Annotated in this window: 61 protein-coding genes and 1 riboswitch (2 of these 62 running past the window's edge); of the genes, 16 read left to right on the top strand and 45 right to left on the bottom strand. The window is 42.1% G+C overall.

Annotated elements, in window-relative coordinates:
* The 3 genes in view from ACFQV5_RS03735 to nagA are tightly spaced (at most 3 nt apart) and all read left to right on the top strand, a layout consistent with a single transcriptional unit that may run on beyond the window.
* Positions 1-392: the final stretch of a MurR/RpiR family transcriptional regulator gene (locus ACFQV5_RS03735; protein ID WP_379243795.1), read on the top strand. 484 nt of this gene lie to the left of the window's left edge; 392 of the gene's 876 nt are visible here — the last part of the coding sequence; its start codon lies off the left edge, out of view; its stop codon occupies positions 390-392.
* A 3-nt stretch (positions 393-395) separates the two neighbouring features.
* The gene (gene nagB / locus ACFQV5_RS03730; protein WP_379243793.1) at positions 396-1,124 is read left to right on the top strand and encodes a glucosamine-6-phosphate deaminase; all 729 of its coding nucleotides are present in this window, start codon (positions 396-398) and stop codon (positions 1,122-1,124) included.
* Positions 1,121-2,308, top strand: a complete 1,188-nt coding sequence (nagA, locus tag ACFQV5_RS03725; RefSeq protein ID WP_379243791.1) for an N-acetylglucosamine-6-phosphate deacetylase — start codon at positions 1,121-1,123, stop codon at positions 2,306-2,308. Before nagB ends, nagA begins: the two co-directional genes overlap by 4 nt.
* A 73-nt stretch (positions 2,309-2,381) precedes the next feature.
* Here nagA and ACFQV5_RS03720 read toward each other — a convergent pair whose 3' ends face one another.
* The 20 genes from ACFQV5_RS03720 to ACFQV5_RS03625 all read right to left on the bottom strand — a co-directional run bounded on the left by ACFQV5_RS03720 (position 2,382) and on the right by ACFQV5_RS03625 (position 22,791).
* Positions 2,382-3,356, bottom strand: a complete 975-nt coding sequence (locus tag ACFQV5_RS03720) for a sporulation protein (protein WP_379243789.1) — start codon at positions 3,354-3,356, stop codon at positions 2,382-2,384.
* A 262-nt stretch (positions 3,357-3,618) separates the two neighbouring features.
* Positions 3,619-4,794 carry an ATP-grasp domain-containing protein gene (locus ACFQV5_RS03715; RefSeq protein ID WP_379243787.1) on the bottom strand — a complete coding sequence of 392 codons (1,176 nt, stop codon included), beginning with the start codon at positions 4,792-4,794 and terminating at the stop codon, positions 3,619-3,621.
* Positions 4,791-5,924, bottom strand: coding sequence for a DegT/DnrJ/EryC1/StrS family aminotransferase (locus ACFQV5_RS03710; protein ID WP_379243785.1), 1,134 nt, complete (start codon positions 5,922-5,924; stop codon positions 4,791-4,793). Before ACFQV5_RS03710 ends, ACFQV5_RS03715 begins: the two co-directional genes overlap by 4 nt.
* A 30-nt stretch (positions 5,925-5,954) precedes the next feature.
* A complete protein-coding gene (locus ACFQV5_RS03705; RefSeq protein ID WP_379243783.1) occupies positions 5,955-6,980 on the bottom strand; it encodes a glycosyltransferase in 1,026 nt (341 codons plus the stop codon).
* A 22-nt stretch (positions 6,981-7,002) separates the two neighbouring features.
* Complete coding sequence (locus ACFQV5_RS03700) at positions 7,003-8,238, bottom strand: glycosyltransferase family protein (protein WP_379243781.1); 1,236 nt, start codon at positions 8,236-8,238, stop codon at positions 7,003-7,005.
* Complete coding sequence (locus ACFQV5_RS03695) at positions 8,216-8,455, bottom strand: hypothetical protein (protein ID WP_379243779.1); 240 nt, start codon at positions 8,453-8,455, stop codon at positions 8,216-8,218. The genes ACFQV5_RS03700 and ACFQV5_RS03695 overlap by 23 nt, the downstream gene beginning before the upstream one ends.
* 21 nt (positions 8,456-8,476) lie before the next feature.
* Complete coding sequence (locus ACFQV5_RS03690; RefSeq protein WP_379243777.1) at positions 8,477-9,796, bottom strand: glycosyltransferase family 2 protein; 1,320 nt, start codon at positions 9,794-9,796, stop codon at positions 8,477-8,479.
* Positions 9,793-10,731, bottom strand: coding sequence for a GT-D fold domain-containing protein (locus tag ACFQV5_RS03685; RefSeq protein WP_379243775.1), 939 nt, complete (start codon positions 10,729-10,731; stop codon positions 9,793-9,795). The genes ACFQV5_RS03690 and ACFQV5_RS03685 overlap by 4 nt, the downstream gene beginning before the upstream one ends.
* A 216-nt stretch (positions 10,732-10,947) precedes the next feature.
* Positions 10,948-12,084, bottom strand: coding sequence for a CgeB family protein (locus tag ACFQV5_RS03680; protein WP_379243773.1), 1,137 nt, complete (start codon positions 12,082-12,084; stop codon positions 10,948-10,950).
* A gap of 41 nt (positions 12,085-12,125) precedes the next feature.
* Positions 12,126-12,836 (bottom strand): sugar phosphate nucleotidyltransferase, encoded by a 711-nt coding sequence (locus ACFQV5_RS03675; protein WP_379243771.1) that lies wholly within the window; start codon positions 12,834-12,836, stop codon positions 12,126-12,128.
* Positions 12,837-12,865: 29 nt separating this feature from the next.
* A complete protein-coding gene (locus ACFQV5_RS03670) occupies positions 12,866-13,594 on the bottom strand; it encodes a glycosyltransferase family 2 protein (protein ID WP_379243769.1) in 729 nt (242 codons plus the stop codon).
* Positions 13,595-13,605: 11 nt separating this feature from the next.
* Positions 13,606-14,733, bottom strand: coding sequence for a glycosyltransferase family 2 protein (locus ACFQV5_RS03665; protein WP_379243767.1), 1,128 nt, complete (start codon positions 14,731-14,733; stop codon positions 13,606-13,608).
* A gap of 5 nt (positions 14,734-14,738) precedes the next feature.
* On the bottom strand, positions 14,739-15,485 hold the full coding sequence (locus tag ACFQV5_RS03660) for a glycosyltransferase family 2 protein (RefSeq protein ID WP_379243765.1): 747 nt from the start codon (positions 15,483-15,485) through the stop codon (positions 14,739-14,741).
* A gap of 219 nt (positions 15,486-15,704) precedes the next feature.
* Positions 15,705-16,898, bottom strand: coding sequence for an ATP-grasp domain-containing protein (locus ACFQV5_RS03655; RefSeq protein ID WP_379243763.1), 1,194 nt, complete (start codon positions 16,896-16,898; stop codon positions 15,705-15,707).
* Positions 16,899-16,923: 25 nt separating this feature from the next.
* Positions 16,924-17,835: a GNAT family N-acetyltransferase gene (locus ACFQV5_RS03650; protein WP_379243761.1), complete on the bottom strand. Its 912-nt coding sequence runs from the start codon at positions 17,833-17,835 to the stop codon at positions 16,924-16,926.
* Positions 17,822-18,511 (bottom strand): glycosyltransferase family 2 protein, encoded by a 690-nt coding sequence (locus ACFQV5_RS03645; RefSeq protein ID WP_379243759.1) that lies wholly within the window; start codon positions 18,509-18,511, stop codon positions 17,822-17,824. The genes ACFQV5_RS03650 and ACFQV5_RS03645 overlap by 14 nt, the downstream gene beginning before the upstream one ends.
* Positions 18,512-18,535: 24 nt before the next feature.
* On the bottom strand, positions 18,536-19,645 hold the full coding sequence (locus ACFQV5_RS03640) for a glycosyltransferase (protein ID WP_379243757.1): 1,110 nt from the start codon (positions 19,643-19,645) through the stop codon (positions 18,536-18,538).
* A gap of 20 nt (positions 19,646-19,665) precedes the next feature.
* Entirely contained in the window at positions 19,666-20,841 is a 1,176-nt protein-coding gene (locus ACFQV5_RS03635) for an ATP-grasp domain-containing protein (protein ID WP_379243755.1), read from the bottom strand.
* 26 nt (positions 20,842-20,867) lie between these two features.
* Positions 20,868-22,052 carry a DegT/DnrJ/EryC1/StrS family aminotransferase gene (locus ACFQV5_RS03630; RefSeq protein WP_379243753.1) on the bottom strand — a complete coding sequence of 395 codons (1,185 nt, stop codon included), beginning with the start codon at positions 22,050-22,052 and terminating at the stop codon, positions 20,868-20,870.
* A gap of 4 nt (positions 22,053-22,056) precedes the next feature.
* A complete protein-coding gene (locus tag ACFQV5_RS03625) occupies positions 22,057-22,791 on the bottom strand; it encodes a glycosyltransferase (RefSeq protein ID WP_379243751.1) in 735 nt (244 codons plus the stop codon).
* Between the two features lie 182 nt (positions 22,792-22,973).
* On the opposite strand from ACFQV5_RS03625, the gene ACFQV5_RS03620 reads away from it, so the two are divergent.
* A complete protein-coding gene (locus tag ACFQV5_RS03620) occupies positions 22,974-24,266 on the top strand; it encodes a UDP-glucose dehydrogenase family protein (protein WP_379243749.1) in 1,293 nt (430 codons plus the stop codon).
* Between the two features lie 102 nt (positions 24,267-24,368).
* Here the strand turns inward: ACFQV5_RS03620 and ACFQV5_RS03615 are convergent, their stop codons facing one another.
* From ACFQV5_RS03615 to ACFQV5_RS03540, 16 genes are all read right to left on the bottom strand, one after another.
* Entirely contained in the window at positions 24,369-25,049 is a 681-nt protein-coding gene (locus ACFQV5_RS03615) for a PIG-L deacetylase family protein (RefSeq protein ID WP_379243747.1), read from the bottom strand.
* 194 nt (positions 25,050-25,243) lie between these two features.
* Complete coding sequence (locus ACFQV5_RS03610) at positions 25,244-25,828, bottom strand: GNAT family N-acetyltransferase (RefSeq protein WP_379243745.1); 585 nt, start codon at positions 25,826-25,828, stop codon at positions 25,244-25,246.
* Complete coding sequence (locus ACFQV5_RS03605; protein ID WP_379243743.1) at positions 25,825-26,058, bottom strand: acyl carrier protein; 234 nt, start codon at positions 26,056-26,058, stop codon at positions 25,825-25,827. The genes ACFQV5_RS03610 and ACFQV5_RS03605 overlap by 4 nt, the downstream gene beginning before the upstream one ends.
* Positions 26,055-27,767, bottom strand: coding sequence for an HAD-IIIC family phosphatase (locus ACFQV5_RS03600; RefSeq protein WP_379243741.1), 1,713 nt, complete (start codon positions 27,765-27,767; stop codon positions 26,055-26,057). Before ACFQV5_RS03600 ends, ACFQV5_RS03605 begins: the two co-directional genes overlap by 4 nt.
* 92 nt (positions 27,768-27,859) lie before the next feature.
* Positions 27,860-29,041: a phosphotransferase gene (locus tag ACFQV5_RS03595; RefSeq protein ID WP_379243739.1), complete on the bottom strand. Its 1,182-nt coding sequence runs from the start codon at positions 29,039-29,041 to the stop codon at positions 27,860-27,862.
* Between the two features lie 169 nt (positions 29,042-29,210).
* Positions 29,211-29,936, bottom strand: a complete 726-nt coding sequence (locus tag ACFQV5_RS03590) for a WbqC family protein (RefSeq protein ID WP_379243737.1) — start codon at positions 29,934-29,936, stop codon at positions 29,211-29,213.
* A 56-nt stretch (positions 29,937-29,992) separates the two neighbouring features.
* Complete coding sequence (locus tag ACFQV5_RS03585; RefSeq protein WP_379243735.1) at positions 29,993-30,544, bottom strand: GNAT family N-acetyltransferase; 552 nt, start codon at positions 30,542-30,544, stop codon at positions 29,993-29,995.
* Between the two features lies 1 nt (position 30,545).
* Positions 30,546-31,760, bottom strand: a complete 1,215-nt coding sequence (locus tag ACFQV5_RS03580; protein WP_379243733.1) for a glycosyltransferase family 4 protein — start codon at positions 31,758-31,760, stop codon at positions 30,546-30,548.
* 175 nt (positions 31,761-31,935) lie between these two features.
* Complete coding sequence (locus ACFQV5_RS03575) at positions 31,936-33,024, bottom strand: phosphotransferase (protein ID WP_379243731.1); 1,089 nt, start codon at positions 33,022-33,024, stop codon at positions 31,936-31,938.
* A gap of 32 nt (positions 33,025-33,056) precedes the next feature.
* A complete protein-coding gene (locus ACFQV5_RS03570) occupies positions 33,057-33,326 on the bottom strand; it encodes a hypothetical protein (protein ID WP_379243729.1) in 270 nt (89 codons plus the stop codon).
* Entirely contained in the window at positions 33,323-33,634 is a 312-nt protein-coding gene (locus ACFQV5_RS03565; protein ID WP_379243727.1) for a hypothetical protein, read from the bottom strand. The genes ACFQV5_RS03570 and ACFQV5_RS03565 overlap by 4 nt, the downstream gene beginning before the upstream one ends.
* Entirely contained in the window at positions 33,634-33,966 is a 333-nt protein-coding gene (locus ACFQV5_RS03560) for an alpha-helical endospore appendage domain-containing protein (protein ID WP_379243725.1), read from the bottom strand. Before ACFQV5_RS03560 ends, ACFQV5_RS03565 begins: the two co-directional genes overlap by 1 nt.
* Positions 33,967-34,002: 36 nt before the next feature.
* Complete coding sequence (locus ACFQV5_RS03555) at positions 34,003-34,335, bottom strand: nucleoside-diphosphate sugar epimerase (RefSeq protein WP_379243723.1); 333 nt, start codon at positions 34,333-34,335, stop codon at positions 34,003-34,005.
* 55 nt (positions 34,336-34,390) lie between these two features.
* Positions 34,391-35,062, bottom strand: a complete 672-nt coding sequence (locus tag ACFQV5_RS03550) for a glycosyltransferase family A protein (RefSeq protein WP_379243721.1) — start codon at positions 35,060-35,062, stop codon at positions 34,391-34,393.
* 117 nt (positions 35,063-35,179) lie between these two features.
* Positions 35,180-35,758, bottom strand: coding sequence for a WIAG-tail domain (locus ACFQV5_RS03545; protein ID WP_379243719.1), 579 nt, complete (start codon positions 35,756-35,758; stop codon positions 35,180-35,182).
* A gap of 69 nt (positions 35,759-35,827) precedes the next feature.
* On the bottom strand, positions 35,828-36,973 hold the full coding sequence (locus ACFQV5_RS03540; protein WP_379243717.1) for a glycosyltransferase family 4 protein: 1,146 nt from the start codon (positions 36,971-36,973) through the stop codon (positions 35,828-35,830).
* Between the two features lie 182 nt (positions 36,974-37,155).
* Between ACFQV5_RS03540 and ACFQV5_RS03535 the strand changes: the two genes are divergently transcribed.
* On the top strand, positions 37,156-38,259 hold the full coding sequence (locus ACFQV5_RS03535) for a YheC/YheD family endospore coat-associated protein (protein ID WP_379243715.1): 1,104 nt from the start codon (positions 37,156-37,158) through the stop codon (positions 38,257-38,259).
* A 59-nt stretch (positions 38,260-38,318) separates the two neighbouring features.
* Here ACFQV5_RS03535 and ACFQV5_RS03530 read toward each other — a convergent pair whose 3' ends face one another.
* The 3 genes from ACFQV5_RS03530 to ACFQV5_RS03520 form a co-directional block, all read right to left on the bottom strand.
* A complete protein-coding gene (locus ACFQV5_RS03530; RefSeq protein WP_379243712.1) occupies positions 38,319-38,714 on the bottom strand; it encodes a helix-turn-helix transcriptional regulator in 396 nt (131 codons plus the stop codon).
* Positions 38,715-38,898: 184 nt separating this feature from the next.
* Positions 38,899-39,588 (bottom strand): hypothetical protein, encoded by a 690-nt coding sequence (locus tag ACFQV5_RS03525; protein ID WP_379243710.1) that lies wholly within the window; start codon positions 39,586-39,588, stop codon positions 38,899-38,901.
* A 489-nt stretch (positions 39,589-40,077) separates the two neighbouring features.
* Positions 40,078-40,233 (bottom strand): hypothetical protein, encoded by a 156-nt coding sequence (locus ACFQV5_RS03520; protein WP_379243708.1) that lies wholly within the window; start codon positions 40,231-40,233, stop codon positions 40,078-40,080.
* A gap of 214 nt (positions 40,234-40,447) precedes the next feature.
* Between ACFQV5_RS03520 and ACFQV5_RS03515 the strand changes: the two genes are divergently transcribed.
* The 6 genes from ACFQV5_RS03515 to queF all read left to right on the top strand — a co-directional run bounded on the left by ACFQV5_RS03515 (position 40,448) and on the right by queF (position 44,372).
* Positions 40,448-40,888: a hypothetical protein gene (locus tag ACFQV5_RS03515; RefSeq protein WP_379243706.1), complete on the top strand. Its 441-nt coding sequence runs from the start codon at positions 40,448-40,450 to the stop codon at positions 40,886-40,888.
* Between the two features lie 39 nt (positions 40,889-40,927).
* Positions 40,928-41,632 carry an AIM24 family protein gene (locus tag ACFQV5_RS03510; RefSeq protein WP_379243704.1) on the top strand — a complete coding sequence of 235 codons (705 nt, stop codon included), beginning with the start codon at positions 40,928-40,930 and terminating at the stop codon, positions 41,630-41,632.
* A gap of 86 nt (positions 41,633-41,718) precedes the next feature.
* Positions 41,719-41,762: riboswitch (PreQ1 riboswitch) on the top strand.
* A 112-nt stretch (positions 41,763-41,874) separates the two neighbouring features.
* Entirely contained in the window at positions 41,875-42,552 is a 678-nt protein-coding gene (gene queC / locus ACFQV5_RS03505; protein WP_379243702.1) for a 7-cyano-7-deazaguanine synthase QueC, read from the top strand.
* A complete protein-coding gene (queD, locus tag ACFQV5_RS03500; RefSeq protein WP_379243700.1) occupies positions 42,552-43,043 on the top strand; it encodes a 6-carboxytetrahydropterin synthase QueD in 492 nt (163 codons plus the stop codon). Before queC ends, queD begins: the two co-directional genes overlap by 1 nt.
* A gap of 79 nt (positions 43,044-43,122) precedes the next feature.
* Complete coding sequence (gene queE, locus ACFQV5_RS03495) at positions 43,123-43,833, top strand: 7-carboxy-7-deazaguanine synthase QueE (protein ID WP_379243958.1); 711 nt, start codon at positions 43,123-43,125, stop codon at positions 43,831-43,833.
* Between the two features lie 41 nt (positions 43,834-43,874).
* Positions 43,875-44,372 (top strand): preQ(1) synthase, encoded by a 498-nt coding sequence (queF, locus tag ACFQV5_RS03490; protein WP_379243698.1) that lies wholly within the window; start codon positions 43,875-43,877, stop codon positions 44,370-44,372.
* A 44-nt stretch (positions 44,373-44,416) separates the two neighbouring features.
* On the opposite strand, the gene ACFQV5_RS03485 is transcribed toward queF, so the two are convergent.
* The 3 genes from ACFQV5_RS03485 to ACFQV5_RS03475 form a co-directional block, all read right to left on the bottom strand.
* Positions 44,417-45,328, bottom strand: coding sequence for an EcsC family protein (locus tag ACFQV5_RS03485; RefSeq protein WP_379243696.1), 912 nt, complete (start codon positions 45,326-45,328; stop codon positions 44,417-44,419).
* Between the two features lie 122 nt (positions 45,329-45,450).
* On the bottom strand, positions 45,451-45,918 hold the full coding sequence (locus ACFQV5_RS03480; RefSeq protein ID WP_379243956.1) for a Dps family protein: 468 nt from the start codon (positions 45,916-45,918) through the stop codon (positions 45,451-45,453).
* A 194-nt stretch (positions 45,919-46,112) separates the two neighbouring features.
* On the bottom strand, positions 46,113-47,576 hold the full coding sequence (locus tag ACFQV5_RS03475; protein WP_379243694.1) for a potassium/proton antiporter: 1,464 nt from the start codon (positions 47,574-47,576) through the stop codon (positions 46,113-46,115).
* 187 nt (positions 47,577-47,763) lie between these two features.
* Here ACFQV5_RS03475 and ACFQV5_RS03470 point away from each other — a divergent pair, with 187 nt between their 5' ends.
* Positions 47,764-48,912: a GNAT family N-acetyltransferase gene (locus tag ACFQV5_RS03470; RefSeq protein WP_379243692.1), complete on the top strand. Its 1,149-nt coding sequence runs from the start codon at positions 47,764-47,766 to the stop codon at positions 48,910-48,912.
* Positions 48,913-49,001: 89 nt separating this feature from the next.
* On the opposite strand, the gene ACFQV5_RS03465 is transcribed toward ACFQV5_RS03470, so the two are convergent.
* The gene (locus ACFQV5_RS03465) at positions 49,002-49,697 is read right to left on the bottom strand and encodes a general stress protein (protein ID WP_379243690.1); all 696 of its coding nucleotides are present in this window, start codon (positions 49,695-49,697) and stop codon (positions 49,002-49,004) included.
* Positions 49,698-49,969: 272 nt separating this feature from the next.
* Here ACFQV5_RS03465 and ACFQV5_RS03460 point away from each other — a divergent pair, with 272 nt between their 5' ends.
* Both ACFQV5_RS03460 and ACFQV5_RS03455 read left to right on the top strand, forming a co-directional pair.
* On the top strand, positions 49,970-50,923 hold the full coding sequence (locus ACFQV5_RS03460) for a hypothetical protein (RefSeq protein ID WP_379243688.1): 954 nt from the start codon (positions 49,970-49,972) through the stop codon (positions 50,921-50,923).
* 69 nt (positions 50,924-50,992) lie between these two features.
* A complete protein-coding gene (locus tag ACFQV5_RS03455; RefSeq protein ID WP_379243686.1) occupies positions 50,993-51,232 on the top strand; it encodes an NHLP leader peptide family RiPP precursor in 240 nt (79 codons plus the stop codon).
* 91 nt (positions 51,233-51,323) lie between these two features.
* On the opposite strand, the gene ACFQV5_RS03450 is transcribed toward ACFQV5_RS03455, so the two are convergent.
* Together ACFQV5_RS03450 and ACFQV5_RS03445 are read right to left on the bottom strand one after the other, a co-directional pair.
* Entirely contained in the window at positions 51,324-53,222 is a 1,899-nt protein-coding gene (locus tag ACFQV5_RS03450) for an ATP-binding protein (RefSeq protein WP_379243684.1), read from the bottom strand.
* A 206-nt stretch (positions 53,223-53,428) separates the two neighbouring features.
* Positions 53,429-55,318, bottom strand: a complete 1,890-nt coding sequence (locus tag ACFQV5_RS03445; RefSeq protein ID WP_379243682.1) for an ATP-binding protein — start codon at positions 55,316-55,318, stop codon at positions 53,429-53,431.
* Between the two features lie 380 nt (positions 55,319-55,698).
* On the opposite strand from ACFQV5_RS03445, the gene ACFQV5_RS03440 reads away from it, so the two are divergent.
* Both ACFQV5_RS03440 and cuyB read left to right on the top strand, forming a co-directional pair.
* Complete coding sequence (locus ACFQV5_RS03440) at positions 55,699-57,180, top strand: UDP-N-acetylmuramoyl-L-alanyl-D-glutamate--2,6-diaminopimelate ligase (RefSeq protein ID WP_379243680.1); 1,482 nt, start codon at positions 55,699-55,701, stop codon at positions 57,178-57,180.
* Positions 57,173-57,671: the 5' portion of a cysteate racemase gene (gene cuyB / locus ACFQV5_RS03435; RefSeq protein ID WP_379243677.1), read on the top strand. The gene runs 215 nt beyond the window's last position; 499 of the gene's 714 nt are visible here — the first part of the coding sequence; it begins with the start codon at positions 57,173-57,175; its stop codon lies off the right edge, out of view. Before ACFQV5_RS03440 ends, cuyB begins: the two co-directional genes overlap by 8 nt.

Genomic DNA, 57,671 nt, shown 5'->3' with positions numbered 1-57,671 from the left:
AGAACTGTACCGCATTCGGTGATTCACATATGCAGATCACCTCAGCTTCCACCCTGACATCAAATGATGCCGCTATCGCGATATCTTACTCTGGTGAAACGCCAGAAACGATTGATGCTTTATCCTGTGCCAAGAACGCAGGCGCATTTACAATCAGCATTACTTCTTATCGAAGCAGCGCTCTGGCATCCTTATCTAATATTGCGCTGTACTCTTCTTCCCTCGAAGAAGGTATGCGGCGTGGGGATATGGCCTCACGTATCGCCCAGCTTCATATCATTGATATCTTATTCATGGGTATGGCCAGCCGGGACTTTTCCACGTATGTTCCACGTCTGGAGCAATCCTATCTGAATGTGCAAAATTACCGTAAAAGCCGAGGAGGTCAATAATCAATGAACATTTATACTTTTGAAAATGAAGAGGGCTTCGTACTAACTGCAGCCAATCAAATCTCAAGCCTGCTCAATGTAAATCCTTACGCAAAATTAGGTCTAGCTACTGGAAGTACCCCTGTCGGACTATATGCCAAACTGATTGAAATGCACCAACAAGGACTCGTTAGCTTTGCTGGTGTAACCACCTATAATCTGGATGAGTATGTAGGACTTCCAGAAAATCATGCAGAAAGCTATCGTACATTCATGAATGAGAAGTTGTTCAACCATGTTGATATCAACAAGGATAAAACTCATGTACCAAACGGCAATGCTGCAGATTTGGAAGAAGAATGCCGTTCATATGACCTGATGATGGAACAGAACGGTCCAATCGATCTTCAATTGCTAGGTATCGGCCATAACGGACATATCGGTTTCAACGAGCCTGGAGAGAGCCTTATCAGTGGCACGCATGTTGCTCCATTGCAAGATAAGACACGTGAGGCTAATGCCCGCTTCTTCCCATCCATCGACGACGTTCCTACACATGCTGTTACAATGGGTGTAGGCTCGATTATGAAGGCTCGCCAGATCATGCTACTCATTCGCGGCGAAGACAAGGCTGAAATTGCACACCGTGCATTGACAGGACCTATTACTACAGAATGTCCAGCATCCTTACTACAATGTCATCCAAACGTTATTGTGTTGCTGGATCAAGGCGCAGGGAAGTATTTCAAATGAGCAGATCTACAGAGAAGCAATTGACACTGTTGTACGGAAAAGTTCTGACACCAGAAGGCATACAAGAGAATGGTGTTTTGGCTATGGAAGGCGAGCATATCGTCTTTGCAGGTGAGGCTTCAGCTCTTCCTTCCGATCTGAATCAGACGAATGCAGACATCATCCGCGAACCTAATGGTTATATTATTCCAGGTTTTATAGATATTCATGTTCACGGCGGCAATGGTGAAGACTTTATGGATTCAAACAAAGATGTGCTGGATACAATCACATCCTACCATTGCTCGCAGGGTACAACAGCAATGCTGGCTACAACGATGACGGCACCGAAGGCAGCAATCGATACTGTCCTCAAAGAAGTGAACGATTATCGCCAGCAAGAAATGCCCTATACTCGCTTGGAAGGTGTTCATCTAGAAGGTCCATTTATTAGTCCAAAATGGCCTGGCGCACAAAATCCGGAGCATATCGTTCATGCCAATGTTGAATGGCTGGAAGAGTGGGAAGCTGCTTATCCAGGACTTGTTAAACAATGCACACTAGCACCTGAACGCGAAGGGGCTCTGGAGGCCATCACATGGCTTAGGAACCACGATATCGTAGCAGCACTCGGACATACGGATGCTACATACGATGAAGTCTTAAAGGCGATCGAAGCAGGTCTATGTCACGGTGTTCATACCTTTAACGCCATGACCGGTTTGCATCACCGAAAACCTGGTACGGTTGGTGCCATGCTCAGTGATGACCGCCTCAGTGCTGAAATTATCGCTGATGGTATTCATGTTCATCCTGCCGGTGTACGTATTTTGGCTCGAATGAAGCAGGATTATAACTTGATCCTTATCACAGATGCAATGTCTGCAACTGGGATGAAGGATGGAGAGTATACACTTGGTGATCTTCCAGTTGTTGTTGAAAATGGTATCGCAACACTGAAAAGCAATCGTGACAGCCTTGCAGGCAGTACCCTGACCATGATTAGAGGCTTCCAATTCTTAATTAATGAAATTGGTTTGGATATTGAAAGAGCGTCTCAAATCGCAAGCCGTAACCCTGCGAAACGAATCGGTATCGATCATCGCACCGGTTCTTTGAAAGCTGGTTATCAAGCTGACGTTCTTCTACTAAACACTGATCTTGATATTAACGGTGTATGGGTACAAGGTAGTCGTAAGCACTAAAGCAATCGCAATATGTATTAGTAAAGCTCTTGCCAATTAGGCAAGAGCTTTATTGTATTAAAATATGGGAATATTAACGATTACGGTTCATGTCAAAAAGTCCATCTTTTTGACCGTTATTGTTCAACCATCCATCATTATTGAGATTGTTAGTTCTTACACCATCACGTCCCATATTCAAAGGGAAGAGACGGTTAATCCATCCACCGAGGTCATTAGCCATGGTACCCACTGTGTTGGTGATTACGTTGCCATCGCCATCTGTATAGCTACGCCCGTTTCCATCGATGTTTGAACCGGTATGACGTGAAGCTTGTTCATAAAAACCAGTCTCACTGGAACAATACACTTCTTTGACGGTTGGAACAGTTTTATGGATCTTGTTGCTAATCTCATCACGAATATGCTTTGGAACGCTGTTTTCATAAGCTGTAGTTCCAGTTCCAGTTAAATTTCCAGTTGTATTGCTCATGATACCGTATCTTCCGTCTGTACGGTTCATAGTACGATTACCGTCCATCCCCATAAAGCTGGTTCCGCTGGTTGTATTGCCCGTGTAGCCACCACGAACACCGTATCCCCCTGTTCCTGCACTCATTCCAAGACCCGTGTTGTTGTCAAGTGTTCCTCGCGGATTACTCATACCGCGTAACATGCCAGTACCATTGTTGCCGTTAACTCCGCCATTCCCACGAATAGTTCCGGTCATTCCTCCATCCATTCTGTCTGTACCCATACTTCTCATATTGCCTGTAGTATTTGGATTCGTGACATGATTTTTACTTTGACTATCAAGAGATAAAGACACATATGCGTTATTTTTGGTTACAAATACATGCGCGCCACGTACGCCTTTTACTTTCGAGATTTTTTCTGATAATGTTTTGCTGTACTTTAAGTTAGTTAAATCGTGCTGCTGCGTGCCGTTATTGTAGTTATTATTATTCAGCATGTTTACACCATTACGGCCGGTATTCTTCGTGCTGATGTTGTGTGTTCGGGTTGTATTAGCGTCTGAGTTATAGCCACAACCCGCTAGCCCAGCCACACTTACGATCATTGCTGCCGACAGAGTTAAGCTGAGGGCTTTGGATTTGATCATGATTCATCCTCCATCTCTATAATAGGTGTGTACTGACACCGTATAGGATGACCCCAGGCATTAGGGTGTATGCTGAGAGGTTTTGGTATCGTTCAGTCTTATGTAGAATATCATTTTATGATAAAAGGAAAGGGCAAAAGACGCCCTTCCCCACAAATCTTATGGTGAACGCCCGCCCCTTGCTTATCAGATTCCATTCACCTAAACATCACTTTAATTGTACCTGTATATTCCCTTTTACTTCATTTAATCGGTTCATTACATCTTCCAAACAGCCGCCTTTGACGATAATTTGCCCGATCCGATCCGTACCCACACGGAATTTGTTTATTTTGTCACCTATATTGTAATCAAAAGATATCTGAATAATATCTTTATGACTGGCGTTCCCATTCACAAGTCCTGTAATTTCACCCTCACTACCTGAAATCAAGAGCTCGCAAGCACAAGGCTGAAAAGCCTCTAGAGGAAAAATAGGGCTCATACGGAGAGCAGCCCTAATCATCTGTTCGTAATAATCGAATCCATAAAAAGTCGACACAAGCTCCGGCAGACATGTTGCCCCAGCTCTGCCCCCTATTTCAAGTACAAACACCTTTCCTTCTTTCAAAATAAAATCCGCATTAATCGCACAATTATTTAGTTTCAGGGCAAGTATACTTTGTTGTAACTGATCGCAAAGATCTTGTTCCACAGAATTAGATAGCTCATAAGGTACATAATGTCCGATAGGCACGCCCGTATCCCCATAAAACATCAGATCGCCGTGCGGCATAATAAACTGGATCTCATTATCATACACAAAAGCCTGTGCTCCAAATTCAGTACCTTCAATAAATTCTTCTATGATAAAAAAGTCAAGCTTCGTATCCTTTCGAACTTTATCGTAAGCATAATCTACTTGCTCAGAATGTGTTACTTTCACGATCCCTTTGCTTGCCCCGCTATCCACAGCCTTAAACATAAGAGGCGTTGATAAAACGTCAAATGCAGCATAGGCTTCCTCTATATTTTTTACCCTTACAAATTTTGCGGTCCTTACGCCATGCTCCATAAAGGCTTGCTTCATTTTCCATTTATTTGACGATAACTGCGCAGACTCAAAACTCAATCCGCTGACTCCGATTTCCTCGACCACTTTACCAATCGACTTCACTGCTACATCTGTACCTGTCGTACATATTCCATCGATTCCTTCATTCCGTGCTATTTCGGCTACTTTGTCTGTATTTGTTGTATCTTCATAATAAATCTTATCTGCTAAGGAAAACCCAGGATAGTTCCCATGCCTGCTTAGAACGATCACGTACAACCCCATTCGTTTCGCAGTTAATATTAAGGGAAGCTGGGAGATCCCCGCACCCAATATCATCAATTTCTTCATGGGTTAAACGCCCTAATTCGGTTAATGATTCGACTTTGATCTTCTTCTGTAACATTTGGATGAATAGGAAGGGTGAGAATTCGTTTCCAGATTTCTGAGGATAGTGGAACGACAGATTTTAAATGAAGGTAGATGGGGTGAAGATGACACGGGTAATAGTGAACACCAGTAGCAATGTTGTGTTCCTGCAGATGGCTAATCATACGATCTCTTAAAGTTTCTTCCTGAAATTTAATTTGGAACAAATGCCATGCACTTCGTGTGCCTGGTTGTTCCTCAGGGAGTTCGATCCACTCTAAATCTTTAAGCTCCGTGCGGTAACGTTCTGCAATTTCCCTGCGTCTTCCGTTCAACTGGTCTAGCTTGCCCATCTGAACTAGCCCAATAGCTGCCTGCATATCGTTCATATGATATTTGTACCCTACCTTGTCAACAAAATACTGCCAGGCGTATACCTTCTCATTGGATGAGCGTATCCAAGTATCACGAGAAATTCCGACCCACCTAAGCTCCCGAAGTTTCCGGTTCATCCACTCCGAATTGCAAGTGATTGCCCCTCCCTCACCTGTAGTCAAATTCTTGACAGCATGGAAGCTGAAACAAGTAATATCGCTGACCGATCCAACTCGTTTTCCTTTATATTCTGCACCACAAGCATGCGCAGCATCTTCCACCACCTTGATTCCCTTAGAGTGCGCTAACTCATGAATGGAGTCCATGTCGCAAGGATGTCCACCCATATGAACAACAATAATAGCCTTCGTCTTATCCGTGATTTTTCGCTCGATGTCAGCTGGAGATATATTTAAGGTATGTTTATCGATTTCAGCAAAAACCGGAGTTGCACCAACATAACTAACAGCATGAACCGTGGAAATGAAGGTGATCGAAGGTACGATGACTTCGTCACCAGGCCCTACTCCCAAAATTTCCATAGCCAGATGGAGTGCAGCTGTACCAGAGTTAAGAGCAACCGCGAATCGGCTACCGACAAACTTGGCAAACTCTTGTTCAAATTGTTCGGTTTTAGGCCCGAGTCCAAGCCATCCGGAACGTAGAACTTCCGTTACTGCGTCAATTTCCTCTTGGCCAATGCTTGGTTGAAGCACTGGTATCAATTTATGATCCAAGTCAACCTCTCCTTTCGTTATCCATAGCTATTAAGGCATTAAGATTTGCGTGCGCCAACGCTCGGCACAAGCTTCAACCGAGAAGTGTTCCCAAGCTGTTTGTTCTGCACGATCTTTTATACTCTGCCGCAGTTCCGGTTGTTCGATCATCTGAACAATAGCCTTATACCATTCTTCGCTTGTTCCCGAGACAATCAGACCATTATGGTTGTTCTGAACCCATTCTTCGTACGCTGGAGAGGAGGTATAAATCCCCGGAATTCCACAAGCCGAGTATTCGCGGAATTTATTATTGCTTTTACAATCGTGCAGCAGTGTTCTTTCCAGTGGAGCCAGCCCAATATCCCAGTTTGAGCGGTAAAGACGTTTTAGGAAATTCTTATAATTTTCATCATAGGGTTCTGTGTGTACCTGCGCTCTATCTTTAAGCTCTTCCGGTGCATACCCGCAAAATTCAACTCTAACTTGATCTCCGTACTTTCCAAGGACTTCACCAAGCGCCTCTATAACGGGTTCAAAGGCAACGGGTTTTCTCCCGCCTTCATAACCCAGTACAACTTTCCCTTCATTTTTTCTATTCTTCCTCAAACCCGATATGATTGAGAAATCAACACTTCCGGGAAAATATACAAGTTTATTCGGTTTAAAATGCGTATCCAGATGATTGGCAAAAAAACGCGAGGCGACCTTTACGGTTTGGGCATTTTTAAGAAACTTAACATACGTCTTTCTTCGCGTTGAATCATGATAATATCTTCCTATATCGGAAGCAGGGGACATGGCTATGAAATGATCGTCGATAACATATACCGTTTTCTTCCCCATCTCACGGGCCATCTCAAGATACTTGTAGGCTTCTGGCTGAACTGTACGAAAAAAGATGACGATATCCGCTTCTGCTAGTCTTGACTTATCCACCTCTTCGTCAGATTTGATATCAAACCGACATACTCCATTCTTCTCAAGATACCGGAGGGGCTGTTGAATGCCTATTTTATAAGAAGCGATTTTTTCCGATCCGATGATGAATACGTTTATATCTCCTCTTCTTCCCATTCCCTTTCTCACCCCCTCTATATCACGTATTCAATACAAATCTCTTCCAGCTATCAACGCAGGTATGCAGTGAAAATTGCTGTCTTGCCAGCATTCCTGCATTCTCCTTGATGCGATGGCGCATCGGTGGATCCTCAATCATAGCCTTGATCCCTTCGTACCAGCCCTTCTCAGAGTGCTCAACGAGATAACCCGATTCGCCCTGGGCTACCCAAGGAATGTAAACAGGAGACTTCGAGTAAATCCCCGGAATAAAACACGCACCATACTCGCGAAATTTATTATTTGTTTTGCCCTTGTTAAAAGAATTGTCCGCAAGTGGTGCTATCCCTATATCCCAATTACATTTATAAAGTTTCTTCAAGAAATCTTTGTATTCCAAGCCTCCACCAACATATTTAACGCTCGGATGATCAGCCAGAGACGGAGGTAGATAACCGAAAAATTCCAGTCTTACAAATCCTCCATAATAATCAAGAATCTTGTTCAACGCAGGTATAACCGGAGCAAAGTCCTCTTCCTTTTCTCCTCCTGCATAACCAATTACGATTTGTTCTTTCTCCCTGAGATTCCGATCCTGCCCATCAAGCCAATCAAAATCTACGCTGCCGGGAAAATAAATCACGTTTTTATTGAATCGTTGCTGAATATAGATGCCAAGGTCCGGAGAGTCTACTTTTATGGTCTTTGTATTTCTTAAAAATTTTATAAACGTCTCTCTGCGAACCGGGTCGCAATAATACTGTCCTACACTCGTTGTTGGCTGAATCTCCAAGAAGTTGTCATCGATCACATATACGGTACGTTTCCTTAGATGATGGGCCAGCTCCAATAAAGAATAGGCTGAAGGCTCGACATTACGGACAAATACAATTGTATTTGCTGCAGCAATCATCTCTTTATTCACTTCATGCTCTAGCTTTATGTCGTATTTTAAATTCTCACGTTTCTTCAAAGCGCTGAATGGTTGGAGAACCCCTATTTCTAGTGAGGGTATCATTCCGGCTCCAATTACAAGAGCGTCTATTCGTGGAAGGTCCGTTTCAATCACAGTCAAAGCATTCCGAGAATTGTGCTCCGCTGCATTACGACCGTGTAGAAAACCTTCCTCTTTTCCTCTTTGAAAACCATCAATACGTCCTCGCTGATAAGCGTTAAGTCGAACGGGGAGCCGTTTCCTTTGGCGCGTTCTAGTTTTCTTTCTTGTTCTCAAAGCCATCTGATCATTCTCCTTTTCAAGCACCTTGATGGCCAGCATTCATACCTTCCGAATAGCCAACGTTAAACCCTTCATTGTATGCTTCATCAAACCCTTTGTCGTACTGTTGATTGTAGTTCACAGGTTGATAACCCACCTTGTTTCTTCTTAATCCTCTTCCCGGTACTGCTTTTCTTCTTCCCGTCACTTTCTTTCCTTTTGACACTTTTCTATTAGATTTGAAGGACATCGTTCGATTTTTTTTACCTCTTCTCATAAGTTTCACCCTCTTTTCATTTTAAATATTATTCGCTTTAATCACCGGGGGTGTAATAATCGGGGCGCCTTCTTTGTACTTCTTCTTTTCATACTCATTAACGTGCCAAGGTTGATATGATTCAAGTTGCCACACAGCTAATGTCTGTCGATTGATAAAACGGTGCATCTTATTTTCTTTACACTGATAGACACTGCCATCTTTCATTTTTACAAGTTTACCTTCCATATCTCCATCAAGTAAGGATGAATGATACACGGATTGGATTCGTCGATTTACTTCTTCTGCAGAAATTTCTTCGCACAGATGCCAGTTGCTTAAATCCACCTGAGATACCCTAACCGCCTGCAGCCAAGGATCTCCACTTATCGGATAACGACTTCCATTCTGGATCCAATACGTTTCCTCACCAGTTCCTTGTACCATCACACAAGTTGGATAGGAATCAATCGTTTGAAGATTCGCATTACGCTGCCAATCAAGGGACAGCATGCCGTGCGGATCACTCCATTTTTCAGAGTAAAAGCTAAGATTGTTAGCATACACTTGTTCAAACCTGGAATTTAATGATTTCATACTCACACTGCCGTAATGATGGATAAATGTATCTTTGGCTATAACAAGCTGCATCCCCAGTAACCGAGCACGCAGTCCATAATCGTCATCCTCACAGTTCCCGATTTCAAAACCTTCATCAAAGTAACCTAAACGAAAAAAATCCTTCCGACGGAACAACATGCAGAAACCTGTCAATCGGCTAGTTACATACCATCGCTGAGCGTTAGAATGATTGTAGACTTGGGAGAATTCCTGCATCTCCGCCATATTTGTATAACTTACGTCGATTAATTGCTCCCCGCTGATGTAATTCGTCACAGGTCCAACAATTCCAAATTTCGAATTGCTGTTCAAACAATGAAGCAAGTTGTCGAGCCAATGGGTCGTGACAATAGCGTCATTGTTAAGGATCAACAGCGTTGTTCCCCTGGCCATCCTAAGCCCCTGGTTTACCGCACCTGAGAAACCTAAATTCTCCGGATTGATCCGGTACCTTATACCTTTACAGGATTGAAGATACTCTGCAGTTCCATCTTCAGATGCATTATCAACGATAATCAATTCAAATGAGCTATTTGTATATTGAAAAATACTGTCGATACATTCTTTTAAATAATTCAACTGATTGTACGTAGGGATAATGATGCTCGTACCTTCAAAGTAAGCTGTCTTGTGAACTGCACTCTCTGATTGCGCCCGCCTGTACCCATCAGCGTACCCCGTATCAAATCCTTTAGTATAACCGTCACGGTATCCCTTGTTATCACGCGCCTTGTTATTCATAAAGCTGTCTCTCCTTGAACAAGGGAATCCGCCAAATGGCCAAAGTCAAACGCAACTTTACCCAGCTCAGAAGCAATGCGCTGAACAATAACGACAGCTGGAATTCCTGCTCCAACGAGTGCGATATCAAACTCAGGAGCAGACGAGATTTCATCCATTACTCTTGGGATGTCACGCATTCCCTTCACAGGAGTAACAACACCCGTCACGTGAACACCACTGTCCTGAAGGACCTTTGAAAGTTCTTGCGCTGAGTTACCTACAATCAATACACGATAACCCTCAAGCATCCCCCGAAAGTAACCTTCAAATTGAAGTGCGTAGTTAATTGTCGATAAAGTCAGCTTCAGTTTTCGATAATTGATCCGATGGGCTTTTAAGACTGAAAAAGCAAGAGGTTGAAAATTGGACAGACGCAATTTTGGAATTCCTACAATATCTGCTTTTCGAATTGCCGCTGCCAGCATATCCCGCGCTTCAAGATCAGGTAATTCCACACCCGAATAGCTTAAAAAATGTCCTTCCTTCCGCACATCCTCCTCAATCATGACGATGGATTGTGCGAGTGTAAGCAATTCCCCGTCACCCAAACGAATAACGGACAAGGGGCGGTGCTCACTCAGAGCATTCTTAATCTGTCCAGCAATTTCCGAAGTACCAAGAAGCCTGAAATATTGAGAACTCATCTGCTTCATGCCAGCTTCGATAATCTTACGAACCGGTATCTCAGGAAGAATCTCGAAGTCTGGCAGGATAGAATCCACAATTCCTTCTCCGCCGTCATAAAGTCCTTTTTTGTACTCATCATCGGAGTGTTTCGTTTCTTCTTTATGCGGTATAGATTCCATCGTCATCATCTGCATTGCCTTCGTCCATGCCTCATCATAGCCAGTATCAAAACCTTGGTTAAACGCGACAGACGCCTGCCCGATCATTTTCTGTTCATTATTATTAAAATGGGCTGGAGTAGCTGCATTGCTTGAAGATGTCCTTCGCCTTTTTTTGAGTCCTCGCTTGAGAATACGCGTCTTAGCTCGGCTATACTTTATTTTCCCTAAGCGCTGCCGTATGGTAATCACCCCATCTTACGCTCAATATATTCTCTTTCATACATTCGGAAACGGGTATACCTATCCATTTTCACCTCTCCATTACGGAAAAATGATGTTTAGCATAGTTCTTAATCTTTTATGGTAGGTATGGTCTTTTCTCGTTCTTATCAAGCTATTGAAGGCCACTTTTTGTCTTTCTTTTTCATGCCGCAGGTAATACTCAATTTTGTCTATAAGTTCTTCATGAGAACTATAGGTTCCGATTTCAGTTTCCGTAGAATACACCTGACCTAAATCCGAACGAACATCTGACAATTGAAGTGTTGTACAGCCAGAGATTTCGAACGTTCGCGGATTAACGGAAAATGCCGGTATTTTACGACCATTCGCATTGATCGTATCGTCCTCTGATGAACGGTGAAGATTTATTACTATTTTCGCACCATTATAATAACTGGCTGTTTCCTCAGGGGTCATCCAATCGCCGAGTCTGATTTTATCAGCAAGGAGGGAGTAGCTTTGCAGCCGATCCCACCACCAGCCGGAGATAAGCACCTTTTTATTTTTTAAAATCGGGGCAAGTCGATCGATCATCTCTACCCGATTCCAATATGCGGTCCCAATAAAACAAATGTCGGATTGATAAGAAGAGGGTACGTGTTTCGGATGGAATACTTTCGGATTAACTGCGAATGGTAGATGGTGAACCTGTTGACATCCTAATTTCCGATAGAAGGGGAGGCAGCTTGATTCGAGTGTAAAAATATATTCATATCTTGGGGCGATAGATACCGTCCAATCTGTGTAGTACGGATCGTCGGTGAACCATACAGCGGTTTTAAATCCATTTTGCCTTAGCTTTTTGACGGTATCTTCTTCCACAACAACTCCATTAAGCACAAGGATAAGATCCGGTTTGACTTTTCGGGCCAAGGCAACCACATCTTCAGAAGGATTCGCAACCGTAAGCCTTCGGACTATATCCTTAAATGCGTCAATGATGGCCTGATCCAGCGCCGGATACGGAACGCCGATGCCTGCGGTTACATAAAGAATATGAAGATCCCGAACAGATCTATTATCCTGCGGGAGTGCGTTTAGAGCGGCTTCGGAGAATCCAATCCGGTATCCCTCTCTGCGTCCGTGCTCGAAACCATCTTCTCTCCCCTGTTGTTTCGCAGATTGCTCTGATAACCACACTCCCTGCTGTAACAAATTCATTTCTGTTGTTTGCATACAGTCAGGCCTCCGGATTCATTCTTTCAAAGTATATAGCTTCACTTCATGAGCCAATCGCTAGCCTGATACAAGGATTGAAAAGTCCCTGCATCCGTCCACCATCCGTCTAAGATGTCATACGCAAGTTGTCCCTCGCTTGCATAAACGTTATTGACATCGGTGATCTCCAATTCACCACGGCCAGAAGGCTTAATGGTCCGAATCTTATTAAAAACAGTGGTATCGTACATATAAATGCCAGTTACACAATAATTGGATTTTGGCTCTGCAGGCTTTTCTTCAATCCTTAGAATTTTATTTTCTTCCAGAATGGGAACGCCATATCTCTTGGGGTCATGAACTTTTTTTAGAAGCACTCTAGCTCCCTGACCCTGATTTTGAAAGGATTGAACATAAGGAGTGAGAGAATCCTCGAATAAATTATCACCTAATAGCACAACAAATTTTTCATCCCGCTTCATGTTAGGTTCAGCGAGTGACAACGCTTGAGCAATCCCTCCGGCTTCTTCTTGGATTTTATAAGTGAGGCGAACTCCCCATTCCTTACCGCCGCCAAACAGCTCGGTATATAAACCTGCAGATTGCTTGCTAATGACCAATATTATTTCTTCTATGCCCGCATTACGTAACTTCTCTACCCCATGACAGATCATTGGAGCTCTTCCAACAGGCAGCAAATGTTTATTTATCATTTTTGTCAGCGGATAAAGACGGGTGCCGGTACCTCCTGCCAATATAACGCCCTTCATGAAACCCTCCCCTTCTGCACAGAATCGCCCTAAACATAAATCGCTGGATCGATTCCCCATTTATCTATAAATTTTTGTCGATTATTCTCAATGAGACTTTCCACTTTACTCCTATCCTGTCTGCTGAAGCTGGCACTTCCATGATGAAATATAAATACATCACCCGCTAATCGAAACGTATATCCCGCCTGCCTTGCCCGGTAACAATAATCATCGTCTTCATAATGACCTGGGGAAAAGCGTTCGTCGAGCAGTCCAATCTGTTCCATTAACTCACGCTTAAACAAAAAGCATAACCCGACAATACGATCCACAGGCAGCCACTTCCCGGAATCCGGTTCATTCAGCTGCTCAGCCATTTCTTCCAAATTGGTATAAGGCATTTCGATCTGCTGCTTGCCGCTTGCATAGTTCGTTAGGGGTCCGACAATGCCAATATCCGCGCTGCTGTTTAGACATTCAAGCATATTGCTAAGCCAATTCCGTGAAACGATAACGTCGTTATTTAAAAGAAGGAGCGTATCACCAGTAGCAATCTTTAATCCTTTATTACAAGCTGCAGGAAAGCCTGCATTGTTGGCCAGAGAAATGAAAGTAATTCCCTCCTGCCGACATACATCGACAGTCCCGTCGGTTGAACCGTTATCAACAACGATGATTTCATACGGCTCTTCTGTATATCGTTTAATCGAATAAACACAATCCTTAAGCAATTGCCTTCCGTTAAAAGTCGGAATAATAATGCTCGTTTTTCCCATACCTTTCACCTTCACACCTTGGTTATTTGACGATGTCTGATCTGGTCCGGGAACGATAATCGCGGGCCTTTCAAATCCATTACCGTTTTTAAAGCTTCGATGTGGTCTCCAATGATCATGTCGGAAACCTTATTCATTGACCCAACATTTCGTGCACGAAGTCGATTTCTTGTAATCACATCCACGCTGGCGGGTGCACTTATAGCCATCCCTTTTTCTATAGCAATGACTTGCGCTTTCGGCGGAACAGCCAAGTTACCGTAACCAATGATATGTGCAGCTTCTTTCCTCATGGCATGCGGGACCGCAGTGAGTGAATTGGCTTCAAGATCGGCCCTCGACATCGAGCGGTTAATAAATTCCTTAACTGTAGTCACATAGTCTCGTTTAGAGAATAATCCAATATACGGAGAGATGTTATTTAGTGCAATGTCCTTTCCAGATTCAATGGCATCAATGAAAGGAACGAGATGCTCAGCCAGTATCGGAAAATCGCCGTCAAGAAATAATAAAATATCAGACTCAGCTAACTTTGCCCCAATCGCTCTGCCAACATCGTGCCCTAGAGCTTGCTGGTAATGAACAATCATGGCCCCTGAGTAATTTCGGATTAGTTCAAAGCTTTCATCTGTCGATCCATTCACTATAAAAATAACTTCATGAAGCGGCATTCGATTTAACTGCTCAATCACTTGAAGAATAGTATCCTTTTCATTCATTACCGTAACGATCGCAGCTACCGTTTTAACCGTTGGAAGTAATACTGCATTACCGAAGTACCCTTTAGAGTGCTTATGATATCCTTCCGCAAATTTGGAGGCGGTTGCGTAATAAACTGGCCATGGCAACGGCTTAACGGAACCATACCAGAGATTCCATCTCTGATTTACGATTTGAATAGAACTGATCCTGTTCGAGCTGTCCTCTTTAATTAGTCTTGAACTTTCTGCTGCGATTGCCGCATCATAACCCGCAGCAAAAGCGTTCTCCTTCCAAAAATTCGGGACTTTCCCTGTATACAATCGTTTTTTTGAGGTATGACGAGAACTTAATATACGATTGTTTCGTTTAGTCTTGAACTTTCTCCTAATAGAAATCGAGGAACCCTTCGCTATTCTTCTGCGTCTTCTGTTCGCCATAAAGGTCACCACACGGTTTCTCTTCTACGTGTAAGATCTGATCGATTACCCCGCACCCCTGAATGTGAGATGAACCAATCTATCGCCTCCAAATGATCGCCTACAATAAGTGCTTCCAGGGGATCATTGCCTTTGGTTCTCCCTCTTCTCGGGTTACTTTTCCCTACATCCACCTCATGAACCCCGCGCATGTTCAAGCCTTTATATATAGCTATAGCCTGCGCTTTCGGAGGGACAGCTAAGTTGCCCGTACCAATCACATCTCTCGCATGGCGGCTCATTGCATGTGGAATTGTGGTTAACGAGGCACCCTTCAATCCAGGATTCGATACCAATATATTTAATGCATGCTTGGCAAGTACAACACTGTGAACATGCGTCTTGCCGGTCGGTCCCAAATACTTATTTAAGGCTACATCCACACCATCTTCCACAGCCCTTGTTAAAGGAATGAAATCTCTTGTTCCAATAACAATATCCGCATCGGTAAACAACAAGATGTCCCCCTTAGCCTCTCCAGCACCTACGCTTCGGCCTACATCATGCCCAAGAGGATGAGGTAAGCGGATGACTTTCGCACCGACTCTCTCTGCCAATTCTGCCGTTCCGTCCGTGGAACCGTTGGCTACAACGATCACCTCTGTCTCGGGGTGCACAAGGTATGCTTGCTGAATTACAGCTGCAATGGTCTTTCTTTCGTTCATGGCAGGAATGATGACGGACACTTTAGGGGTTTCTGCATTTCTGATCATGAACGAATATGACCTTGTCTTAGATCTCTTTGCGGGGCGCGCAGGAGTTCGTTTCGACATGTTTCTCACCTGCCAAGTTTGTTATTAAGAAAACTTCTCCCCTCATTTTATGTATAGGTAATTTTACTGTAACGGCATTCGTACCTGAAGGCGAAATAAAACAAAAGAAACCTCTAAAACCACTATTCAAATGGTTTTGGAGGTTTTGTGGTTTTCCATTCAGTAGTAATCAATCAATTGCTTTAAACCGTCAATAAATTCAGTACAGTTTTGTTCGGCTGCCTTGGCATTAACACCTGTGCACAGGACATATCCGCAATTCTTCTGTTCGGGTGAAACAGACATTTGGTTTTTGATATTCACACTATAACTCAAGGGTTTATATTTATCTAATAGATGAGTGTAATTCCGAATGTATTTAATCTTATTCGGCTGATCAAAATATAGCAAAAGTCCAGCCACCGGAGCTTGTATGGGTACCGGTAAATGTAACTCTTGACCTGCGGCAAGCCGTATCGACGCTTCCACCAGATCGATGCCGCTGTGTGCCTTGACGATTTCCGGCAGCCTGGTGCCTCCGATGCGAGCTCCTACTTCTAGAATATATGTTGTTCCTTTATCATCCAGTATGAGATCAATATTACTAGGTCCATTTACTATACCCAAACTTTGCAGCGCTTTACCACACTCTGTCTTGATTCGATTCATCAGGTGCTCTGGAAGAAGGAGCGGAAATGAATGGCCGATAGAAACTCTATCCGCAGCTAATGTTTTTCTCGATAATAAACAGAGAACCATCTCGCCATGAATAGAAAAGCACTGAGCACCTATCTCAATTCCCTCCACAAATTGTTCAACAATCACTCTTCCCCTCTGCGTAAATTTTCTCGCAGCATGTATAGCAGGCTTTAATTGTTCGATATCAGATATTTTCGTCACTCCATTACTTCCCGCGCTATCCGTCGGCTTAACAATATAGCAATTTCGCTTCAACCCTTCAGTCAATTCTTGTCTTAAGGGATACAAATCTGCCCCAGGCTCCACGATATAAAAAGGCTGGGGACAAGACACTCCCGCGCGCTTGAAGCATTGACGCATCAAGTATTTATTCGTGACAGACTCACCGATTCCTACCCCCTGATTCGGGAGATGCATCCTTTCGTTTATCTTACATACTGCCGACACTGCCTCTTCACTTCGGGTCATGCATCCAATCACTTTGTAATGACTTGCAGCCTTTTCAATTGTTCGCAAATCGGAAGGATTCGCCTCCACAACAATATCAGCTCTCTTTGACCCAGGAGACTTGACGTTTGTGTGGACAACCATTACTCTCATTCCAATTTCTTTCGCCTTTTCGATAACACTGACGTTAATACGGTTCCCTCCCACAACCATAAAAACCGGCTTCATCCATTGTTCCCCCGTTACTGTTTAGTTACAGTTTAATTACAGGACTTGGCAATGTGATTGCACCAAACCCCTTCTTAAACAACACAACGCCCGAATGTCCTCCGCTAGGATTAAAGTCGTACCATCTGTATTCTCGTTCACAGGCATGTGCGATCGCAGTGTACTGAATCAATACAGCAGGACTTAATGGGAGGTACTGCTCTAGAACGGCGGCATGCCACCCGGCTACGTGATGTTTGGAATGAAGATTCAAGGCCCCTCCTACAATGGTGTCTTGATACTCAGCGACCCAAAGTTTAATATGAGAAGACTTTCTGCGATACATTTCCTCAAACAATTCCCAAGAGTAACTGTACTTGGCTTTCTTTCCCCATCTTCGCAAAGTATCTTCATACGTTCCAAAATATGCGCGCCAGTCCTTTTGATTATTTGCGGATCTGACAGAAACCCCTTCTCTTAACGCTTTTCGCACTTTTCTTCGGTGCTCCGGTGCCCAGTGGCTGAAGATATCATCGAATCCATTAGATAAATGCAAGGTATGCGTCTCATCGTATCTACTCACAGGCATATTCTTGTGGACAGCAAGTTCATCATAAGGATTGATACGCCACCTCAGCTTTCCAAGTGACAAGATATACTCTATTAACAGTGCGCTATGTTTCCTTGTTAACGGATCTACTGAGAGCCATCCCCCGTAGGTTCCTGCAGGTGAAGAGACATAACGCTTGTTAGATAGGCTGATCGGAAGCAGCGCCTTAGTTCCGTCGTTAAATTTAATCAATATTGGCTGAGGGGACATCGTTCCCTTATTATATCTACTCCAGATTTCAGCCCATTCACGTGAGTGAAAATAGGTGGAATATGGACAATTCCACCATATCCAGTCCCACATATCCGCTTTTGCCGGAGCAATGCTGTCGATCTTAATTTGGGACATTCAGATCATCTACCCATCGTTTAAAACGTTTTGTATAGGTGATTAAGTAGCACTTTTTCAAATACTCTTCATTGCTAATCGTCCATGTATGTTCCATCGGATCAGCCTTTCTTACGTAGACAAAATTGGAGGTGTCCGTTGAATGAAATTTAAACCCGTGTTTCAGGCATTGTTTTTTAAATGAAGTATCCGAGCCCGTTTTCATACTTGTTGGCCATTTAACTCTATCCCATACTTCCTTTTTAAAAACTAACGTGGGGCCGCCTAGACCGCTTATTTCCTTTTTCGTACGTAAAAGAATGGCTTGAATCGCCTCCATATATACGTAGATATCCTTTTTCCCTACGATATCAGCATCAGTTTCTTGAAATGCTCTCATCGCTTGGATCAAATAATTCGCTCCATAATAATCGTCATCATCAAATTTAGCGATGTAACTATACTTGGCCTTTTCAATTGCAAAATTGAGACATTTACCAAGTGTCATTTGTTCCGGAAGTTTATAAATAGTGACATTATCATATCTTTCAGCTCTTCTAATCCATCTCGATACACTCATATCATTTTTATTTACAATGATTATTAATTCTTTATCACTCCACTTTTGGCGATCATAATTATTAAAAACATTACGAAGGCTTTCTTGTCTCATCGTGCAAGTAATAACTGAAACCATGGAATTAACCTCCTTTCATAGGAGTCATAACAACTTTCTATAAATATCAGCCAACACTTTCCCTTGTGTGGACGCAGAGAAGTACTGTTCAATATGCCGTCTGTTTTCGGTTACCATAGCATCCCAGGAGGACATACTGAGGATTTGAAGAATTTCCTTGGATAAAGCTCTGACATCTCTTTCCTCTACCAGTAAGGATCTGTTAGTTGCGCCTAATACTCCTGGAATATCACAGTGGGTTGTACTCACGATAGGCATTCCAGTCGCTGCCATTTCCAGAATCGTTACTGGAGCCCCACCTTCTGTATCCCCATCCTTTGCCGTAACACTAGGTGAAATAAACAAGTGGTGTTTATATGCTTCTTCCATAAGAACGTCATGTTTTTGATAGCCTAGTAAACGGACATTTTCCGATAAGTTATGCTCCTCAATGATCCTCATGATCCTCTCTTTTTCTTCGACCATTCGTTGTTTCGAGGGATTTGCATACCCTATAATCGAAACTTGTATATCAGAGATATACCTCCTCCTCTTTAACCTTGCTATTGCCAAAAGTGCGTATGGAATTCCCTTCTTCTCTTTAAATCCAGCGGAAATAAGCACTTTCAACGTTTGAGAAGGATCCCATTTTCTAGGTTGAAATACATAGCGATTTATATCAACACCTAGGTGGTATACATGAACTTTTTCATTTGGACAGCCCATATTTATGATGCACTGGGCCATATGTTCACCTTCACAAAGAACAGCATCTACGGTATCAAACATTCTCTGGTATCGAATCTTCCACTTGGGGTTTATCGTAGGCAGCCGGTTAACATCCAGGCCGTAAAAGGACACCACATGTTTTACACCGGTCTCTTTTACGGTGGTAATATTCCTCCATCCTTCGTTACCAAAGTGGGAATGAATAATTTGGGCTTTATTCTTTATTACGCTCTCGGCTAAAGAGCCTACTTCTATACCAGGAAGTTGATATTGTTCTAAGTTCTCTGTCTTCCTACAGACAATGTGGTTATTTACCTCGCTAGGCAGGAACCGAATTAAGTTATATAACCAAGGCATTGTTCTAGGCAGCCAGCTGGAATAATAATGAACAACTGTGATTGGGCTTCCTGTTTGATGATTTTGCACAACCATTTCAGCACCTTTCCTCAGATGAATTCGACTAACCGCTTCAATTTGCGAATAAACCTGGCACACTGTCTTTCCGCGCTTTTGGCATCATCGCCCGAGTAGATTACATATCCGTATTTAACCTTTGTATTGATGCCCAGGTCCACCCTATATTCCAGAGGCTTATAGCGCTTCACTAAATGATCATAGTTCTCTATAGTTTTCACTCGCGCAGTTTTATCGAAATGAATCACCATCGAAGCCACCGGAATATTTTTCGGAGCCTTAAGTTCTACTGTTTTTCCACTGGCAAGAAGAATAGAAGCTTCAATGATATCTATTCCACTATGTGCCTCTACTAACTGCGGTAACTCAGTACCTCCCATTCGAGCCCCAATTTCTAGAATATGAGGCCGGCCGTCTTCGTCGATAATAATATCCACATTGCTCGGCCCATTCTGAATACCTAAGCTTTGTAAAGCTTTTGCACACTCTTCCTTAACTTCGGATACCGTTTGTTCGTCTAAACAGACAGGGAATGAATGAGCAATCGGCACCATTTGATCCGATAAACCATCATTATGAATTAGACATAAAGCCATCTCTCCATTGATACAAAAGCACTGAGCACCAATCTCCAGTCCCACGATATATTGCTCAACGATGATTTTTCCATTGTTCGAATTCTTCCTTGCATGCTCAACCGCTGCATGAAATTGATCAAATTCCGTAATTTTTGTTACGCCTCGACTATTCTCACCATCTGTAGGCTTTACAATATAAGGCCATAAATGGATAACTGCCTTTATTATTTTTTCTACAATTCTGTAGTCCTCCTCATTTTCTATCTTGTAGAAAACAGGCGACCGCACGTTATTCTTTGCAAAGCTTTGTCTCATGAGGTATTTGTCCCTAACAACCTGACTAATTCCTCTTCCTTGGTTAGGAAGACTTAACGCCTCATTAATGTAGCAACATGTTGGTACAGCAGTCTCAGCTACAGTTATTGAACCTACAATTCCGTATGCCCTTGCTATTTTTTCGATCATTTTGATATCAGTAACATCCGCTTTTTCATAATAATCAGCGATCAAGGCTGCTCTCGATTCAGAAGCATTTGTAACGACTAAGGCATCCATGCCAAGCTTCTTCACCTTCTCAATAACTAACTCATGCCTATGCCCCGAACCAATCACCATAAACACTGGCTTCATCAAATGATGCTCCTCTCCAAAAGTTACTAATTCTTCGTCAAAATCTGATGAACGGATTGAATAACACGATCAACATCCTGATCACTCAAATTAGGTGTTAGAGGTAAGCTGACCGTCTGACGTCCAACTCGTAAGGCACTCGGATAGTCTTCCGGCTTCCAGCCGTAGGTCTTTTGGTAGTAGGGATGTTCTGGAATGCTTAAATAATGGACACCCACACCGATTTTCTTTTTAGTCATGGCCGTGAGAAAGTCGTCCCGGCTAAGTCCTGCTGTTTCTTTATCGATCAATACGGTATACAAATGATAGGCATGACGGGTATTAGGTTCTATGGAGGAAGGCAGCTCTAATGGAAGATGGGCCAAATCATGATTATATCGATTCCAGATCGCTTCCCGGCGAAGCCAATTTTCTTCTACCTTCTCAAGCTGATGAATACCAATGGCTGCTTGAAGATCCATCATGTTGTATTTGAATCCTACGTCAACAACCTGATAATGTTTGTACCCTTCATCCGAAAAACGTTTCCATGCATCTTTAGACATCCCGTGAAGTCCAAGTGTTTTTACTCTGTCAATATCCTCTTGCTTCTTGGCAATAACCATTCCGCCTTCGCCGGTTACGACATTTTTGGTGGCATAAAAGCTGAAGCATCCAAAATCACCAAAGGTTCCTGCCTTTTTCCCCATGTATTCCGTTTCAATCGCATGTGCACAATCCTCTATCACTTTTAAATTGTATTTAGCGGCAAGATCCATCAAAGCATCCATATTGCATGACCTGCCAGCAAAGTGAACGGGTATAATCGCTCGTGTACGCTTCGTTATTTTTTCCTCTATCCGTACAGGATCTATATTCATTGAAACTGGATCAATGTCAGCAAGAACAGGGGTCGCTCCGCTATGAATAATGGCGTTTACTGTGGCACAAAAAGTCAAAGGTGTTGTAATCACCTCATCACCCGGTCTAATTCCTGAGGCTATTAATGCTAAATGCAGTGCAGCAGTACATGAATTGACAGCCGCACAATAAATCGATCCTTTATACTGCTTGAATCGTCTTTCAAAAAGTTCCACCTTGGGTCCGGTGGATATCCATCCGCTTTGCAAACAGTCAATAACATCCGTTATTTCTGCTTGGGTAAAATGCGGAGCACCGAAGACAAGAAATCTTTCACTATTCCCATCCAGTTGAATCACATCCTTATCCAAACTATTAAATGCTTAGACTAGCAAAACTTTTGGTTATGAGCGGGGGATAGTCATTGGTGTACTTTATTAACTTGCACTGAGACATATATTCTTCTGTGCTCTTTTTTTGTGTATGTGAGCTTATATCCTTTCTCCTGATGCATACATAATTGAATTTAGATGAGGAGTATATCCGATAGTCCTTGCGCTTGCATCTTCTCAGGAAATCGGCATCACTGGCATGTACTAACTGTTCATTAAACTTTACTTTTTTCCACACAGACTTGTAGAACAGCAATGATCCTCCTTTAATATGCCTTCGATACTTCTTCTCTCCCCCGTCCCGAAACAACATAAGTGCTTTTTTCTCTTCGAAAAACAAGAACGAGGTGTGTTTGCCAACAATAGAAGCCTTTTTTGTTCTTAATGTGTGAACTGCCTCTTTTATATAATCAGGCGCATAATAATCATCGTCATCAAATTTTGCGATGATGCTATACCTTGCTTTCTCAATTCCATAGTTCATGCATTTTCCTAACTGACATTTTTCAGATAGTTGATATACAGACACATTGTTATATTTCTTTGCTTCTTCCTTCCATCTGTCAATATCCATATCATCTTGGTTTAAGATGATTATCATTTCCTTGTCTGTAAAGCTCTGACGATTATAATTGCTGAATACATTTTCCATGAAAGAAGGTCTCATCGTACAACAAATGATTGATACCACCGCACTCCCCCCTTTTGGCCAGATCATGTATCATTCCATATTGATGTCAGCTGAAAAAAAACACTACTTTTAGATTATTAATTATGCTACTGGAGAGAAACGGCGTTTTCATCAGGAACAATACCCATGTCAATCCCTAACTTTTTCTCATAAAGTGATTGTAATAACTTCACTCAGAAGTTATTTTTTAAGGGAGTGTGACTGATTTCATGAATATTCTGGTAGCAGGTACAGGATATGTGGGTACCACAACCGCTTTAGTGCTGGCAGAAATGGGATGGAATGTAACGGGGCTTGATGTGGATCAAAACAAAATAAGACTACTTCAACAAGGCTCAATTCCTTTTTATGAGGAAGGACTCGAAGTTCTTCTGAAGAAACATTTGCAATCTGGAAGGATTCATTTTACTTCCAATACAGATGAAGCGATCAAGGACAATGATGTGATCTTTTTATGTGTAGGGACTCCTTCCCGCTCTGACGGGAGTGCAGATTTACAATATGTAAAGCAATTAGCTGAAGAGATTGGCCATAACATGGATAGCTATAAGCTGATTGTGAATAAAAGTACGGTTCCCGTCGGTACGCAGATCAAAGTCACAGATTGGATTCGCACCGCACAACTCTATCCCCACCCATTCGATGTCGCTTCTAATCCCGAGTTTTTACGTGAAGGAAAGGCATTGACGGATGCACTATACCCTGATCGGGTTATTATTGGGGCTGACAGCCCACAGGCCGCCAGCATTCTGAAGGAATTGTATCAAACGATGAACTGTCCGTTCGTCATTACAACACCTAATACTGCGGAATTGATCAAATATGCTGCAAATGCATTTTTAGCAACGAAAATTTCATATATCAATGAACTGGCCATACTTTGCGACGAATTAGGGGTCAATGTAGGTGAAGTTGCCCATGGCATCGGTCTAGACCCAAGAATCGGTCTAAGCTTTCTTCAAGCTGGTATCGGATACGGAGGCTCCTGTTTCCCTAAGGATGTATCTGCGCTACTCCGAATATCAAATGTACACGGTATCCCGCTATCCATATTGGAACAAACCGAATCCGTAAATCAGACTCAATATTTATATTTAATAACAAAAGCTCGTGAGAGGCTGAGAGAATTTGATGGAAAAAAAATAGCCCTATTGGGCCTCTCCTTTAAACCAGGCACAGATGACATCCGAGAAGCTGCCTCCATTCGAATTGCCCGCCGCCTTCTTGCCGAACTTGCGCACATCAGAGTCCATGATCCCGTTGCAAAGCTCCCTCCGGAGCTTTTACATGATTCCGTTACATTCTGCAGTACACCGGAAGAGGCTGTTGAAGATGTTGATGCTGTATTCATCTGTACCGAATGGGCGATGTATCAGAGCATAGATTGGGAGAGAATGAAAGAGTCTATGAATCAGGCAAACCTTTTTGACGGCAGGAATCTACTTGATGCCAAAAGAATGAAAGCCCTAGGATATTATTATCAAGGAATCGGAAACTCTTAGCGAGAAATATAAATCTTGATAATTAGACAACGCTCACGCCTAGAATGTGAATCATCATCCAGGCATGAGCGTTGTATTTTTTCTGCATTTAGTGCTCATTCACTATAACGTCACTCTGAGCAGGTGATACTTCTCCGCATACATAAATCCATTTTCCATACCTCGTTTAGCGGCCCATTCTTTAACGGATTCTGGTGAAATTAAGTGCTTTGGCTCTCGCAGCTGCGATTTATGTTTTCGTAAGGCTTCTATCTTTTTATCTATTGTTTCGCTAATGTCCAAATATAACTCTCCAACATCCGTAAGCTTAGGGTGCTGCCAGACAATAAGAGGATATTCATACATTGCTATGATTTTATAATTCCTATGAGGAACCGGACGCAAACCTGCCATGCAAGCTTCATACAACACTTGATGATCGTGATTAAAACTTGGATAAGGAATAAAAACCATTGTGGGTTTGAAATCCATTAAATACCTGTCAATCTTGGTTACGATTTCCCTTTTGGGGATCGTGTCTAATATACTTTCCTTATCGTCATACATAATATCATTATCTGTGCATCCAAGGTATTTCAGCGCATCAAAAAACTCCTTCTTGCGTGTATTAACAGACACCGGCTGATCTCTGTGCCAAAAAAATGAGTTTCCGACAGAGGCCAAAACGACCTTTACTTGGTTGTTATATCTGCAAGCTTTTTCAATTAATCCACCGCATCCCAAAACCTCATCATCAGCATGTGGGACAAATATAAGGATTCTCTCTTGTCCTGATTCAAGCATGTTCTTATCCCTCCTCTCCCTTAGATATTCGCGGAATGCCTGTCCTTCACTCACCTTTATATATCTATATGAAACTCTTAGATCGTGTTCTTGGACTTTGAAAAATAATAGGTGCTTTATAAAGAAAAAAGACAACGAGAGTTCCGTTGCCAAAAGTTATTAGATAAACGAATTATATTATTGATATAGACGAGTTATTCACCGGGCACTTCCCTAAGTAAACGCTCGGCCATAATTGCAGGTTTCTCCAATCTGTCTTGAATCAAGGGCCAATTCTCTTTCGTTGCTGTATGAATAACCATATCATAGGAAACCCCCTTGATCGTTAGACCGCCATGTTCAACACCTGTGCGAGGAAGGCCGCAATTGTCATGAAATGATACGACGCTTGCATTATCAATCACCGTATTTGAATACACACTAGTCAGTCCTAAAATATCAAACGCAACATGAAAAATAAGCCACACGCTGGCTGGCGCGGCCGGAATTGAAGGCGATATAATCCACCGACCCCAATTACCGGTTTGATCTGCGATATCATAAATCGCAATTGTGCCAACAGCTTCTCCTGACAACAACTCAATACAGAAGTAATAATCGCCATCTCGATGAAAATACTCTTCCAGCCATGATTGATGAACAGAAAAGCGAGAGTCAATTTCCCCGATATACCTCGACAATTCAGGTGATCTTCTTAATTTGAAAATAAAATCAGCATCGTCCATCGTAATAGGCCTCAAACGAATCCCGAAGCGTTCAACCAAGATGTCATGCTTCACGATTTCACCTCTATAATCTCAACTAAATCATCCAGACTTGTTATTCCCGCTACTTCATTAATGGAAAAACGAACGTTAAATTGCTCTTCAAGACGGAGAATAAGCTCCATATGCTTCAATGAATCCCAGCTTGGCAGTTCCTCACGCTTCGGATTTTCATTCGGTGGCCATGCGGTGTTTAGCACATCAGACAGAATTGTTCCTACTTGTTTCCGTAGTTCATCATTCATTGATTCACCTCCACCTTTGCAGGATGATCATTGCATGCAGCTTTCACATGTACCAACAATTCTTTAAGTGATTGGGGTTTGGTCAAGTCCTGTGCGAATCGCGTTATCCATTCCAAGGCGGGAGCATTTCTCGGCCCTTGAGCCGTGTCTATGTCTAACTGCTTAACTCCCCGATTCATTAATCTTTCTAACATCCAGGCAAAGGTCACCGTTTCAATCTCTCGGCCAAGCGCTCTGCAGCTAAAGAGCGTTTCAAGCAGCTGTGCCTGCTCCCCTTCGATCCGACATACAAAAGCGCCTATGATCCCACTGTCGGACAACATATCCGAGAGAGAAATGGTAATACATAAATATGCATTGTTATCCATAAACTCTTTGACTTCATTGCCTTTCATCCGTCTTAAAGCCAAATTAAACTGGTTCGTTTTATGGCTTAATTCATACAAGCGTTTAACATGAGAAAGTTCATTCTCGTACACGGTAATACGCATTCCCAGACTATCTAAATACGCGTTATAATCAGACGCTTCATTTTTAATTTTATCCCGCTTTTGATTTGCCTGAATATCCACTGTTCTGGATAAACCGACACCATCGGAATGAAGTTGATAAAGTCCCGGATAATGGCATAATCCTTTCATGGTCTCTTGACCGCTTCTCTTTGCGCGGAGCAAGTGTACCTCTGGCCATGCGGCCGCCATCTTGATTAATTCAGCTGGGTTGTCATCCACAAACAAAAAGCTTGAAGGATCAATGTTCAAGATCTGTGCCAAATGCTTCAGATTTTCTGCTTTGGTCCGCCAGTTTGCACACACTGCTGCAAAATCATCCCACTTTAGAGGAAAGTCATCCCGCTTTTCAAACAATGCTTTGACGTCTTCTTCCTCATTACGTGTACATAAGGTTAGAAGTATACCCGATTGTTTAAGACGAAGCAGCAGCTTTTGCAGTAATGTATGGCCTTCGGTAAGTGATATCCCTTCCACTCCTTCTTCGCCAAGGACCCCGTTATACAACGTGTCGTCAAGATCGAGGGCGAGGGCTTTAAGGCGGGGGGCAAACGTTGCAGGAAGTAGATGAACACTTAGGTGGCGGGAGATGAGAATGGTTGCTTCATTAGAAAAAGGATAATTGCTTATTTCTTCATTTCGATAATCATAAAAAGAATTCGATCCTTCATGAACTAACACAGCTAGATCAATCAGCATAATACCGGCGGTTTGCTCGATCCATTCTGACAGAAGGGAGTTTAACTTGCGAAACCATCCGTTATCGCTGGCAGTAAAACTGAATAAGATATCGCCCGCCCCAAGAGACTCTGGCCAGTTATTTACCCATATCGGTTTATCCGTTGAAGCGCGTAATTGTGCAAGCCTCTCTTGCAGCCAATGTACTGCTTCATAGGCTGTCATCGATTTTAGATAGATTCGCCAATCTATCCATATGATAAACACATCGGCCTTTAGCTCTCCGCCGAGTACGGTCAGAGCAGCATCGTAATCAGAATAATCAAAATGGACATCTGATCCCCATAACCTGCAAAAAGGAGGCATTAAATTGGCAATAAACTCAAATGGCATCGTTCGATCCACTCTGACCTGGAAGGATTTTTGAGAGGATAGCTTCGGGCTTCCGGTTATTCGAGCTCGGGTTGGAATGGAACACAGCAACGAATCTGCCAAATCAAGATAGGTTACAACATGGTTCATGCTCATACCTCCTTTTTGTGAGATTGGAAACCTCGATCCGTCCTAGTGTTGCACTCGCATAGATACATATCTCATTTGGGTAGATACCGACTTTAATACAGGCCCAGTTCTTTACCCCATATTTTAATCTTCTCTAAATAACCTTCCAGCAAAAAGGCAGATTTAATGCCGTCCATTCCCCAATGAAGCTGATTATATAGGCTTCGCTCCAGTACTCTCTGTAAATAAGCCATTTTATATAAACGAATCGGATCCACTTCAAAGGTGATGCCATATTTAAGCATTTCAGCAGCATAAAGACGTGCACAACGCTCGATTACCAAGTCCTCGTCAGCTCTCCAATCTTTCCGATAAGCAAAAAACACACCAATCAAGTTGAACATATCGAACCAGCAAGGTGAGAACCGTGCACCTTCCCAATCGATAAACTTAATATTCCAATTCTCTTCAGCCACATTGTGGCAGCCGATATTCGGGGTCTGCAGATCATTGTGGATTATACTTTTCCCTGCTTCAATAAGCTCTGGAAAATAAACCGGGCCTTTATTTAGAATGATCTGCAAATCGTTATAACTGTCATTAAGTTTCAGCTTTAGCTCAGGATGATCTATTGCTTTTTCCAAGTATTCCATAGTCTTTTCATGCTGTTTCAATCGTTCAGCAGATACAGATTCCGACTCATATCGCGGAAGCCAATCCTCAAATACATCCCACTTGTTGTAAAAGTTCTCATTGTAAGTTAGAGCATGAAGTTTAGCTAAGGAAGGAATGATTTTGTCAAAGTGATCTGGCGTGAAGATAAGCTGACCCTTTACTTGGGGAACAAACTCCATAAACACCCACACTTCATCATCGTTTATTCCCTCTAATATCAAATAAATCGTAGGTATCAAATCTGGCAAAATCGGACTTGCCTTACGATACATATTCAGCTCCGTGAGTTTTTGATCAGTCACTGGCGCTTTAAATATTTTTAAAATGATAGGATGCTCCTGGTTATCAGCTCCAACTTCAAGCTTCCAGATCGCACTTTTTACCGTTTCCTTTAAGCACTCCATCTTTCGATCATTTAATACGACCGTAGTTCCGAAATGGATTGATATCTTCTCAGCACACTGGAACTCACGCCATTTTACGCTTATATCATGAAGAGGCGGACTATCCACTAAAGCTTGTGCATCCTCGAATCCTTTTACATACCCATCTTTTTTTCCCTTTTCAAATCCATCTGATCGGCCTTTCTCATATCCACCAGATTTATTCGTTTTCGTCATATTCATAGTCCTCCACTTTAGATTCCTTCTACATCCTATGTTGAGAAACTCGATCATGACATAAGATTTTATTGCGAGATCAGAATGCTCATCACTCTCACTAGCTGCTCAACATCTCTAATCTCATAAATAAATACACAAGCACAAGGCTCGTGTATTTATTCGCAGCTTATTTATACACTTCCCATCCGTTTAACCCACCCGAAAGAAGCAGTTGTCTACCTTCATCCAGACTCACATTAGCGATAAGATCAAGAATGGACAGGTTTGAAACAAATTTCCCTTTGCTTTGTGGATACTCAGGACACTTCCAGTTTTGAACGATAATACTCACGTTACGATTACGGAAGTGCTCCATGTCTACATATTGTTCGAAACCCTTGCCCCCACCAACATAATGAGTTCCTTCCAATTGATATACAATTTCTGCTATGCGTTCAGATGCTTTCATGTTCATAACCAGATCTGTCGAGCTAACCACTTCTCCTTGCCACCCTAACTTTCGAAGCATCCGAGTCGTAAACTGTTCACAAAATAGCGTGAAACTAGAATCCATTTGCCGATGATAATCGATATACTCTACAGCAGAAGACCAAAGTGTATCAAAATAGGGGCTTTTTCCATATGCGTGACTGAGTGCTGATTTAAATTTGGCTATCCAGTCTTCATGATATGCTATGGAAGCTGCATTGATTTTTACTCGATTCCCGCCAAGTACAGGTATGATAAAGTTGTGCTCATGGCCATTTATTTTCAAAGGGATACGAGTTTGCCCTACCTTCCTGTTTAGCTGGACATCGTCAAGCACAACCCAAACATCACTGTTCATAATACGATTGAAATAATGAAGAGGGGGGAAAACATTAGGTTGATAAATGCATATTTTCTTTAGCATCGCTTCCTCTCCTCCGTCATGGTACATCAGGTAAATGAACTGGCAAACAAGAAAATTTATTTTTCAAAATAAATCAATGCATAGCTTATACCATATCTGTCCTTGAAATGGTCATCGAATATCTGCACATCTGTTCTTCCAATTTGCTTGAAATGATGAGTCATATAGGATTTGTCAGCGATCTGAGCACCAAGCTTCTGTGTAAAGGGCAGGGATAATTTATGATCTAAACGGATAATGCCAGTCAGTGTTTTAAACTGCGGCATATTGTTCCACTCCTTAAAAAGCTGAAGCATAAGTCTTCTGCCTATATTGTCTCCTGGGTGTTTGGGGTGCACAGCTATCCGATTCACATGACTAACACCCGGGATCGGTTCTGAGCAAATCATAAAAGCAACAAGTTTGCCCAAGTCCTCCTTCACTACACCAAAGCTTATATCAAATTTTCCCGGCACATCTAAAAGAAACTGGCTCTCCCCCCACTCTTCTGTTGAATATAAGTGTCCTCTCTTTAAATAAACAAGATGCTCGAGCTCAAGCAAATCCGATAAATAGCGCTGCATATTGTTCTTATCTAACTTAATAATTGACAATCCTTTTTCCAACATTTTAACTCCCGCTCCTAACAGGTGCTTCTTTTGTCAAAGCATGATTATAAATATCTAGCACCTCACCCGTCATTTTCTTAAGCGAAAATTGTGTTCCCCCCCACTGTTTGGCTTCTCTGCTCAATTGTTTTTTCATCTTTGGTTTTTCCAGAAGTTTTTTCATTTCTCTGTGGAGACTGCCACTGTCGTTCGGAGGAACCAGCAGACCATTTTGAGAGTGTTCTATCATTTCCGTAATTCCACCAACCTCGGAACCAATAATGGCTTTTCCTGCAACGAATGCTTCTACTAGCGAGTATGGGTAATTATCCTGCAGGCTTGGAATTACAAAGATATCGGCCTGTTTTAGAAGAGCCGGAATATCACTGCGCATCCCTAAAAATTCGACGGAATTACCTAACCCGAGCTTCTTAGCTTGTTTCTTTAATTTGCTTTCATTCTTTCCTCTTCCTACAATCCAACAAACCCAATCACTGCGCTTCTTTTTCAACCGTGCTAATGATTCAAGCAATACCTGTTGTCCCTTCACTTTCTCTAGACGTCCGGTGCAGATAATGACGGTTTTTCCAGAAGGACTTTGAATTCTCGTCTTCTGATCCATCTGACGTTGAAAAGCTTCAACATCAATTCCATTCGTAATCACTTTCATGTTATTCGTCGAGATTTTGCATTTTTTGTACACATTCAAAAGCCACTGTGAAGGTAAGATTGTTGCATTACATTGTTGAATAACTTGTGATTCGAAAGTCGATAAGATGTTCCATCCGATAGAGTTCGGTTTAATGAAACCGTTATAATAGTATTCGGCTGTAACACAGCCATGCAACGTAAGAAACAGAGGGGTAGCACGAGGCTTATAGAGCTTTAAAATACTGGCTGAGATAATTTCCTGAGCGTGAATAACCTGATATTGCGATAAATCTACCATTTGAACAGCATCAAAAAACTTTATAGCCTCTTCCTTTATATCGCTTAAATACTTCAACGCCTGAATTCCAATCCAACTGGATGAGAGTAATTGTGATTTCCGTCCAGACTTTCTTCGTTTTAGCAGAGATTGTTTATTCCCTTTCGTAAGGTAGTATTCATCATGATGTCTTGCTAAAATATCTACAGTGTGACCTTGCTGTTCTAGCCCTGTCTTCAGCTCATGCATATACTTTCCGAGTCCACCTCTTGGAGGATATGCATATATAGTAGCCAGCAGTATTTTCACAGATTATCCCTTCTCTCTATTAAAGTCTGGTATATCCTATGCCAGTCTTCTATTCTTTGAAGGGTATACTTGACTCATTTATTTGAGAACAGGTCATTATTGGACGCTATTTCTTCACAATAAAAAAACCCTCGCAAATTTGCGGGGGTTAAAGACTATGACATACGAAGAAACGCTAATCCGTTTCATATTTTTCCCAAATATTTTTAATTTTATCTAAATAAACCTGCAGCAGCTTCGCTTCTTTTTTGCCAGTTACTGCCCAGTTCAGTTGAAGGTATAAGCCTTTTTCAAGTATTTTTTTAAAGTATGCCTTCTCATATAGTTCCATAGGATCTGTATGAAAAATAACTCCGTTCTTCCTCATCTCATTTGCATACAAGTGAACACAGCGTTCAGTTATTGCTTCTTCTTCGCTACTCCACTCTTGACGATACGCCAAAAAAACGCCAATCAAATTGACGAGATCAAACCAGCAGGGTGCAAATTTTGCACCTTCCCAATCGATAAACTTAATACTCCATTCATTCTTGTTCACATTGGGGCAGACAATGTTTTGTGTGTGCAAATCCCCATGGATTATACAGCATCCCGATAGCCTAACCTGTGGGAAATACTCTTCGTCTCTCTCCATAATTTTAAGTAACAAAGAATAATATGGTTCGATTATCGTATTTAAATCATGATTCTTCATCGCTTCATCGAGATAATAAAGCGTGGACTCTCTTAGACTCTTTCTCTCCTCACGTGCTTCCTTAGAATCGTATCGTGGCAGCCAATCTGAGAATAACTTTTCCTGTTCAATAAACCGTTCATTCATTGTAGACGCATGCAGCCTTGCCAGAGTTGGGATGATCTTGTCAAAGTGATCAGGATGAAATTGCACCCTCCCTTTAAGAGGTTTGATATACTCCATGAACACCCATAAGTCATGACCATTTATATTTCTTTTGCTCAAATAAACTTCTGGCATAAAAGGCTTCAACCATTTAATTGCTTTAATATACATGTTTTTCTCAACGGTACTTTCGGGACGCTCGTCTTTAAGTTCTTTTGAAATTTTCAGTATGACAGGGAGTCTCTTCGAATCCGCTGCAATAACCAGCTTCCAAATACTGCTCTTATATGAGTCTTTCAAACATTCCATTCTTCGATGTTTTAATCTTATTTCCTTATCCGAGAAGAACTGAAACGATTTAGAAAGGTCCATTTTACGCCATGTTCCTCGAATGAATCGCTTGTCTATTTTTTTGGTCCTTCCCATAAGTTCTCACCCCATTCCTTAATGATTGTTGCTCACTGTGAAGATAAAGCAGAAAAACGCCCATCTTCATATCCTTGGGCAAAACCAACTTTAAATTCCTCATTGTACGCTTGTTCATGACCTTGATGAAAGGTCGGGGAGCTCTCCGGTGGGATAAACCGTTTTCGCGAAGCTCCCTGTCTATTTTTGTAGCGTCCATGACTATTGTGATGTTTGCGTCGACCTGATTTTTTAGCATAACGCCGCTTACCCGTAGGCATACTACGCCCTAAGCCTGATGATGAACCGCTCTTGCCTCTCATAACGAATACCCCTTTACTTCCAAGCTCCTATCTTCTGGATTATACTGACACATAGGGTTTAACCATGGAGAGTGAGGTATTCCCTGCTTAGTGCGATTTAGCTGTATACCTGTCAGCATCTCGACCATCACAGACTGGTAATCATTAAGCACTCGGATATTCTCCGCAAGTTTACGTGTAGTTACATCGGAATGCTCAGTTATCTCCGCGATATTTCCTAATATTCCAGCCAAGGCTTCCTGACTCTTGGCTATCGATGAGATGACTGCGATTTTAGCTGCGCGTTCTCGGTATATCTGGGCTTTCATCAATCCTGAACTCCGAAATCGAACCCGTCAAATCCCATTCCCATTCCCATTCTGTCAGCATTCTGATCATCAGAGCTTCCCAATACAATGCGCAGATTACGACACAAGCCAGAACCCATCTTTGTTAAACCCTCTATTTGCTCTACAATTTGCTCATGAATAGATAACGAATCTTTCAACTCGCCATCTGGACCCCTATATTGATTCAATACCCATTGAGATACTTTCTCTGCCTCAACGGCCTTACCTTGCAGAATAAGATACGTGTTACGTTGAATTACAACGGATGCATCCAGAATTCGCATGAAAGATTCCTCTTTGCTCACGTACATTCCTCCTATTCCAACTGACGCTTGATTCTTTATTCTTTATTCTTCTCCTTGCTCATTAGCCTTCAGTTCTTTCATAGCGATTTCCAAACTATCAGCCACGGTTTGCTGCAAATCTGCCATCGAGTTTAAATAAGCTACGATACTCCCGTTTACTTGTTCCACCTGTCCTCCTGATGAATTTTTGTCTTCAGAAGGTTGTTGAAGTTGATGGTTAGGTAATGAATCTATAATTTGTGTCATACGAACTGCTGCATGACGCTGAGCTTCTAAGATTCGCGCTATCTGTTGCTGAGAGTGCGAAATATGCTCTAACATATCGTTGATTTTATTTTCCAAATTGTGACGCTCCCTCATTTTTTTAATCAGCATATGCGGGGATAGACTTCTCGGTGCATCCGCCATAGCAACCTATTAACGCTTCAATTTAGCTAATACTATCGAAATCTTCCATTATTATTCTGTTTTCCTGTGGAATCCTCGCTAACCATTCACTTAAACACTCCTTCAAAGTAGGGACATCTTCACTCCAAAGACCAATGTCCGCTAACAGCTCCGTTCTGAACAGGAGACAGCAAGCATGAAGTCGAGAGTTAATATCCTTCATCCATGTGGTATTAGCATATATAGCGTTAATTGAAGCTTCACTGTCTAATTCCACCATTAAATCTTCAATCCAATTGTCTTTGTTCGGTGAACCCCCTGCCAATAGGATTATTTTCTTACCATTTGCAACAAGAGCAGCCTTATTCAATACACTGATAATTCCTTCATCATTCCTAGCCAAAATATGTCTTACAATTCCGGTTCGCTGAATTATATATTGCCTTGTTGTCTCTGAAGATCCGGCATCAGCAACAAGAAGTTCATAAGGATGCGGGGTTAAGGCTTCAATTTTCTGAATTGTATCGATAATGCTTTCATTTGGAGAGTGAGCAAGTACAATGATACTAGTCCCATCAAATGAACGCTGACTATCTTCCTTTCCAAATCTAAATCCTAAATCATAGCCAGCCTGGTACCCGGATTTATGACTCACATCATTCTCCACTTCACGAGTTGAAATAGAGAAACGCGACTTCAATCTCCTTCTTCTCATTGTAAATTCTCTCTCATGTGATTGGCCTCCTACACTTCTTATGTATGAGCTTAATTATCCTCGATCTCATATACTACGAAAGGATGGGGGAATGCATTTTCCTCCATCCTTTTTTATTTACTCAGACGTACCGCCAATAGCAATCCAAGACAGCCAGCCCTTCAATATGAAAGAGCCCTGAGTACGTGTAATTCCGATTATGGCTTCTTGCTGCCGCCGGGATTGAACATAAGCTTGAAACACCGGGTGATTGCACGTTGCAATCAGCACATATTGTTCATCTTCATAGGGAGACTGAAGTGGTACGGTAACATAAATTACATCCTGATCTTCAGAGAAGACAAAAGGCACATTTCCGAACTGTTGAAATAAATTCAATCCAGAAACCCCTTGAACCGGATTAAATGAAAGATGACAAGGCTGAATCGACTCAAGAGCTACCTTGGAAGATGTAACCGATTCATCTGACAAGTGGATACTGTGAACAGTATAATCCTCAATAGCCTCACTTCTAACACTTCGATGTTGAAGATGCGAAGCGCTAATGATGTTATCCGCCAAGTGTTCAGTCGCGTCACACTCTGAACCTGCCAAGCTGTCTGATGTTCCCCTTACGGCCAATAGTTTAAGATGATCAACATACCGCCGGAAAGGTCCTCTCCCTCTCCTTCGGGTGATCCTTCTTGCTTTGTTCACAGGCGGCTCTCTCCTCTGCTTTCATTCGTTATGTCATCCTATTCCGTAGCATCGGCTACTGCCACACCCTTATATATTTTGCATCAACAAAGCCCATCGCTCCGCCGTATGATCCCACCTGAAATGCTTACGTACCGATTCACGTGCTGCCATCCCCATTTGTAGTCGAAGATCCTCATTCTCTAACAGCTCATTAATCCGCTCTATCAATCCAGCTGAAAGGTTTCCCGGTGGTATCAAGAATCCGTTCGCTCCATTATTCACTATTTCCGGAATACCTCCTGCACTAGAAGCGATAACGGGAATCCCCGTAGCCATAGCTTCCACATTAACCAATCCAAAAGCTTCTCTAGTTGAAGAAGGTACAACCACAATGTCAGCAAGTGCATACCAATCAGCAATATTAGGGTATGGGACGAATGGAAGAAAAGTTACAAATGACTGATAAGGTTTAGCCGCTTTTTTCAATTCTCTGACATATGGTGTTTCTCTATCCGACCCATAAGAAGCACTGCCAATGATCAAAAATAAGACCTCTGGGTGTTTAGCAACGATTTGAGGTACAGCCTCCATCAAGTGATGAATCCCCTTATCCCGAATCAAACGACCAGCAAACAGCACAATTCGGCGTCCGTTCCATCCAAAGTGGGTAAGTTTTGCCTCTTTAAGTGCTTTAGCCATCGGGTTAAAAGAAGGTGAAAAGTGTTCCAAACTTACTCCGAGATGATTAATGAATATCTTATCTTTTAAAGAAGGATGATAGGATACAATGTCCTCATATAGAAAACGACTGTTCACTATAATTTGATCCATCATGCTTGCAATTTTTCCGAAACGTTGTCTGTTCATATAGGGTGAATTTATAAATGTATTTGAATGTAAATTAAGTACAACCTTTACACCTTGGAGTTGCATTTTGAGTCGCTGCGCCAAGAGTGGTCTATTGTGAATTTCTGCGACATCCGGTCTCCAGCGGGAAAGTCTTCGCAACAAGGAAGGATAATACGATGCCCCGGGTGGCAATCGAAAACAGGGAACCCCTTTAATGCTTCCTTTAGGTGGGAGGCCTTTTCCCACGACTCCATATATTCGAATATCCATCTTCTCCTGCACCAAGGGAACGGTCTGCTCCACGACTCGCTCAACGGAGCTGCTCCTTCCTGATGGAATAACAAAAGACCCCGGTGTGATTACCGCAACCTTCCGTAAATTCATAACTCCACATCCTTCTCGCATCATTCTTCAGCATATACCGATAGAGGGGCTATTGGTGACTATTATATGGAATATAGAATAGGCCACTCCTATACGACATCCGTCCATCCAAGCCCTCTCCATTTCGCATAAGCTGTGTGGAACAGATATATTCATGAATTGTTGTGACAAGGAGGATGACCATGCAACCGGAATATGTCGGCATCTTGCTCAATGACAGAACGTATCGCGGTATTCCTAATGGAAAAACCGGTACAGAGTCTTTGCATAATTATGAAGAAGCAGCCGAAATGTACGGACTGGTTCCTTGTTTCTTTCGATTGCAGGATCTATCCCTAGATACGTGTACGGTTGCTGGTTATATCTTAACCCCCTCGGGCTATACTCGAACAACTCTGCCAATTCCTCGTGTTATACACAACCGCGCCATATATCATAATAAAAAGGCTCTTGATATGATTAAGCAGCTCATAACAGCTGGTATTTTTATCTACAATGGCAGTACACGTTATGGCAAAGATAGCGTTCATCTCATGCTCGTAGAGGATCCGTTCATGCAGTCTGCACTTCCTCATACACTCCGTGCGAAAGCCGCAACAATCCGCTCAATGCTTCGGCAGCATGGAGACCTTGTTCTGAAACCATGCCGTGGGAGTGTTGGACTCGGTATGATGCGGTTGCGCCAAGGAACATATTGTGATTATTTTACGTATTCACGATCATCTCCTTCGGCTAGAGGCTGGAGAACACAGCATATATCCAAAGGGAAACTTCCAGCACTTTTGTTAAGAAGAATCCGTTCCGTACCATTCCTCACTCAGCAGCGTATTCCGCTAGCTGAATATATGGGTAGACCTTATGACATTCGCGTCACCGTGCAACGCGGACTGTGTGGCCACTGGGAGGTAAGCGGAATGTTCGCCAAGACGTCTCCTGCACGCACTTTTGTCTCGAATATCGCTCAAGGTGGATCCGCTTATCCTGTTGAGGATATATTCTGCCGTTCTTTCCCGGATACCCCACCCGAGATACTCGTCGAACGAACTGCACAGTTCGTTATTCAAACCGCTTGTTCACTATCCAAGCATATGCCTTATTCTGCGGACTTTGGAATGGATGTCGCCATTACTGCTGAAGGTAAATTGTTCTTTATTGAAGCGAATGGATGTGACCAGCGCTATGGATTCCGAGAAGCAGGAATGGTGGAGACGTGGAAAGAAACCTACCGAAAACCAATGGCTTTTGCACGTTATTTATTCAATACGGGTAGTTGGCCCACACATTAATTCTCAACATGAAAACAGCGATTCCCGTTAAGGAATCGCTGTTCTCTGCTTGTTATATGTTACATTTCTGACTCAAGTTCCCGGTCACCACTTTGAATCTCTGCCTTCTCAGCACTTTGCTTGTATACCGCCGCTAGCACTTTTTCATATGCACTCTCGAAATGATCGGGTAAGGCCATCTTCAAATCATCCATTAAAGGCAAGAACTTGTACAAAGCCTGAACCTCTTCCTCTGTTAACCCTAATGGATACATTGCAAAGTGGCCAATAAATGTATATCCCCGGCCACGACCTTGATGGGTAATCGGTATGTGCATTGCACTTAGAGCATCCATATCCCGGTATATGGTTCTTTCACTAGTTCCACAACGCTCTGCAAGTTCTCTAGCTAGTATTCCAGGCCTCGCTTGCACAAGCGTAATAATTCTCATTAGTCGTATCAGTCGGTCTGTCATATGCATTTCTCCCTATCCATCTAGTAAATTAGACTTATATAACAAGACTTAATAATAGTGAATTCGACCTTTACGCCTATATTCCTTCTTTATAAACCATTTATTTAGAACTATATTGCACATTTCACATCATCATTAAGTGAGTCAAAAGTCCTTTGTCAAAATGGACAACATGCAAAAGACATTATCCAACCGCAACTGCTCCATAAGTGTTAATAAATGTGTCACTCAAGTTATATAAAATTTCAGCTTCTTGTAAATAGTCAATGTCCTCCAACCGAATAGCTAGTAACAGCATCTCATCTGCTCGGCGTCGAATCATTTCTCCCCCCCGTTCAGAATAGCCTCGCTCAAACGCTATTAGAGCATTCTCAAGCACCTCTGAATTCTGAAGAATCTTTATACATTTCTCTACACGAGGATTCACTTTTCTAAATAATAAGGCTGTGTGGTTGCTGAACTGAAGTGAAATCGTATGTGAAGGCAAAATAATTTCTCTGTGTGATGAATCCTTAAATGTCCATAACGCCGTAACCATAGGGTGTACACCAGAAGAGCACGGAGCAAAATCAAAACCCAGAACAATTTGTCTGTCATCCTCTTCATATAAAGAGCCAAGGCCTATTGTATAATTGAATTCATTTAATATTTCAACCCTGCATCCGTACAACGCACTCAGCTTAGCTCCCATCCCCAACTGAAGATGTAGTTGGACTTGCTCAGCAATACGTTTAGATTTCGGAATATGTTTTTTCGGCCTTGCGGTAGATCCTCGCCATTCCACCAGCAAGTAGACCTGATTAGCACCGCTTGCAGCTACATGGTTACTACACCATGTAAATTCCGTATACAAGCCCGACTGCAAAACACCCACCTCTTTCCTATTCTTCTATTAATGTACCAATATGGACGGACAGCTTTCTGTCATGGAAACGTATGTTCCCGTAATATTTTCGACAAAAACGTATATATCCTCCATAAAAAGATACTTTTGCTCTTTTTTTACCTCTCATTCTCAAATATTACGAAGAAGATCTAAGATCTTGCGGGATGCCTTCTTTTTCTGTTATTAGTCGCTACGGGTACGAATCACGGATCTGAATCCCTAAACTGCTGGCTGACCTAATAATACGAAACCGCCCTTTGGTAGAATGGAAGTGCTGAGCCACCATATACATAGGAGCGGTTTTATTTGTTAAGCTCTGTCTACTTTGGACATTGGTCTAGACGCTACGCGATTAGACAAATAAAAAAACGATACCCCCAATAATCAGAGTATCGCTGTTCCATCTTTTTTTGTTCCGAAACGAAAGGACTATCCATTCGTACAATGAATGAGATAGTCCTTTTCTTCTTATGAAGTTTAGCTGACGCCCGTTCCTACCATTCTATTCTGACCGTTCATCGCATCCGAAACTCTGGTAACCGGTGCATAAGTTACTTTATCAATTAGTAGGCCATTACCTACCGGCTTTCCATTTACTGTGACCATAATCTTTTTAACATTACATTGTTCCATCTTCGTCTTCTCCTTTATACATCATATCATTATTAGTATATTTGCTTGAATATAGGGTTGTTATGGGTAATAAAGTCCGTGTGTAATGCGCTTTCTCACATACATTACCCTGCTTAGCGAGTAGTTAAACGTTAGATCAATAATGTATTAACTTGACGAAAATTGTCATGTATACTATTTTCAAATCGATAGATTTCTTGAAGGCGGTGACTCAGTGGACAAACGTAGATATTCCTTAAGAACAAAAACCACTTTTCTTACACTATTTCTCTTAACTAGCACGATACTCTTCCACGAAAATGAGCGTACCGCTCATGCAGGTTTCTTCAATGATATTTATGATAATTTTCAGCAATTCACGGAATTACCGGATGAAATAGACGAATTAAAAAATAGTTACCAAAAAGCTCTCGAAGATCTGGAACGTGCCCGAATCGATACGGAAATGTATCAGAAGCAAAATGCTGAGCTCGCTGAGCAAAACCGTCAGCTTACGAGTATGTTGGAACAGATGAAGGTAGATGAGGCTGAAAAAGCCCGGAAATCAGAACGCATAAAGACGGTTATAGTTACTGCTATAGCACTCTTAGCCGGATACTTTTTATTAACACGCATCCTCCGCTTTGGAATGCGTCGTCGCACCAACCGTTTCTGATATTTGTTGATACTGCCTGTCTCATAAGGAGGAACTTTTATGATCATTCGAATGGAGGATAGTTACGCCAGCGGTTCCGGTCAAGCTGTCACATTTTCGCTTCAAAAAGGAGATACTGCTCATATTTTACATCCAGAACAAATTGTTGCTTATCGTGGCTCGTCCCATAATCGCGTCGATCGGTTTATGAATGTGAAAGGAATCTTCCGAAAAAACAAATTGATCCGGGCAGACATCAGTGGGCCAAGCCAGTTTACCGCAGCTCTCCCCCATGGTTTTAATATGAGAGAAATTCAGTTAACGAACAACCAGGATATGTTGTATGACTTTAGACATGTGTTTTTTTATACCAAAGGAGTACACATGCAGACACGCATACTAAAAATAAAAAATATGTTCATTACACGAGATGCCATCAAAATGAAATTCAGCGGAGAAGGAAGCATTGGCATATTAACACAAGGCCCGGTCTGTGAGGCAAAACTGCATCCTACAGAACCATTGTATGTGGATGCTGGAAGCATCATAGCATACCCCGAGAATGCCAATCTTGAATTGACTGTATACGGAAACAATCTGGCGAGCCAGCATATGAATTACCATTGGAAACTAACAGGCGACGGGTTTGTCTTATTCCAAGCAGGAAGGCAGAATCAGCGGCTTGAACGAGAAATGAATGACGAGGGGATCATAAAACGGTTTTTAAGGGAAGTAATCCCGTTTGGCAGTGTATTTATCAAATGAAACCATCGTGTTATAATGGACTTTATATGGTTAGAACAATGGTTAATTACAGCCGATAATAATAGAATACAATCCATGCATGACGCATGGGAGAGGTTCGTGAACTCCCTCTATAAAAAACTATACAGCCCTTATTCCTTGTGATAAGGCTTGTTTTTTTACGGATTCAGTTCAGAACTTCTCTTTCTTCAGGACAGCTATATGCTGCCTGCAATCATTTTGAAGAATGAGGGGTTTTTTTTATGCTTAAAAATGAAAAAGCAGTTGTCGTATTCAGCGGCGGGCAAGACAGTACGACCTGTCTGTTGTGGGCTAAGAAACAGTTCGCCGAGGTTGAAACCGTAACTTTTGATTACGGTCAGCGCCATAAATATGAGATCGAGGTTGCAGCGCAAATCGCTCAAGAACAAGGAGTTAAGCAAACCGTACTTGATATGAGCCTCTTGAACCAACTTGCGCCGAACGCACTAACACGCAGTGATATGGATATTTCAGAAGGTGAAAATGGTGTTCCGAATACATTTGTGGACGGACGCAATCACTTGTTCCTTAGTTTTGCAGCTGTGCTTGCTAAGCAAAAGGGTGCAAGACACCTAGTTACTGGAGTATGTGAAACCGATTTTAGCGGTTATCCCGACTGCAGAGACAGTTTTATCAAATCGCTCAATGTAACACTGAATTTAGCGATGGATTATCCATTTGTCATCCATACCCCATTGATGTGGTTAGATAAAGCTGAAACTTGGGAGATGGCTGATCAGATGGGGGCACTTGATTATGTTCGTCAGAACACACTAACCTGTTATAACGGGATCAAGGGTGATGGTTGCGGTGAGTGCCCTGCCTGCCAGCTTAGAAAAGCCGGATTGGATAAATATTTAAGCCGCCGGACTGCGAATGTTAAAGGAGGAGATCAGTAATGACCCGTCAACCCGGAGCTTTCCGCATAGTAGACCAACTACAGAAACTGGGTGAGGATATCGATGCTGGAAGTCTTCGCTATCACCGTAAACGAGTGCTCGTTTCTAAGGAATTCACTTTTGATGCTGCCCATCATTTACATGCCTACGAAGGAAAATGCAAAAATCTGCATGGACATACGTATAAAGTTGTATTCGGAATCAGCGGTAAACCTGATGAAGTTGGTATCACCGTAGACTTTGGTCAAATAAAGGAGATCTGGAAATCGGAAATTGAACCTTTTCTAGATCACCGTTATTTGAATGAAACACTGCCTCCGATGAATACAACAGCTGAAAATATGGTCGTTTGGCTATATGAACAAATGGAACGTGCTTTAACAGAACAGGAAGCCTTTATACAGCAAGAAACAAGAACCGAATTCGTACGCCTGTTCGAGACACCTACGAGCTATGCTGAAGTTAGACGGGAGTGGATGGAAAATGAGTAAGAGTGCAGCCTTTACTCCTACTGTGTTCTCTTCAGGCAGTTCAGTAGGCACAAGCGTTATAGACCGACCTATACCCGTCATGGAAATCTTCGGACCGACCGTGCAGGGTGAAGGTATGGTCATTGGTCGTAAAACGATGTTCGTCCGTACTGCTGGCTGCGACTACCGCTGTTCATGGTGCGATTCTGCGTTTACATGGGATGGGAGTGGGGCCGATTCCATTTCCCGGATGAGTCCCAATGAAATTTGGCAGGAGTTGGTGCGTCTCGGGGGCGACCGATTCGATCATGTTACGCTTTCTGGAGGTAATCCCGCTCTTCTATCTCAGCTAGGTGGGCTCGTTGATATGCTCCATTGCCATGGCATCACCGTGGCAGTTGAGACACAGGGCTCCCGGTGGCAAGACTGGCTAATTGATATCGATGAAGTGACGATATCACCGAAGCCTCCAAGCTCAGGCATGGATACAGATTGGAATAAACTTGATGATATCATCTCACGATTATCAGGACGCGCACCTGGACGGTCCTTCAGTCTAAAAGTAGTGGTCTTCGACGATCTTGACCTTTCATACGCAGAAACGGTGCATGAAAGATATCCAAATGTACCTTTTTATATACAAACAGGGAATCCAGATGTGAACACATCTGAGGCCTCATCACATATTTCAGGACTGCTCGAACGCTATGAGAATTTGATTGACAAAGTTATGAAATCTGATCGGTTAAACGATGTCCGAGTACTCCCACAGCTTCATACTTTGGTGTGGAGCAACAAGCGAGGCGTATAGCTAACCAAGGCAGCAATAATAAGTTAAAGGAGTTAATAATTATGAGTGGAAGACAACGCGATGAATTGGAAGATATCACATTGCTAGGTAATCAGGGTACAAAATATCAATTCGAATATGACCCAGAAATACTTGAAAGCTTTGACAACAAGCATCCGTACCGTGATTATTTTGTTAAATTCAACTGTCCGGAGTTTACCAGTCTGTGCCCAATTACAGGTCAACCTGACTTTGCAACCATCTACATCAGCTACATCCCGGATATTAAAATGGTTGAAAGTAAATCGCTAAAACTGTATCTGTTCAGCTTTAGAAACCATGGAGATTTCCACGAAGATTGCGTCAATATCATCATGAACGATCTGATTAAACTGATGGATCCTCGTTATATTGAAGTCTGGGGTAAATTCACACCACGGGGCGGTATTTCCATCGACCCATACTGCAACTATGGACGCCCAGGTACCAAGTACGAAGAGATGGCAACCCAGCGTCTCATAAACCATGATCTGTACCCTGAAAAAGTAGATAATCGCTAAAATCATAAACCGGAGCATGCCTAATGGGCAGCTCCGGTTTTCTATTACAGGGGAATATCCGTTTCCCGTAAACGTTGATTAATTCTGCGCTTCTTGTATAGCATCTTTCCGGTTTCAGCGACATCTCCGATTGTGCCTTTATTGCTAATGGAACCAAAGATAATACCAGCTATCGGAATCAGCTGAAATAGTTTTTTCATGCCAAAACTGTCAGTGTAGGACTGAACCACTTCGCGCCAACCTTGCAGCTGAGAGAATACTTGATCCGATTTCTCCACATCATCAAATACAGCAAGCTCCTCCAACACAGCTTTTTTGCCAACAATATCGGCAGATGAGAATTGCAGACATTTGACAATAAACACACGCTCCCTGGGATTATCCGGATCATAGCCATAACATAGAGCCATTTCCTGCAGTACTTTCAAGGATTGCCCTAGTACTAAAGGAATATCAGCGGCTATTGTAAAAATCCCTCCAATTCCGGTTGCAGCTCCTTGAGCAGCAGCAAATTTCACACGTTTAGTAGTGATACCATCTGCTGCAGCGTCCATGACATGAATCGGAAGCTTGGATGCCTCGTCTAAGGTCAGCATCTCTTCTGAATCATGTTCATGACGATCATTCACAGTTCCTTCTTCTTTGCCACTGCCAGCAGTTTCAGCTTCAAGTGAGTCTTTTAGCCCCTCGGCTCCACGCGCTGCTGTCCCAGCCAGCACGAACATGACGGATTTTTTCCTTACCAGATATTTTCCTCCAGATTGGATGAAGCTACCGATCTCATTCAGTGCTTCCCCTACATTATCGCGGACAATTTTCGGAGTTAACCGATCTAGAAGCATAAACGGAATTCTACCTATTTTTTCCCATAAAAAGATGTCTTTTTGTTCCTTTTCCCATTTTAATATTGTTTCTAGCTGGGACTCTAAATATTCCCTTGATTCTATACCATCCATGCTCTCTCTCCCCCTTGTCCTCTATGAAGATTATACGCACAAGTTTAGAGAATGACGCAGCTTTTATTTCAAGAGGAACTTAAAAAAGCCACCTTAAAAGGTGGCTTCTTATAACAACTATATTATTTTCCTAGAAAAGCACTGAACATCCAGTTTTGTTTCTCCAACTCCGTCTTGATACCGATCATCAAGTCAGCTGTTGGATCGTCACCATGCTCACCAGCAAGCTCAATTCCAGCACTCAATCCTTCAATAATAGTATTGAAATCCGAAACAAGTGCTTCAACCATCTGTTCTGCACTATTTTCACCAGTAGCTTCTTGTATAGTAGCAAGCTTCAGATACTCGGTCATCGTAGCAGCTGGCTTACCGCCAATAGCAAGTATACGTTCCGCAATCTCATCTACATAATCTGCAGCAAGATTGTATAGTTCCTCAAACTTAGCATGCAGTGTGAAGAACTGAGGGCCTTTTACAAACCAGTGATAATTGTGAAGTTTTACCCCCAGTAGGCTCCAGTTTGCCAATTGTGTATTCAATACGGAAGTCAGCTCGTTTGTTGTTTGCATTTCTGTAGTTACATTACTCATCATTGTGTACCCCTTCCCTAATGGGTTATATTTAGACTTAATCTAATTCCTTGTCTTAAGTATATCATATGGAACTCACATTGGCAAAAGAGTTCAGGGTTATTTCGATGAAGTTATGATGAAGATTTTGAGCTGTTTTTATACTTAAATCTTATGTTTGGTTTCTGAAACATGCAGTTACATATATCATACCCTTAATTGCGGACGGAGTCAGGGGTAGATAAACCGAGAATTGATTTCATCTGTTTCCGCTTGGTTTTAGGACTCATCACATATAAGGTATCCCCTAATTCAATGATTGTATTCCCTTTTGGTGTAATGATCCGCTCCCCACGAATGATCGCTGTAAATAAAATATCATCCGGTAAATTCAAGTTCTGAATTTCTTTGTCGATAATGGGCATGTTTTTTTGAACTCGTATATGCGTAATTTCAGAGTTTACTTTACCTAAAGCAAATAACTCCAGCAAAGAAGGTGCCTCCGGTTTATCTTTCTCAACAAGTCTCAGCTTCATAGCCAGCGGCGAGATGGTCGTCCCTTGTATAATAGCTGAGGTAAACACGACAAAGAATACAACATTGAAAAACATTTGTCCTCCCTCAATCCCCGCAATAAGCGGATAAGTAGCGAGTACGATTGGTACCGCGCCGCGCAGGCCCGCCCAAGCAATCATCATCTTCTCACGGAATGCAAATTTAGTGAACATTAGACTTAGTAACACACCAATCGGACGAGCTACAAACATAAGGAGCAGGGATAGCAATAGTCCTTGCCAAGCAATTCCCGCTAGTTGATTTGGAAATACGAGCAAGCCCAGCAATACAAACATGGCAATCTGCATCATCCAAGCGAATCCCTGGTTAAATGAAAGAATAGTCCGTCGATAAGTTAATTCTGTATTCCCGAGCACCAGTGCCATCACATATACTGCCAACAGACCACTGCAATGAAGCAGTGCAGCAACTCCATAAGTCATTATTGCAAAACCAAGAGCCATTACAGGATAGAGGCCAGATGAATCAAAATTGATGCGATTGATGATATACACAGCTAAAAAGCCAACTAAAAGTCCTACAACGAGGCCTAGGCCCATTTCCATAACAAATGATAGAATCATCCTAATAATGCTATGATCCGGTGTTTGAATCCATTCGATTAACGAGACTGTCAGAAAAACAGCCATAGGATCGTTACTGCCGGACTCCGCTTCTAGTGTAGTCGTTATTCTCTGTTTAATATTCTGTCCCCCTAGGACAGAAAAAACAGCAGCCGCATCGGTCGATCCAACAATAGCACCGATCAGCAAACCTTGTTCAAGCGGAATATTTAGAATGAAAGTAGCACACAAGCCTATCACAATCGTTGTAACAAGTACCCCAATCGTGGCCAGCGATAGAGCAGGGCCGAGAACAGGTCTAATTTCTTTGAACTCGGTCTGCATTCCTCCTTGAAATAGAATCACAATAAGAGCAAAAATCCCGACAAGTTGTGTGATCTCCGCATCATCATAATAAATATAACGACTTAGGATCATACCTATAGCAATAAACAGTACCAATGCAGGCATTCCAAATTTGGCTGAGAACTTGGTCGTCAACACACCCGTTAGCAACAGCATCGCTGACACCAAGATGACTAGATCCACAAAGTTTAACACGAGTTCATCCCTCCGACTTGATTACCTGCTATATTATTACCCTAAAATACCCGAGAAAGACGACATTAAATAGCTAGACATCATATAATATTTTTGCAAACGCTTACTAGTAATGTATAGGCAAGAACTTTATACTGATGTTATCTCCATTAAAAAGTGCATCTCCAAAAGGAGGAATACCGAGCAAATGAAAATAAGATTAATGGAAACGAATGCGTTAGAACAAGCAAAAAAACTAGCAGATCAGATCTTTCTTAAACAACCCGAACAGCCATCCATGGGAACCTCTTTTCCGTTAATATTCGAACCAGGTTCCACTCATTCGTATGGAGCTTTTGATGAAGAAGGTAATGTGACTGCATTTATGGGGTTAGTCCCATATACGATTCGTGCGGAAGCTGCTAAGATCAGGGCTTTTTCCATTGGTTCTGTCTGTACAGCGCCCGAAAGCCGAGGTAAAGGTATAGCTGGAGAGCTGCTAAATCAATGTAAAGCACATGCTGAGCGCTCAGGTGCATCCCTCATTTTCATCTCAGGTGCTCGTTCTCTTTATACGCGTGCGGACTGCCGCCACTTCGGCCGAGCTGTGGAGCACCGTTTTAACCGAGAAGAAGCAATACAGATGGAGAGCAAGATTCAAACTATTTACCAGGTGCGCGAGATGAATCCTGAAGATATTTTTAAAATTCATGAATTGATTGAAAAACGTTCAGCTTCCTATGTAAGCTCTGTTTCCGAACTAGACAAGCTCCTTGGCGCCAGCGCCTTTTCGAATGTGCTCCGACTTGAGCAAAAAGTTCTGATTGCCGAGCAAAATGGAGATAGTGTGGCATTTGCCATCATTGGTGTGCCCGGGACAAAAATGACACCTTCAAGACCAGCAACACTTATGGAATGGGCCGGTGATGCTGAAGCTGCTGCAAGCATTTTAAGTCAAGCGGTCACCCGCTATGATTTACCAGAACTCATTATCCCTTTAGCCTGGCAGGATCGTGAACTGTCCACTTGGTTGGAATCCGCGGGATCTGAAGGCAAAAGCATAAGAAATTCTGGAACCGTTTATCTAGTCAACGGACGAGAGTTACTGCGACAAATCGCTCCTTTAATTCCTGAAGAAGCGTCGGGTATGTTACAAGCTGAAGGCGACCATGGTCCATATTTATATAAACAAGGTAGTGAAACAACTAGGCTTGATGATGAGGGCTTGTTATCACTTCTGTTTGATCCTGATTCCCCTTATCGGAATCCCCAGTCTCCTGAAGGCGACTCGGCTGATCAAGGATTTCAGCTACGTCCAATCCCGTTACCGTATACTGAAGGATTGCAATATATTTAGCGAGCGTGAATACAATCAAGATCAACAAAACCAGCCCTCTTAGAGGGCTGGTTTTGTTATGCAAATCATGAACGTTGAATCAAGCTGTCTTATTCCGTAGTTTTGTTCAAATTATTAATATTATTTATGCTTGAACTATCTCTATTACTCCGATCTCTTGGAGCAGCACCACCATTCCCAGCGCCATGTCCCTGATACAAATTAGGATCTTGCGCAGTCTGCTCCGTAGCAGCTGTTTCAGCACGGGAATCAAAATTCAATCCCTCACCTGTATAATCACCACCTTGATTATAACGGTGTTCATTTAATGTATTGTTACGGCGGAACGTATCATAAACATGATTGCTATGGTCATCATCAGTTTCCACCAATACAAGAATCCGGCCTTCCTCTACAAATTCATCATATTCCTTTGCCTCTTCCTCAGGGATCCCAAGTCCGATCAGGCCACCTACCAAACCACCTGCACCTGCTCCTACTGCAGCACCTGTCAAAGTTGCAGCAATTGGACCCGCTGCTACGATAGGGCCGATACCTGGAATAGCTAGTGCACCAAGACCAGCCAGTAGTCCAGTTACTCCGCCTAGGACACCACCAGTTGCAGCACCCGACGCCAAGCCTTCTGGAGCTTTCGTTCCTGTCTCATCATTAATTGTATTCACTTCATCCCGATCTTTCGCAATTACGGAGATGTCTTCTGTCCCGAAACCTTGTTGTTTCAAATCTTCAATTGCACGAGTAGCTTCCTGTTCTGTATTAAATGCTCCAACAATTTTCTGAGTCATATCGATTACCTCCTTGAATTATCGTTCATTGTTAGCGATGTGTTGTTTATAACACTTGCTCATCTCTAACTTAAACGCATGTCAGAATGATCAAACACCCACAAGATGATTCTCTTGAATTTGTCAAGAGTTTTTTTAGGAGACGTATCCCAGCATAATTCTGAAACCAGTTGTAAATATTTAACTAATCAGGGTTGTATGGTACTATAAGATAGCAAGATAGCATACCTGCGACCTTTAAAAATTTAATATCTAGAAAGGCTCGTGATGCCATGGATTGGTTCAAACCTTTTGAAAGTGATTTGTCAGAAGTTTTTGCGGAATGTGGAGATAAAATTTCTAATTTCCCTGCACCACTCAATGAAATAGGTCGAAAGTATATTCAAAAATTCGATGTGTTTCAGCAGGGAAGTGCTAAAAACTACATTTGTTATCTTCTTCCCTTTTGGATGAATGATCTGACATCTCTTTCTCAAGACATCTACCGCAAACTTTCAACCGCCAACATCTACGGAATGCTGTATTTCTTCATTCAAGATGATATTATGGACACCCATCCAGATGACTACACTCCCGGCATGTGGAAGCATCAGCTCGCACTAGCTAACCTACTACATACAGAATTCATAAGTATATACCTGCAGCTTTTCCAAGCTAATTCTCCTTTTTGGAACTATTTCAAAGACTATATTCAAGAATGGTCTGAAGGTGTCATGCACGAAAGTCAGCATGATTACTTTCAACATAACCCGATCCATATCGCTAAAAAAGCAGCTCCCGTTAAACTGGGAAGTACAGCTGCACTATTACTCGCAGACCGCCATGACCTCATTCCCGCCGCTGCTGACCTCATGAATAATGTTCTCCTCACGCTGCAAATGATGGACGATTGGGCCGATTACGAACAAGATTTATCAGATGGAAGTTATAATTGTCTTCTATCACTCATCAAGTCAGAGAATAATCTCCCGCGCAGTCATACGCTTACCACCGAAGAAGTTCATCGTGCTATATACCTTCATGAAGCACTCTCCCATTATGTGAACATCGCTTCTACTACTCATCAAAGACTTCTCAATTCAAGCTTGAACTCTCCTCATGTCATATCTTTTCATAAAACACTCGTAGACGAACTAAAATTGGAAGCTGAAAACATCGAAAATGGACGTAAAATGCTAGAGCACGGTGGATTACAATATTATTTGTCTATTTTAAGTAAAATTTAATAGATTTTATTGTAGTTCCATGTTATTCTTTTAGAGTAAATAATAACCATTTTTGAAAGGGTGATTCTAATGACGACAGAAGCCATCTTTCAAACACAATTGATTCAAAAAGCATGGGAGGATCCAAGCTTTAAGGCAAAATTGCTTAGCGATCCAAAATCCGCGATTAAAGAAGTTCTTGGCGTATGGATTCCCGATCACATCCAAGTAAGAACAGTTGAAGAACAGTCTAATGAGCTGTATCTAGTCATTCCACCGAATCCGTCCGGAGTGATCAAATCCGAAGCTAAGGAAAAAGCCATCTGGTAGTATCTACATAATGATGTAACGTAATTTACATTCACATATTATTCGCACACACAAAAAAAGAGTGGGGACGAGCCGTCCGCCAACCGCAGTTTCAGGCATTCACGCCAGCTGCTGGAAGCGAAATTACGGCTTCAGTCCCCACTCCTTTTTTACTATTATAATGAATTTTCCCTTGCATCCCCTCTATGATTCGAAATGTAACCATCAATCCTAAGCCAGTTCCCTTTGTTTTGTTAGAGAAATACGGCTCCCCGAGTCTAATCAGAATTTCAGGATCCATTCCTTCCCCATCATCCTGTACATGAATAAACACATGCCCCTGACTACAATAGGCTCGAATATGTATATGCCCCTCTCGCTCCAACGCTTCAATACTGTTCTTAATAATGTTGATTAGCGCCTGCTTAAACTTCGATGAGTTTCCATAAATACAAATATCACTCGGAATATCTACGGAAATGCTCCCTCCTTGCAGCTGTGCTAATGGCGTTAAAATCCCCTCGATATGTTTAAACTCGTCAGCAACCTGAAGCACAGATGTTTTTCCATGTTCTGGTTTAGCGAAGGTCAGAAAATCCGTAATAATGTTTGAGGCTCTATCAAGCTCAACCAGAGCCATATCCAAATATTCGCGATCCAAGGTTTTCGTTTTCCCACATAATAATTGCAAGAACCCTTTGGTCACCTGAAGCGGATTTCGAACTTCGTGTGCTACAGAAGCTGCAAGCTCACTAATTATCTCCATTTTCTCTGAGCGTTGAAGCTCTTCGTTGAACATTTTTAATTCCTTCGAATATTGAATTACCTGCTCATGGTTTTGTGCAAAGACTCTGCCTAATATCAAAATCAAGGCTCCTATGAATCCCGCCACACCCCACTTCCACAGAACAAGCTGATACTCTCTGCCGCTTATAAAAAAACGTAGCAATTCCCCCAGACCAATGCCAGCGAATAGAGCAAATCCAAGATTGAAAATAACAGCGGTCCTATTTCCTTTAAACGCATAAATCATCGAACTTCCGAACAACAGTATAAATTGAATAATCATCATAAGTCCGAGGATCTTTACAGAGAAGAAATAATACAGTTCATAGAGACCATCCGAATATAGAAAGTTTATGAACATGAACATCAGACAGAAAGCCGAGTATCCCATTTGGAATCTGCGCAGTTTTCGCAGGAGTCCTTTCCAGCCTGGACCAAATATATTCTCGAAAAACAAACTAAAGGAAGGTAGTAAAATCAATAGAGATATATCATACAGTTGTGTAAGCAACCTACCATGATTCTCGAAAAGCATGTAAAGAAACGGGGAGTATGTAAACACAAGAATTCCAACGGACAAAATGACAAGTGAGAGGGAAATAACGCTTTCGATATAACGTTTACTTAAGAAGAATGACCAGATCAACATCACACAGGCTATAAAAATAAAGGTGCTTCCGAGTACGATATCTGACAGATTGTTTTGGACAAATTGGATAAGCAGACCATGAAAATCGCCAATATACATTCGGTCCTGTAAGTTAACATGGTCGATTGAGGATTCAATCCATATGTATAAATATGTAGCGGATAGGTTTTTCTGAAGAGGAAGTAAAATCTGATTTAACTGATAGTTATAAGAACGGCTTGATTCATAAATTTTCTCTTGATCCGCAAAAATCGAAATTCGTTTTCCATAAATTTTATCGAACAGTATACCTGGTGTCGCGGAGTTTAAAGTTGGAATATCCACTCTAATCCACACCGAGTCCTTAGATTCTGGTTTTTGGATCCTAGTGTCAGTACGTTGCCATTCATCAGCTTTTACATTTGAAGGTATATTCTCGGGCGCTTGTCCTTCGGAATTACCCCATTGCACCTCCCATTCCTTAATGCTCTTTGATTCTGCAGGTGCTCCGTTTGCTATACTAGAAAATCCACACAACAGAGAAACAGCAAGCAAGCACCATATAAAGACTCTAACTTCCAAAACAAATTTCATCATACACCTCAACCATAAAATTATAGAAGATTGTGTTTTCCAAATAATTGTATTTAAAATTAATTCGATATGAATAGGCACTCTACCTTCTAATTTCCTTAAATTTAAAAATTATCCCTTATTTGTTGATGCTTGCACAAAAAAATGGTCGCCTAAGAATGGTTTCTCAAGCGACCTAACAATGCATATTACATTTTTCGAGTACTCGATCACTCTCGAGCCAGTGGAATGCTGATCACGACTTCTGTCCCAATACCTTTATGGCTCGTAAAATCGATTTTCCCCTGCATGGCTTCAATAATCCGGAATGTGACCATCAATCCAAGCCCCGTTCCTTTGGTCTTATTGGAGAAGTAAGGCTCCCCAAGCCGCTCTAGCTCGCGAACATCCATCCCGACCCCATTATCCCGAATATGTATGATCGCCTGTCCCTTTTCGGTATAGGCCCATATTTTAATGGTTCCCTCCCCGTTCAAGGCTTCAATACTGTTCTTAACCAGGTTGACCATCGCCTGCTTTAGCTTGGATGAATTCCCAAGAATATATATTGTCCTAGGTACATCAAGGTGAATAGTACCGCCGCCAATGTTCGCTAAAGGCATTAATATCCCTGTCACATGACGCAGTTCTTCAGACAAATTGAGCCTCGATACTTGCTCCATCTCAGGTTTGGCAAATGTAAGGAAATCAGTAATAATCGCCGCTGCACGATCGAGTTCCTTCAGTGCCAGACTTAAATATTCCTGCTGTGATTGATTGGATCTTTCTCCAAGAAGCTGCATAAACCCTCTCGTTACCTGTAATGGGTTACGCACCTCATGAGCAACCGATGCAGCTAACTCACTAATGATTTCCATTTTTTCGGAACGCTGAAGTTCATTATTAAACATCTCAAGTTCCTTCGAATATCTCACTACTTGTTCGTGGCTTTGAACGAATTTCCGTCCAAGCATAACGATGAGGGAGATAATTAGCGCTAGAACCCCCCACTTCCAGAGGTATAAATGATATTGACCGTTTTTTGTATAGAAGGTGACTAGGTCGGCTAAAGCTGCAGTTGTCAGCAAGCTGAAACCTATCGTAAAGATATAAGCATCCTTGCTTCGTTTAATCGTATAGGTAATCGTAATTCCAACAAGAATTAACATCTGGAAGATAATTATAACTCCGAGCATACTCACCGAAACTACATAATACGCACTGAAAAACCGATCATCGGTATACTGATTAAAGAACATGAACGCAAGACATATCAAGGAGTAGGCCACATGAAAGATTCTCATGTACCGGATCAGACCAAACGGACCTTGACCGTACATTTTTTCGAAATAATATGTTAACGCAGGGACAAAAACAAAAATAGATATATCAAAAAGCGTTACCCAGATCTTCCCGTATTCTCCGCAAAAGGTATACAAGAATGGTGAGTATGTTATGAGTTGTATCCCGCATCCGCAAATCACCAGACTGAGAGACATCCATGCGGGCATCGTTTGTCTGGGGAGAAAAAGGCAGGAAAAGAACATGACAAGAGCGATAAATAAAAAGACGCTACCCATGACAAAGTCACCCAGATCCTTCTGGATGTATGCCCCACGAAGATCCCCGAATTCTCCAATCGTCATCCGGCCGTCAACGCCGTTCGCACCTCTCGGTGTTTCAACCCATATGTATATCGTCTTCCCCAGATCCTCTTGTTCAATGGGAAGCAGTAAACGATGTTTCAAATACATATAATCCCGGTTTTTCTCATAAAGAAGTTTGTTCTCTATGAAAACAAGGACGTCTTTCCCTGTCACTTGTGCAAGAGAAATTCCAGGTTCATTCCACTCACCTGTCGGAAGAGTAACTCGAAACCACCCAGACACAGCATCTTCCGGCTTAGATGAGACCTCCTGTTCTTTTACTTTCAGCCAATCCTGAGAATTTCTCACTGCTGCAGGATTGATTACTTCCAGCTTCTCTTTCTCCCACTTCACCTGCCAATCAGGTAAAAACGTGTTCGATCCCTCGGCGACCGTTGGCAATAACAGGTGCAGGAGTAGCGCCGGTAGTACAATAACAATCAATACGACGAAATACTTAGGCACAGCCTTCATTCGGTTAGCACCTCTACTCCTGTTCGTAGTCCAAAACCTTGCAATCTCTTTCAAAATCATTATAGCCTCTATAAATATATCATGAAATCAGCATACTGTTATTTAAATTCTCCCAATGAATCAAATCTATTTGTAATCTATGTAACGAAGAAGTATTATTATTAACTGATATACTCGTATCATTATGCGTATTCGCTCCTTAGGCATTAACCTTCTGTACAAGGTAGGAATGAATATTCCTTATATCACATATATGGAACTGCTGACACCAGGGGATTTGGAAAGATCCCAAACCGGGCTTTGCATATGCATCTATGATTGGTAGTAAAATATTCAAAAAGGTATTTAAAAGATAACAATACAGAAAGGAGCTGTCCCCATTGCGATTAGCTTCTATAGTGAAAGATCTTGATTTTGATCTCGTTAAAGGTGATCTAAATATTGAAGTGGAGGCAGTCGCCTTCGATTCCCGAGAAGTGATTCAAAACAGTGTCTTCGTAGCTATATCCGGCTTCACTGTTGATGGACACAACTTTATTCCTAAAGCTATCAGTCTGGGAGCAAATGTCATCATCGTAGAAAAGGACGTTCAGGTGGACGAGGCTGTTACCGTGCTTAAAGTTAAGGATACGCGAGATGCTCTTGCGCTCTTATCATCGAATTTCTACGATATGCCTACAAATAAGTTAAATATGATCGGAATTACTGGAACTAATGGAAAAACTTCAATTAGTTATTTCATGAAGTCCATTCTTAAACAAGCTGGCCAACATGTAGGTATCATTGGAACGATCGGTACAATGATCGGAGATCAGCTGAAAAAGAACAAAAACACAACACCGGAATCACTCTATCTACAGCAAATTTTTGCGGATATGGTAAAGTCGGACATCAGTCACTGTGTAATGGAGGTATCTTCCCATGCACTTAGTCTTAAACGAGTGGCATACAGCCGTTTCCACACTGGGATTTTCACGAACCTAACCCCGGATCACCTGGAACTGCACAACAGCATGGAAGAGTACTTTGAGGCGAAGGCTCTCCTTTTTGATCTAACTACAGATTACAATATCATCAATGTAGATGACCCTTACGGTCAAAGACTTATTGATAAGGTGAAGCATTACACCACAAAACTGATTACATACGGTATCGACAACAAGGCAGATGTGTACGCCACCGACATCCGTTATTCCATAGATTCTACCGTTTTCAAAGTACACACACCCAGCGGAAGCATAGAAATCAAGGTTAACCTTCCTGGCAAAATCTATGTATTAAATAGCCTTGCAGCCATCGCCTGTGCATATTGCAATGGTATCGACCTCGAAATAATCAAGGATGGTATACAAGCAGTTGAAGGTATTAAAGGCCGTATGGAGGTTGTTTATAAAGACCACGATAATTTAGTCATTGTTGACTTTGCTCATACCGAGGACAGTCTGGAAAAAGCATTGTTGACACTTCGACCTTATGCTAAGGGACGTATCATTCTCGTATTTGGTGTCTACGCTGCAGCTGGTGAACTCGGACATGATAAACGCATTTCCATGGGCAAAGTAGCTGCTGAGCATGCTGATTTCTCTGTGGTCACTTCGGACAACCCTAAAGACCAGGACCCGGATGCAATCATTGCTGAGATCATAGCTTCCATGGATGAAGCTGGTGGTTCTTATAAAGCCATTGTTGACCGTAAGGAAGCTATCGAATATGCTCTGAGCATCAGTCGTAAGAATGACATCGTCCTAATCACGGGTAAAGGTCACGAAACTACGCAAGTAATCGGAAAGACAGAAATTCCTTTTAATGAAGCTGAGATTGTGAATGAATTCAAAAAGAGGCAGTTGTTGAATAATGGATAAGAAAAAATTAGGCATCATCGGCGGTATGGGTCCTCAGGCAACCTCGGTGTTTTTCGAGAAATTGATTGAGAATACAGAAGCCGAGTGTGACCAGGATCATATTGATATGATTATCCTGAATCATGCCACCCTCCCTGATCGCACCAAAGTCATCTTAGAGGGCCGCAGCGAACTATTCTTGGACGCGGTTGAGAAGGATTTAAAATTGCTGGAGCTGGCGGGAGTTTCGAATATCGCTATTCCTTGCAATACATCCCATTATTTCTATAACGAAATGCAGCAGATGACAAGCATCAACATCATCAACATGGTGGACGAGACGGTAAAAGCAATTCATGAACGTTATGGTGACGGTAGCAAGATCGGTATCCTGGCAACCAACGGGACGGTCCGTACCGGGATTTATCGTGACACCTGCGATCGATATGGCATGACGTTATACGAACCGGACTCATCCATTCAGCAGAAAGTTATGGATATTATATACAATG

This window comes from Paenibacillus sp. GCM10028914, assembly GCF_042666275.1.
In the GTDB taxonomy this organism is placed as follows: Bacteria; Bacillota; Bacilli; order Paenibacillales; family Paenibacillaceae; genus Paenibacillus_AQ.
This window is presented reverse-complemented; position numbering and strand designations above follow the sequence as displayed.

Bases quoted from the DNA above. Each gene is read 5' to 3' on its own strand.
- ACFQV5_RS03575 (WP_379243731.1), bottom strand. From the start codon at position 33,024: ATGGGAAGGACCAAAAAAATAGACAAGCGATTCATTCGAGGAACATGG.
- ACFQV5_RS03680 (WP_379243773.1), bottom strand. From the start codon at position 12,084: ATGCAAACAACAGAAATGAATTTGTTACAGCAGGGAGTGTGGTTATCA.
- ACFQV5_RS03460 (WP_379243688.1), top strand. From the start codon at position 49,970: ATGGATTGGTTCAAACCTTTTGAAAGTGATTTGTCAGAAGTTTTTGCG.
- ACFQV5_RS03620 (WP_379243749.1), top strand. From the start codon at position 22,974: ATGAATATTCTGGTAGCAGGTACAGGATATGTGGGTACCACAACCGCT.
- ACFQV5_RS03660 (WP_379243765.1), bottom strand. From the start codon at position 15,485: ATGATCAGAAATGCAGAAACCCCTAAAGTGTCCGTCATCATTCCTGCC.
- ACFQV5_RS03455 (WP_379243686.1), top strand. From the start codon at position 50,993: ATGACGACAGAAGCCATCTTTCAAACACAATTGATTCAAAAAGCATGG.
- ACFQV5_RS03650 (WP_379243761.1), bottom strand. From the start codon at position 17,835: ATGTCCCAAATTAAGATCGACAGCATTGCTCCGGCAAAAGCGGATATG.
- ACFQV5_RS03450 (WP_379243684.1), bottom strand. From the start codon at position 53,222: ATGATGAAATTTGTTTTGGAAGTTAGAGTCTTTATATGGTGCTTGCTT.
- queF (WP_379243698.1), top strand. From the start codon at position 43,875: ATGAGTGGAAGACAACGCGATGAATTGGAAGATATCACATTGCTAGGT.
- nagB (WP_379243793.1), top strand. From the start codon at position 396: ATGAACATTTATACTTTTGAAAATGAAGAGGGCTTCGTACTAACTGCA.
- ACFQV5_RS03465 (WP_379243690.1), bottom strand. From the start codon at position 49,697: ATGACTCAGAAAATTGTTGGAGCATTTAATACAGAACAGGAAGCTACT.
- ACFQV5_RS03535 (WP_379243715.1), top strand. From the start codon at position 37,156: ATGCAACCGGAATATGTCGGCATCTTGCTCAATGACAGAACGTATCGC.
- ACFQV5_RS03560 (WP_379243725.1), bottom strand. From the start codon at position 33,966: ATGTACGTGAGCAAAGAGGAATCTTTCATGCGAATTCTGGATGCATCC.
- ACFQV5_RS03670 (WP_379243769.1), bottom strand. From the start codon at position 13,594: ATGGGAAAAACGAGCATTATTATTCCGACTTTTAACGGAAGGCAATTG.
- ACFQV5_RS03700 (WP_379243781.1), bottom strand. From the start codon at position 8,238: ATGCTGGCCATCAAGGTGCTTGAAAAGGAGAATGATCAGATGGCTTTG.
- ACFQV5_RS03690 (WP_379243777.1), bottom strand. From the start codon at position 9,796: ATGAATAACAAGGCGCGTGATAACAAGGGATACCGTGACGGTTATACT.
- ACFQV5_RS03625 (WP_379243751.1), bottom strand. From the start codon at position 22,791: ATGATCTGGCCAAAAGGGGGGAGTGCGGTGGTATCAATCATTTGTTGT.
- ACFQV5_RS03600 (WP_379243741.1), bottom strand. From the start codon at position 27,767: ATGAACCATGTTGTAACCTATCTTGATTTGGCAGATTCGTTGCTGTGT.
- queE (WP_379243958.1), top strand. From the start codon at position 43,123: ATGGAAATCTTCGGACCGACCGTGCAGGGTGAAGGTATGGTCATTGGT.
- ACFQV5_RS03470 (WP_379243692.1), top strand. From the start codon at position 47,764: ATGAAAATAAGATTAATGGAAACGAATGCGTTAGAACAAGCAAAAAAA.
- ACFQV5_RS03705 (WP_379243783.1), bottom strand. From the start codon at position 6,980: ATGGGAAGAAGAGGAGATATAAACGTATTCATCATCGGATCGGAAAAA.
- ACFQV5_RS03585 (WP_379243735.1), bottom strand. From the start codon at position 30,544: ATGTTGGAAAAAGGATTGTCAATTATTAAGTTAGATAAGAACAATATG.
- ACFQV5_RS03635 (WP_379243755.1), bottom strand. From the start codon at position 20,841: ATGAAGCCAGTGTTTATGGTGATTGGTTCGGGGCATAGGCATGAGTTA.
- ACFQV5_RS03595 (WP_379243739.1), bottom strand. From the start codon at position 29,041: ATGACGAAAACGAATAAATCTGGTGGATATGAGAAAGGCCGATCAGAT.
- ACFQV5_RS03520 (WP_379243708.1), bottom strand. From the start codon at position 40,233: ATGGAACAATGTAATGTTAAAAAGATTATGGTCACAGTAAATGGAAAG.
- ACFQV5_RS03590 (WP_379243737.1), bottom strand. From the start codon at position 29,936: ATGCTAAAGAAAATATGCATTTATCAACCTAATGTTTTCCCCCCTCTT.
- ACFQV5_RS03530 (WP_379243712.1), bottom strand. From the start codon at position 38,714: ATGACAGACCGACTGATACGACTAATGAGAATTATTACGCTTGTGCAA.
- ACFQV5_RS03570 (WP_379243729.1), bottom strand. From the start codon at position 33,326: ATGAGAGGCAAGAGCGGTTCATCATCAGGCTTAGGGCGTAGTATGCCT.
- ACFQV5_RS03615 (WP_379243747.1), bottom strand. From the start codon at position 25,049: ATGCTTGAATCAGGACAAGAGAGAATCCTTATATTTGTCCCACATGCT.
- ACFQV5_RS03645 (WP_379243759.1), bottom strand. From the start codon at position 18,511: ATGGTTTCAGTTATTACTTGCACGATGAGACAAGAAAGCCTTCGTAAT.
- ACFQV5_RS03655 (WP_379243763.1), bottom strand. From the start codon at position 16,898: ATGAAGCCGGTTTTTATGGTTGTGGGAGGGAACCGTATTAACGTCAGT.
- ACFQV5_RS03565 (WP_379243727.1), bottom strand. From the start codon at position 33,634: ATGAAAGCCCAGATATACCGAGAACGCGCAGCTAAAATCGCAGTCATC.
- nagA (WP_379243791.1), top strand. From the start codon at position 1,121: ATGAGCAGATCTACAGAGAAGCAATTGACACTGTTGTACGGAAAAGTT.
- ACFQV5_RS03550 (WP_379243721.1), bottom strand. From the start codon at position 35,062: ATGAGAAGAAGGAGATTGAAGTCGCGTTTCTCTATTTCAACTCGTGAA.
- queD (WP_379243700.1), top strand. From the start codon at position 42,552: ATGACCCGTCAACCCGGAGCTTTCCGCATAGTAGACCAACTACAGAAA.
- ACFQV5_RS03665 (WP_379243767.1), bottom strand. From the start codon at position 14,733: ATGGCGAACAGAAGACGCAGAAGAATAGCGAAGGGTTCCTCGATTTCT.
- ACFQV5_RS03445 (WP_379243682.1), bottom strand. From the start codon at position 55,318: ATGAAGGCTGTGCCTAAGTATTTCGTCGTATTGATTGTTATTGTACTA.
- queC (WP_379243702.1), top strand. From the start codon at position 41,875: ATGCTTAAAAATGAAAAAGCAGTTGTCGTATTCAGCGGCGGGCAAGAC.
- ACFQV5_RS03675 (WP_379243771.1), bottom strand. From the start codon at position 12,836: ATGAAGGGCGTTATATTGGCAGGAGGTACCGGCACCCGTCTTTATCCG.
- ACFQV5_RS03715 (WP_379243787.1), bottom strand. From the start codon at position 4,794: ATGAAGAAATTGATGATATTGGGTGCGGGGATCTCCCAGCTTCCCTTA.
- ACFQV5_RS03540 (WP_379243717.1), bottom strand. From the start codon at position 36,973: ATGAATTTACGGAAGGTTGCGGTAATCACACCGGGGTCTTTTGTTATT.
- ACFQV5_RS03485 (WP_379243696.1), bottom strand. From the start codon at position 45,328: ATGGATGGTATAGAATCAAGGGAATATTTAGAGTCCCAGCTAGAAACA.
- ACFQV5_RS03510 (WP_379243704.1), top strand. From the start codon at position 40,928: ATGATCATTCGAATGGAGGATAGTTACGCCAGCGGTTCCGGTCAAGCT.
- ACFQV5_RS03480 (WP_379243956.1), bottom strand. From the start codon at position 45,918: ATGAGTAATGTAACTACAGAAATGCAAACAACAAACGAGCTGACTTCC.
- ACFQV5_RS03605 (WP_379243743.1), bottom strand. From the start codon at position 26,058: ATGAATGATGAACTACGGAAACAAGTAGGAACAATTCTGTCTGATGTG.
- ACFQV5_RS03695 (WP_379243779.1), bottom strand. From the start codon at position 8,455: ATGAGAAGAGGTAAAAAAAATCGAACGATGTCCTTCAAATCTAATAGA.
- ACFQV5_RS03685 (WP_379243775.1), bottom strand. From the start codon at position 10,731: ATGATCGGGCAGGCGTCTGTCGCGTTTAACCAAGGTTTTGATACTGGC.
- ACFQV5_RS03555 (WP_379243723.1), bottom strand. From the start codon at position 34,335: ATGCTGATTAAAAAAATGAGGGAGCGTCACAATTTGGAAAATAAAATC.